Source organism: Geobacter hydrogenophilus (genome assembly GCF_018501225.1).
Taxonomy (GTDB): Bacteria; Desulfobacterota; Desulfuromonadia; order Geobacterales; family Geobacteraceae; genus Geobacter; species Geobacter hydrogenophilus.
The window spans coordinates 343704-399653 of record NZ_JAHCZI010000003.1 but is presented as its reverse complement, the minus strand read 5'-3'; the positions used below and the strand labels follow the sequence as shown (position 1 = coordinate 399653).

Sequence of the window (55950 nt, the reverse complement as noted above, 5' to 3'; positions counted from 1 at the left end):
GGGCCAGCTTCGGCACCGTGTTCTTCAGGATCTCCAGGCTGAAGAGGAGATTGAAGGCAATGACCGGCATCATCACGTTCAGCTCCAGTTGCCCCGCCTGGGCTGCCAGGGTTATGACCGCGTCGGCCCCCATCACCTGGAAGGCGACCATGTCGGTTGCCTCGGCCATGCTCGGGTTCACCTTCCCCGGCATGATGGAGGAGCCGGGCTGGATCGCCGGAAGCGCGATCTCGGCAAACCCGGTCCGGGGGCCGGAGGCAAGGAGCCGCAGGTCGTTGGCGATGCGGACGAGGTTCGCGGCGAGCCCCTTGAGGGCCGACGAGAGGGCCACGAAGGGATCCATGTTCTGCATCCGCTCCACCAGGTTCGTCCCGCGATGAAGGGCAAACCCGGATTCCCGTGCCAGTTCCGCCACCACCAGATCGATGTAGGCCGCCTCGGCGTTCATGCCTGTGCCGACGGCGGTGCCGCCGATCCCCAATTCCCGAAGCCCCGGCAGCGCGGCGTCGATCCCCGCCAGGTTCTTCTCCATTGCCACGGCCCACGCCTCGAACTCCTGGCCGAGGCGGATCGGCACCGCGTCCTGGAGGTGGGTCCGGCCGCTCTTGAGGATGGCATCGAACTCCCGCCCCTTCCCCCGCAGAGCCGCCACGAGCCCCTCCAGTCCCGGGCGCAGCTTCTCCACGAGGGTCAGGGACGCCAGCCGCATGGCCGTGGGAAAGACGTCGTTGGTGGACTGGGCCATGTTCACGTGGTCGTTGGGGTGGACCGGCGCGTAGGCGCCCCGTTCCCCCCCCAGGAGTTCGTTGGCCCGGTTGGCGAGGACCTCGTTCACGTTCATGTTGTGGGAGGTACCGGCCCCGGCCTGGAACGGGTCCACCACGAAGTGGGGATCGAAGTCGCCGGCGAGGGCCTCGTCGGCGGCCCGGACGATTGCCTCGCCGAGCCGGGGTTCGAGCCTCCCCGTTGCCATATTGGCCCGGGCCGCGCTCTTCTTGACGATAACCGTGGCCCGGACCAGGGCGGGATGGGGCCGGAGCCCCGAGAGGGGAAAGTTGGCCACTGCACGGGCCGTCTGGGCACCGTAGTAGGCGCCGGCCGGAACCTGCACCTCGCCGAGGGTATCCTTCTCGATCCGAAACGTCACTGTTTCGCCTCCCCCTTCCCCGCCTCCGTCCCGATTACCCCTTGATGGCGTTGTACTTCCCGGTAATCACCCGCAGGTGCTCGGCCTCCTCGTCCCGCAGGGCCTTGAGCATGTTCTTGCCATCGGCGTCGGAAGTCTTCGCCATGAGGTCGTCGAAGTAGGCAATGCCTTTCTTCTCGATCTCCATGGCGATCTCCAGAGCCTGGAGGTCGTCAGTGTCGAACCCCACCTGTTGCTCGCCGGCACCGGCCGCGTCGAGGGTGATGGTGGAACCGCCGTAGAAGACCCAGCGCCCCCCCTCGTGGAGGGACTGATAGAGCTCGTTCAGCTTCAGGTAGTGCTGCTCCTCGGTCTTGGCGAGCCAGCGGAAGATCCGCTTCCCCTCGGGGTTGAAGGTCTTCTGCTCGGCCCTGGTGTAGAAATCGAAGGTCTCCTTTTCGATCTCCATGGCCCGCATGATGGCGTCGAGGGTCTCTTTGGTCTGGTCGTTCATCGGCGCTCCTTAGGCTAAGATGGTTTCAATGGTAAGCAGTTCGTCAACGGTCCTGGAGTGAAATACCCGGCAGCCGAGCTCCTCCGGCAGCCGCAGGTCGATGTCGTAACGGTCCCCCACGAAGAGGCAGTGGGAGGGTTCTTGCCCGATCTCCCGGAAGATTTCCTCGAGAACCTGCCGGTCCGGCTTGGGGCGCCAGGAATCCTCGATGGTGAAGACGCGCCGGAAGCACCCGTCAACGCCGAGGGCCGTCATGATCCGCGAAGAGAGGAGGCGGTTGTTGTTGGTGTAGATATGAAGATCATACCGCTCGCCCAGCCTCCTCAGCAGCTCCACCACCCGCTCGTCCCGGCCGAGGAAGGGTTCCGGCTCGATCTCGGCTCCAAAATGGCGATGGAGCTCCCGCAGGTCAATCCCCAACTCCAGACAGGCATGACTCAGGGAGGCGGTCCGGCCGGTACGGGCGGCTATCTTCTCCCGGGTCTCCCGGATGAGGAGTCTCGCCTCCTCGGGGGAAATCCCCCGCACCGCGGCCACATGCCCCATGGCGGAGGCGTCGATCTGGCGGCCGACCCCTTCACTGTCGTAGAGGGTGCCATCCAAATCGAATACCAGGGCGCGAATCCCGCTCACCGTTACCCCCTCCCCTTACGGGTAGAGTCTATCATCGGAAGGCCCCGTGTCAAAAGAGCTTGCCCCAGTCGCGCATGCAGAGGAGCCGGGGGTTTTCGACCCCTTTCGCCTGGACGAGAACCTTGAAGGTGTCCCCCATCCCCCCCTCGGGGAGGATAAGCTTCTTGAGGGCGAGGCGTATGGCGATCTGCTCCTTTTCGCTGGTGGCGGCGGCCTCCAGGGCCATGAGTTCCTCCATCATGCCGGTGGCCACCAGGAAGCGGTACTGCTCGCCGTACCAGACCTTGCGCAACCCCAGTTCCTCCCCTCGCGCGGCAAGGGTGGTGAAGTCCACATGGGTGGTCATGTCCTGGAGACCGATCCGGATGTAGGGGTTCTCTTCAATGGTATGGCGGTAATAGCAGAGGAGGGTGCCGTTCAGGCGCATGGGGCCGTAAAGCTCGGGGGCCAGGTAGCCGTAGTCGATGGTGAGGACGAAGCCCCGCTCCAGGGCAGTGGCCACCGATTCAAGCCACCGGACGGCGTTCAGGTTGATCTCGGCCCGCTGTCCCACGGCGAGGGTGATGCCGAGGCGGGAGAGGTACGCCTCCAGTTCCGGCGTCGAGAGAAGGAGAATTTCGGTAAACTGGTCCCCCTCTGCCGCGACAAAGACCTCACGCAGCCCGTCGGGGCACATTTCGACCAGGTGGGTCGGGAAGGAATCGATCAGCTCGTTGGAGTAGAGACAGCCGGTGAACCGGAGCCGCCCCTCGGCCAGGTCGGCGGGGGTGCTCCAGGAAACCTTTGGCAGATGCCGGGCAAGAAGCTCCGCCTGCACCGCGGCAAGACTCGGTTCGGCCTCGATGAGGGTGAGGCGGATGCCGTCGTAGAGGGCGGGGTTCAGCTCCTGGATGGCGTCGAGGACATCGGTGGCGAGACGGCCGTGGCCGGCCCCGGCCTCAACAATGTCGAAGGAGGCGGGGCGCCCCATCTCCTCCCACATGCGGCAGATCTCCCGGGCGATGAGGCGCCCGAAAACGGAGTGGACGTTGATGCTGGTGTAGAAATCCCCCTCGGCCCCCACCTTGCGGCCGGGCGAGGTATAGTAGCCGAGCCCCGGCTCGTAGAGGCACATCGCCATGAAGTCGGCGAAGGAGAGTCGCCCCTGCTCCCGAATCCGGTTGAGAATGATCTCCCTGAGCCTGCTGTCGTCCGGCTGATCCACGCAAAACCTCCCGAAAAAGCTCAGTTATAGAGGATGGGGATGGTTTTGTCAATGCAGCGGCAGAGCTCGTGTCTTCACACCGCCCGGATCCGGTCACGGGGATCCACATGGACCGGGGAGAGATCAAGGGTTTTCCCCTCGGCCAGCAGCCGGCCAAGCTCTTCGGCGGTGACGGGACGGCTGAAGTAGTACCCCTGCATCTCTTCGCACTGGTGACGGCAGAGGAAGTCGATCTGCTCGGCCAGTTCGACCCCCTCGGCGATGGTCTTCATGCCGAGGCCGTGGGCCATGGTGATGATGGTCTTCACGAGGGTGGCGTCGTCGGGGTCGCGGGTCATGTCGCGGATGAATGCCTGGTCGATCTTCAGGTTGGCGATGGGGAAGCGCTTCAGGTAGCTGAGGGATGAATAGCCGGTGCCGAAGTCGTCGATGGCCACCTCGATCCCCCGGTCCGTCAGGTCGCGGAGGATGGCGGCCGACTTCTCCGCCTCCTGCATGACGAGGCTTTCGGTCAGCTCCAGTTCCAGCCACTGGGGAGCGAGCCCCGTCTCCATGAGAATCTCCTCCACCATCTCGATGAGGTTCTCCTGCCGGAACTGGCGGGCCGAGAGGTTCACGGCCATGCGGAGCGGCGGCAAACCCGCATCCTGCCATGCCTTGTTCTGGGCACAGGCGGTCCTGAGAACCCACTCGCCCATGGGGACGATGAGCCCCGTCTCCTCGGCCAGGGGGATGAACTTGGCCGGCGACACGAGCCCCATCTCCGGATGGTTCCAGCGCACGAGGGCCTCCACCCCGCAGATCTGGCCGCTCCGCAGGTCGACTCTCGGCTGGTAGTGGAGCATGAACTCCTGATTCTTCACGGCCCGGTGGAGGCTCGTTTCCAGGGAAAGCCGCTCGAAGACCCGGGTGTTCATCTCCGCCGAGTAGAACTGGTAGTTGTTCTTCCCCTGCTCCTTGGCGTGATACATGGCGGCATCGGCGTTCTTGAGGAGCGCGTCCACGGTCTCGCCGTCGGTGGGGAAGAGGGCGATGCCGATGCTGGCGGTGACGTAGATCTCGTTACCCATGAGAAGGAGCGGCGCCGCGAAAACGTTGATCATCTTCTTGGCCACGGTGATGACGTCGTGCATCTCACGCACGTTGGGGAGAACGATGATGTACTCGTCGCCGCCGAGCCGCGCCACCGTGTCCCCCCCCCGGAGGCAGTTCTTGAGCCGGTTGGCCACCGCCTTCAGGAGCATGTCTCCCACCGTGTGCCCCAGGGTGTCGTTCACCTTCTTGAAGTTGTCCAGGTCCAGGAACATGACGCAGATGGGATTGCGGCGCCGGAACGCTTCCAGGGCCAGGGCCTGGCCGAGGCGGTCCTGGAGAAGGTTGCGGTTGGGGAGCCCCGTGAGGGGGTCGTGGGTCGCCTGGTAGACTAGCTGCTCCTCGTAGCGGCGGTGCTCGGTGATGTCGTTCATGACCCCGATGTAGTTGGTCACCACGCCGTCCCGGTCCCGTACGGGAGCGATGAAGAGTTCGTTCCAGAAGGGGGAGCCGTCCTTGCGGTAGTTGCGGAGCACGAAGCACCCTTCCCGCTCTTCCCTGAAAGCATGCATGAGTTTCTTGAGCTCGGCCTGGTCCCGGTCGTCGCCCCTGAGGAAGCGGGGGTTCTTGCCGATTACCTCATCGACGCCGTAACCGGTGATCCGCTCGAAGGCCGGGTTCACGTAGATGATGGGGTTGTCGGGATGGGTAGCGTCGGTGATGGTAATGCCGTTGATGCTCGACTCCATGGCCCGCTTGAGGAGAACCAGCTCCTGTTCGCTGCGCTTGCGGGCCGAGATGTCGGAAATGATGGTGATGACCCCGAGCGGGGTGCCTAAGCTGTCGCAGATGGGGGCCGCCGAGAGGCTGACGTCGATGGGGACGCCATCCCTACGCCGACGCCTCAGTTCCACGTCGGTGACCCTCTTCCCTTGGAGGACCAACTCCCGGAGCTTCCGGTGCTCTGCCTCCCGCTCCGCCGGGACAGCGGGATAGGGTTTGCCCAGGACCTCATCGGCGCTCCAGCCGAAGATCTCCTCGGCGGCACGGTTCCAGAGCGTTACGTTCCCGTTGCAGTCCACAGCCACGATTCCCTGGGGCGAGGCCTGAATGAGGGCGTCAAGCTTTTCATTGGTTTCGCGAAGCCGCTCACCGGCCTCCCTGCTCTCGGTAACGTCGCGCACAATGCCGATAAAGTTCCATTTCCCATCCAACTGGACCCGGCTCAAGGCAAGGGCAGCGGGGAAACGGCTCCCGTCGCTCCGAATCCCCTCCGCCTCGCAGGTCAGGCGGGAATGCTCTTCACCGCAGCAGACAAGGGGGGTAAGGAGAGGGTTATCCTTCCCCGTCGACCTGATTGCCAGAATATCACTGATGGAGCGTCCGGCCACCTCGGCGCTTCCGGAGCCGAAAAGCTGCTCTGCGGCTGGATTGAGGGAAAGGAGACGGCCGGCTCCGTCGAAACTTATGATGCCGTCGGCGATGTGGTCAAGGAGGAGGTCGGTGTGAAGCGAGGCGGTCAATGCCACGCTCCGCAGCGGCCGAACAACGCTCCACCAGATGATGGGAGCCGAGAGAATCACGAGGAGAAAGGCGTCGAGAAGGGAAACGGCCAGCGGAGTGCCGGAGCCAGCGGCCCGCGGCAGAAGAGCCATGAGGAACAACTCGATGGCGAAAATCGTGACGAGGAATGCCAGCAGCTGCCTTAGCGGCGACGGCAGATGCCGCAGAATCTTATCGGACTTTTCGGCAAACCCCATGCAGGTGCTCCACCGCGGCACCCAGAGAGGGGATGGGGCCGCGCGATCCGGATTATTCACATTCTACTTATCCGTATCGACCGGCCGCTGGAAAACTTTAGCACTGTGCGCGGTTCACGCGCCTTTTTGTTCAGGGAGTCACTACCCCGTATTTTGCGGCCATCCGCCGGGCTGCCGCGCCGACCTCATCCCTCAGGGAAGGGGGCGCCAGCACCTCGGCATGCTCGCCGTAGGAGAGGACCCAGGAGACGAGCTCCATTTTTCCCCCGGCAGTGAAAGAGAGGACGAGACTTCCGTCTTCACCGATTTTCACCGTCTGGCTCGGATGCCAGACCCTCCCCCGGACCGCATGGGCGATCTCGGGGGAAAAGCGTACCGCCACCTCCAGGGGTTCCTCCTCCACGATGCCGAAAGCCCCCTTGAGCCGCTCCTCGGGCCGGTAGTCGGCGGTGATTTCGAAGCGCTCCTTCCGCACCTCGACGCCGGTTATCCGTTCGGCGGCAAAGGTCCGGATGGCCTTGCGGTTGTGGGCGTACCCCACCAGATAGAGTCCCCCCTTGTAGAAGACCAGGGTGTAGGGGTCCACCTCGTAGGTGGTGGCCCTCCCCTTCCCCGCCCCCCGGTAGGAGAGCCGCACCCGGTACTGGTAGATGAGAGCGTCGCGCAGGCTTTCCAGGTGCCCGGCCACCGGGGCGTAGTCGCGCCGCCCCTGCAGGAGCGGCAGCGACACATCGGCGATCCGCTCCATGTGGGCCGCATAGCGGGGGGGAAGCACCGAATTGATCTTGCGGAAGACCGCATCGAGATCCTCCCGGAAGGGAGTTCCGTCGAGAAAGGAGAGCTGGGAGCGGAAAAACGACAGGGCCATGAGCTCCTGGAGGGTGAAGGTGATGGGGGGGACATCCTTGAAGCGGGTGAGGAAGCGGTAGACTTTCCGACCGTTCAGCCACTCGGAGACCAGGGGGTACCCCGCCTCGTGGATGGCGTTCAGGTCCCGGTGGACGGTGCGGCGGTCCACCTCGGTCTCCTCGGCCATCTCGTCGAGGGTGACCCCGTGGCGGGCCTCGATGAGGCGGATGAGGTCGTGGACCCTCCCCGCCTGGGAGTACTTCTTGGCCGGCTTTCCCTTCTGCATGGTTGACCTCCCGGAGACGACTTTGGGGGGATGATACCTGAAGCGCCGGGAGGCGCAACGAGAAAAAACGGCTCCTACACCCTGAACCACCCCACCATGCCGTTCAACTCGCCGGCCAGGCGGGAGAGATCCTCGGAGGAATGCCTGATGTCACTGAACGAGCTGCGCAGTTCACGGGTAATGACGGAAATCTCATCCATGTTCCGGGAAACGTCACCGCTGGTTGACGACTGCTGCTCCGCCGCCACGGCGATGCGCCGCACCATGTCGGTAACCCGTTCCACATACTCCACGATCCGGTCCGTGGCCTCCATGGTATCGTTAATGCGGTCGAGGATCGTGCCAACCGACCGCCGCTCGTGATGCATGGAGCCCACCGACTGCTTCACGCTCTCCTGCATGGCTTTCACCGTCTGGGAAATGTCCGCGGTGGCGGTTGCCGTTCTCTCAGCCAGTTGCCGGACGCTGTCGGCGACCACGGCGAAGCCCCTCCCCTGCTCGCCGGCACGGGCAGCCTCGATGGAGGCGTTGAGGGCCAGCAGGTTGGTCTGGTCCGCAATATCCTCGATCAGGGTGACGATCTCGTTGATCTGGGCCGACTGGTCTCCCAGGAGCTCCACCTTGCCGGCGGTATCCTCAAACGTTCCGGCGAAGTGCCGCAACTCCCGGACAGTGAGCGCCATGGCCTTCTTTCCCTCAAGCGCGGCCGTTTTCATCATCTCGGCGGTTCCGGCAGCCTCGGAGGTATTCCTGGCCACATCCAGGGTCGTCTGGGACATTTCCACCATGGCAGCCGCCGACTGCTCAACGCGTAAAGCCTGCTGTTCCGCTCCATCCTCGAGGACACCGGCAGTGGTTGACATCTCTTCGGAATTGCTGGCCAGAGACTCCGTGGCAGTGCCGATTCTGGCCACTATCTGGCGGATACTGTCCACCATCTTCACCATTGACGCCTGAACCTTCCCCACCTCGTCGCGGCTGCCGCTTTCCAGGCGTGCGCCAAGGTTTCCTCCGGCCACCTCCTCGGAAGCGGCGATGAGCTGTCCCATCGGCAGGGCGATGGAGCGATAGATCCAGAGGCCAATCAGAATGCCGAACGCGATGGCGCCGATGCTGATGCCGACAATGAGCCCCATGCTGAAACGGATCGTCGTATTGACCGATGCAATGGCCTTTTCCTGATCACCCTGGGCGGTTGTTACGGTCTCTTTTCCTTTCGCTGCCTGCGTGCGCACGATCTCCCGAAGCTTTGCCGCATCGTGCTCCGCCTGGGCCTTGAGTTGCATCTTCTGGTGGAGTTTCGCAAGGATACCGTCCTTGGCCAGAATGGTCTCCCGGATGCTGGAGAGCGAGCCGAAGGCTGCATTGAGGAGCTTCAGCTCCTGGCTGGCCTTGACCTTCCGCAGCGAGGCTGCCACCGCTTTCTCTGCCACGGCTATCTTCCCGTACTGCTGGTTGATTTCGGCGGCGATACCGTCCAGATCCTTTTCCGACCCGGCGAGGAACAGACGGGAGGAGAGTCCTTCCACGGACACACCGAGGGAGACCAGATCGGAATTGCTCGTCAGAACACCAACGGCGATATTCGAATTCGAGAAATTGCCCTTCAGCTTGGCGGCAACAGCCGTGCTCATCTGGTTCGCCTTGTCCGCCTCATCCTCGATTGTTTCGGAAACCGTTGCCAACGCCTCCCCAACGTGGCCGGCAAGGGCATCGACCCGCTTTTGATCGCCACCCTCCACGTGGGCCTTGATGAGCTCCTCCACCCTGGCATTGAGGGCAGCGACTTCGCTGCCGATCTGCTTGTTCTGCCGGACGTTGCCGTTCTGCATAACCTTCTTCATGGCAACGGCGTACTTTTCCTGAATCTGCTTCTTGTTCTGCATCCGCTGCAGATCGACGATCAGGTACTGGACCTCTTTCAGGGATGCCTTGAGGGTTTCGATGCTCCTCAGCCGCTGGGCGATCTTGTCGGTTTCGTCGGTGGCCGAGGCATAGGCGGCGGAACTGCTCTGCTGGAGGTTCTTTACCTTGCGATCCAACTCCTTGAGCCGCGCGGTTGTCTCCCTGGCCTGCCGGGAAATCATGGCGTTCGCCTCCGCCGATTCCCTTTCGGACGTAAGTTTCGCGGTCATGGTGCTGAACAGTTCGACGGCAATGCCGTTCAGCTCATCGGACGCCTGGAGTTTTTCCCTGGAGAGGTTTTCCAGAACCTCCTGCGCCGTCCTGACATCCCTCAGCGACTGTTCGGCCTCCCCCTTCGCCGCTGCGAACTCCTGGGTGGTGGCCGACGCCACCACCTTGATCAGATCGGCGGTGGCCCCCTGGAGCGACCGCTGGAACTCGACGGTGCGCATCTGGAAAGGGGTGCTCTTTTCCGTGAGATACGAGAGTCGTCCCTTGATGGACCGCATGCCGATGAAGCTGGTGACGGCGACCGCGCTGACAACGATGATCATGATGCAGGCGTTTGCCGTTAGTTTTGTCTTGATGGTCATTCGGTAAATCCTCTGCTTTCCGCCACGCAACCCAACTGCACCAATAAGGGGAGAAGACGTCAGGCGCCTTCTCCCCCTTCAGTTATTGCTTATCGGCAAAACCTGCACAACTTGAGCATGTTTACAAATAATTTTGGCACATTAACTATGCATAATCATTCAGATCAAGCAAGTGGCTCCGTTGTGCCTACCACTCTTCCCGCTGTTTCTCGGCCATCTTCTGGAGATACAACTCCGGACTGGTCAGCCGCTTCACCTCGTCGTCCGAATAGCCCAGATCCTTGAAACGGAGCACACCATTGGGGGCATGGCAGTTGTTGCAGGTAAGGGCGTTCTTCTTCGTCACCAGGTGATTGCTGCCGAACAGAACCGTCTGCCAGCCGGGAACCGGATCGTACTGCTTGATGCCGAGGATCTTCGCCGCCGAGGCCACGCCGGCCAGGGTGTCGCCGTTTGACATGGGCGGGGCGAAGTCCATGGCAAGCAGTTCGCCGGTCTTCCGGTCGAAGAACCCTTTCCCCTGGAATACCTTGAAGGGGTAAATCCTGCTGGCCTTGTCGCTCCTGCTTCCCTTCGGGCCGATGAAGTCGGGCCGGTTGGCAACGGTCTTGTCGTACCACGCATAGACCGGCACCGTTTCGTTGGCATCCTTGCGGAGCGTGGTCGGCTCGTAGTAGCCGTTGGAGAGCTTCTCCCACGTGGTGAAATCCTTGGCGAAGGAGCCGCCGGTTCTGGTCACGTGGCAGGTCTGGCAGGCGATGCGGGCGGTATGCCGGTTGTACTCCGCGTCCTTGTGGGGGGTTTCCGTGTGGCAGTCGGCGCAGGCAACCCGTACCCCATCGTGGGCCCAGTTGTTGGGATCAAAGCCGGTGGGGATCTTGTGGTTCTTTGCCTTGTGGCAGTCGACGCAAACCATCCCCTTGGCGGCATGGACATCGTTCTCCTTCGTGAAGGCGAACCCGCGCTTCACGAGCACGCCGCCACCGGCCGCCTCGTGACAGGTCATGCAGTTCTTGACCGTCGGCTTCGCGATGGCGAGCGCCGCCTTGACACTGCGGTCCTGCCCGAGCACGACCCGCCCCTGGTCGTCCTTGAAGGGTTTGCGCTTGCTGTGGTCGTACTCGCGGGAATGGCAGACCAGGCAGTCGATGGCCGCCTCGGCCTCGGGGCCGGCGCTCCCCACGTCGCTCAGGTGGTTGCCGGGGTGGCAGGTGTTGCAGCCGGAGAACTTCGTCCCCTTGGCGTCGGGGGTCTTGGGGATCTCCTTGAGGTTATTGACAATGTCGTTGCCGTTGCACATGGTGTAGATGCGGTTTTTCATGCCGTATTCCCGGGCCGGATCGGTATTCTCCACATTGTCCACCTTCGAGGCATGGGTCCAGTGGACGGTGGAGAGAAACTCCTTTGCCTTGCCGGGGTGGCAGACCTCGCAGGTTTCCGGCCCCTTGTAGCCGTTCTTCTCCATATACTCCCTGCCGGGATGATCCTTGGCAAAGGCGGCGGATGCCATCACCGCCCCGGCAACGAGCCCGGTGAAAAGTATCTTGGTCATATCTCTATCCTCTCACTCAGGCCCCCCATGAACCGGGGAACCTTTAATTTTTGTCTATATAGATAAACGAATTAAACATGCGTCGGGAAACCGCAGGCGAACGAGTGCCCGCTGCGTGTAAAAACGGTCAACCGGCACCCTGCCCACTCAGCATCCTGCCGTCTTGCGGAAGATGGTGACGACACCGTCGCCGTCGTCATACTTGACCCGCACCTCGTCACCGTCAACGATCCGCTTGTCCTTGAACTTATCGAGGGTAAGATCGTCCTTCACCGTCACCTTGACCTCGTTGCCGCTCTTGGTGTCCTTGAGGGTGACGGTGGCCGCTCCCCCCTGCATCTCGATTTTTTGGACGGTGCCGACCATCTTCACCTCGGCCGCGCCAGCGATTGCGCCGATGGACAACATGATGACTGCCGCTGATGCTGCGATTGCTTTTCTCATGATTTTTCTCCTCTGATCCATTGTTTCGGCAGTTCCCGAAAGTCCGACATTTTCAGACGGGAGGGGGCCACCCCCCTCCCGAGAACAGATGCTAGAAATGCACTTCAAACGTTGCGTAAATGTCCTGTGCATACTTGACCGGAGCAAGAAGCTGAAGAGTGGACGAGTTGATGTCCGAGATCTTCTGCGGTGCGCCAACCCAGTTATTGCTGCCGGTGTACTCGAAGTCGTAATACTGATAGCCGACCTTGAAGAACACCTTGCTCAGGTACGAGGAAATCGGCTGGAGTTTGAGCTCCTGGATGACGTATCCCTCGTAGACGTTACCGCGGGCACCCACCTTTGAGGTCCACATGTCATCGGAAGCCGGGGCAAAGGTTATCCAGTCCTTGGAGCCGTGGTTATACTCCAGGCCAATCTTGGTACCGGTGGATTCGATGTCGTAGCGGCCACCGAGATAGACGGCCCAGCCGGTCTTGTCCTTGAAGTTGTTTGGATTGTTATTGGGGTCAGCGAAGTAGCCGTTCATGAGCCCCATGCCGCCGGCTGACGCCGAGGCGTTGTTGTTGGGATGGGCGTTGCTGAGCGCACCGCTGATGAACCAGTTGACGTTGCCGATACCCACATTCTTCACCTTGCCAAGGAAGTTCAGACCGTACCAGTCAATGGAGCCAAGGTCGACTGCGGGAGCAGTGTTGCCGAAGGCCGAATTGCTCATCTTCGGGAAGTCAAAGATGTTAAAGCCCCGGTTGTACTGGAAGAAGACACTCAGTTTGTCGGTGTCGTAGGGAATAATTTGAAGGCCAAGCATGTCGGTGTCGTGGATACTGTTATTGCCCGACTGGACGTTGCCGACAAAGCCATTCTCAAAACCCCGGCCATAGCAGATCTTGGCGTACGCCCCCGGCAGCGCCTCGATATCGGGAGCCCAGCCAAGGGTCATCCCGTCAAAAGCGTAATCGACAAGCAGTGCCGGCGTACCGCTGCTGTCGGGTTTTTCGCGATCGTCTTTCAGATGCGTGGGAACACCGCCGGTTGAAGGACGCCGACCGACGGAGAACCAGACCGGCTCCCCTCCGATATTGCTCCAGGTGGCGTAAACGCGGTCGACGAGCAGCCTGCCATCAGAGGGGACATGGCCGAGGGTGCCGTCGAACGCACCGACCCGGTCGGCGAAATAGTTCGAGGTAACCGCGTCGTCATCCTGGGCACCGGAGGTCTTGTACATGAGGAGGCGGGCTGTCACCGACACGTCCTTGGTCGCCTTTGCCTTCATATTGAGGCCAAAACGGTGGGTCATGAGGGAATCGTTCTTGGCCTTATAGCCATGACCGGCCGCCATGGCGGCAGCCATTGCGGCAACCGGGTCGCCAGTGCTCTGGTAGGTTTGTCCAAAGGCGGGTCCGCTGGCATGGTCAATGACGCTCCCTCGCAGGGAATCGACCCTGAACCGGTAGTCGCCGCCAATGGTAAGCCAGCGCCCCAGGGATTTCTCTTCCACCTTCTCGACCTTCCGTGCGGCCTCATCGGCCTTCTTCTCACTGGTCTGCGCCTTCTGCTCGGTGCTCTTCAACTGATCCTTCATTTCCTGCAACTGCTTTTCCAGCGCCTCGATCTTCTTCAGGACGTCCTGCTCCGCCGCGCCTGCCGCGAACGGCTGGGACAAACCCAACAGCACCGCTCCCGCCAGGACTTTGTTCGCTACCCGTTTCATGTGCTCTCCTTTCTCGTGGTCATTGCTGCTGACAGAAGGTTTAGAACTTGCCCGCAAATAATTGTTCCGGTCTCGCACTTCGTCGTTGCGCCACGCTTTGGGGGGACGGCGTGTCGTTCGTCCGTCACGAAAGTGCCAAAAATTGTCGCCGCGTCGCCAAATTTCCCGATTTACCCGCGGCCCACCCCCCGTTACCGCCATATTGCCGGCTTTCACCTCTCTTTTCTTGCAGCACCAATGCCAATAAATGCAAATATACAAATATTAATACCGAATTAATTGTTCGGTTATTATCCAGCCCTGCAGGCAATTAAATATGTTTAACTTATCGTAGAACCACCGACCAGGAGGCCTATGGGCGAACATGGGCAAGTTTTATAATCCCCGACTATCAATGCATAATTCGGCATACAGCTCCGTGGGACGGCAAACGGCAATCGTGCAGAATTGGTAAATGGTGAATAACGCAGGAAGAAAAGAGGATTACTCTCGGGAAAGAACGCAAGCTGGAATGAACGTCAATGGGAACTTGACTCACTATGCCTGTCTTGCGATTAAGCCGGCATGAACTATACTGAAAATATTCTCATCAATCACTCAGGAGGAGGAAACGCATGGAGAGAAAGGCAATTGCATGTGCGGCCGTGCTCGCCCTGGTTGTCGGAGCGGCCTGGGGCAAGGATGATGTCATGGGACGGGCCAAAGGGATCTTCAAGCCGATTCCCGCCAAGGCCAAGGCATTGAAGGGGAACCCGGCCACTCCGGCAAAGGTCGAGTTGGGGAAGATGCTCTACTTCGACCCGCGCCTCTCGTCGTCGCACCTCATCAGCTGCAACACCTGCCACAACGTGGGGCTGGCCGGCGCCGACCTCCAGGAGACCGCCATTGGCCACGGCTGGCAGAAGGGTCCCCGCAACTCACCCACGGTCCTGAACGCCGTTTACAACATCGCCCAGTTCTGGGACGGCCGGGCCGAGGACCTGGCGGCCCAGGCCAAGGGGCCGGTCCAGGCATCGGTTGAGATGAACAACAAACCCGAGAACCTGGTGGCGACCCTGAAGAGCATCCCCGGCTATCAGCCCCTGTTCAGGAAGGCCTTCCCCGGCGAAAAGGACCCCGTCACCTTCGACAACGTGGCCAAGGCCATCGAGGTTTTCGAGGCGACCCTCGTCACCCCGGACGCCCCGTTCGACAGGTACCTGAACGGGAACCGCAAGGCCCTCACCGCCACCGAGGAGAAAGGACTCGCCCTCTTCCTCGACAAGGGATGCGTCGCCTGCCACAGCGGCATCAACGTGGGGGGCACCGGCTACTTCCCCTTCGGCGTCAAGGAAAGCCCGGGCCCCGAAATCCGCCCCGAGGGGGACACCGGCCGGTTCAAGGTGACCAACACGGCGGCCGACAAGTACGTCTTCCGGTCGCCGAGCCTGCGCAACGCGGCCATCACCATGCCCTACTTCCACTCGGGCAAGGTCTGGAAACTGCAGGACACCGTCAAGATCATGGGAAGCGCCCAGCTCGGCATCTCCCTCACCGACGACGACGCCGGCAAGATCACCGCGTTCCTGGGGAGCCTCACCGGCAAGCAACCGAAGGTCATGCACCCGGTCCTGCCCCCCAACTCCGACACCACGCCACAGCCCATGACGAACTGAACCCCAAAAGCGAAAGGCCGGAGAAATTATCCTCCGGCCTTTTCCATTCTCGCATACCACCGATGCCACCATCGCGTTCGTATGTGCGTCAGATTTGTCGTGGCTGATTGAACGGCACCGCAGGCGTAGCCCGAGCTACGTCGAGGATGACGTGATTGAAGCCGCGGCAAAGATGGCGTGCAGACGGACGCGAGTCCCCCTATACTTTTCCTTTTAGGCTGTAGACGTAGGCTAATACCTCCGCCACCGCCGCATAGAGGGCCTCGGGAATCTCCTCCCCCTCCTTCACCTGGGCGTAGAGTTCCCGAGCCAGGAAGCGATTTTCCACGAGCATGACGTTGTGTTCCCGGGCCATGGCCTTTATGGTCTGGGCCATGTGGTCGGCACCCTTGGCGAGGACCGTGGGGGCGGCCATGGTGAGGCGGTCGTACTTGAGGGCCACGGCAAAGTGGGTCGGGTTGGTGATGACCACGTCGGCGGTGGGGATGACGGCCCGCAGCCGCCGCTGGGCCTGCTGGAACTGCATCTGGCGGATCTTCCCCTTGACCTTCGGGTCCCCCTCCGACTCCTTGTGCTCGTCCTTCACCTCCTGCTTGGTCATCTTTTGCCGCTCGATGAAGCGCCACTTCACGAAGACGAGGTCGACGACCCCCAGGATCAGGAGCACGCCGCAGGTGTGGATCACGAGCTTGAAGGAGAGGTGCTTGAACAGTTCCAGGATGCCGGACAGGTCGGTATCGGTCAGGTAGATGATCCCGTCCAGTTCGTCGCGCATGATCTTGTAGGACATATAGCCGACGATCACGATCTTGAGGATCGCCTTGGCCATCTCCATGAAGGAGTCTTTGTTGAAGAGTTTCCCGAAATTCTCCACCGGGTTCAGCTTTTCGGGCTTGAAGGCGATCCGTTCAGCGTTGACGGAGAAGCCCACTTGGGCCACGGTGGAGAAGAGACCGACAATGACCACCACGAGCATAAAGGGGCCCAAAACCTGCAAAATAACAAAGAAAAGCTTGACCAGCAGCATCTCGACGCTCGACTCGGTGAGCTGGAAGGTTCCCATGGACCCGAAAATCTCGCGCGTGGTGGACTTGAGGGTGGTGAACATGAAGCCGCCGGTGGTGTAGAGGGCGACCATGGAGGCAATAAGGGTGACGGTGGAAGTGAGGTCGCGGCTGTGGGGGACCCCCTTCTTTTTCGCCTCGTCCAGCCTCTTCTGGGTGGGTTGTTCTGTTTTTGAGTGCTTGTCTTCTTCCGACACTATCCCTTACCCATGAGCTTCATGAGGGTCATGATCTGCTCGTCCAGCGCCCCGAACGACCCCCGGAGGGTGTGGAGGAACACGGTGAGTGAAAGCCCGAGGATGATGAAGCCGATGCCGATATTGAGGGGCATGCTCACGAAAAAGACGTTCATCTGGGGGAACGCCCGGGCCATAATGCCGAGCATGACGCTCGTCAGAAGCAGGGTCACCATGACCGGCGCGGACAGCTTGATGGCCAGGATGAAAACCTGCCCGATGGTGACGACCAGGAAATTCAGAAGCCCCTCGTTCATGTTCCAGGCCCCCACGGGGAGCACGGAATAGCTCTCCACCAGGGCCCTGATGAAGACATGGTGGACCCCGAGAGAGAGAAACAGCAGGGTGGCGAACATCTCCTGGAACATGGCGATGATCGACTGCTGGTTCCCCTGGGAAGGGTCGATTTCGCTGACAATGGAGAGTCCCATCTGGATGCCGCAGATCTGGCCGCAGAACTCCACGGCGGCGAAGATGATGAGGGAGAGGAGGCCGAGACAGGTCCCCACGAGGACCTCGCGGATCATGAGCATGCCGAGGGAGAGCATGTCGGCGGGGAGTTGGGGAACCTTCGCCTTGATGAGGGGGAAGCAGACCACCGTCAGGGCAAAGACCACCACGACCTTGATATTCATGGGCACCCGCCGGCCGCCGAACAGGGGGATGGATGCGAAGATGCCGGCCATCCGCCCCAGCACCAGAGTGAAGAAGGCGACTTCATTGACCGACGGAAATGGGGTGGTTAGAGGGAACATGGATTCGGAGTAACTCGATGAGGTCGACTCAATGCCTCATGTTGGGGATCATCGCATAGAGCTCCCGGGTGAAGTCGCTCATGTAGCTCATCATCCATGGGAAGAAGATGACCATCGCCACCATGACGATGATGATCTTCGGCGCGAAGGCGAGGGTCGCCTCCTGGATGGAGGTGACCGCCTGGAAGATACTGATGAGCAGGCCCACCACGAGCCCCGAGATGAGGAGCGGCGCGGAAAGGAGCAGCGTCACCTCGAAGCTGCGGCGTGCTATCTGGACGACGAGATCGGGACTCATGAAATGCCTCCGAGTGTAGGGGCGCTGCTTGCCGCGCCCTGATTGGAAATGGGCGCGGCAAGCAGCGCCCCTACAATCTTATCCGAAGCTCTTGACAAGCGAGCCTATAACCAGCCCCCACCCGTCCACGAGGACGAAGAGGAGAATCTTGAAGGGGAGCGAGATCATGACCGGCGGGAGCATCATCATACCCATGGACATGAGGACCGAGGCCACCACCATGTCGATCACCAGGAACGGGATGAAGATGAGGAAGCCGATCTGAAACGCGGTCCGCAGCTCCGAGATCATGAAGGCCGGGATGAGGGTGAGGGTCGGGATGTCGTCGGCGTTGCGGGGGCGCTGCAGCTTGGAGAGGTTGATGAAGAGCGCCAGGTCCTTCTCCCGGGTCTGGGAGAACATGAACTTGCGCACGGGGACCTGTGCCCGCTTGAACGCCTCCTCCTGGGTGATCTGGGCGGCCCGGTAGGGCTGGAGCGCCTGGGTGTTCACCTGCTGCCAGACCGGGCTCATGACGAAGAAGGTGAGGAAGAGCGACAGGGCCACGATGATCTGGTTCGGAGGGGATTGCTGGGTGCCGATGGCGTTGCGCAGGAACGAGAGGACGATGACGATCCGGGTGAAGGAGGTGGTCATCATCATGAGTCCCGGCGCCAGCGACAGCACCGTCATGAGGAAGAAGATCTGGAGGACCGTGGAGACGTCGCCCGGCTTGGAGGCTTTGCCCACGCCGATGGAGAGGGTCGGGATCACCGGCTCGGCGAAGGCCGCGGCCGCAAGGCCGGCAACCAGAGCGATGGCCGCGAGGGGTATGAGGATATGCTTTTTCATGACAACACCGTCCCTGGTGTCAAAATTTTTCGGCGCGCCGACTGGGGGAGTCGGCCCGCCCCTGCTTGATGGCGGCAATCTTCGCGGCCATGGCATCGAGCTTTCCCTGAAAGAGGGCGGCCATGGTCGACTGCTTCTCCGGGTCATCGATCACTTCGATCTCCTCAAGGATGTCGATCTGCTTGAGAAAGGTGAGGTTGTCGCTGCTGGAGCCCAGCAGCAGGTACTCTCCCCCCACCTCCACGAGGACCAGCGACTTCTTCGGCGCCAGGTGGCGCGTCTCCACCAGGCGGATGTGGCGCTCGCCGCCCCCCATGGGGGCTCCCAGCTTCAGCCAGCGGTTGGAGAGGTGGTAGAAGAGGTAGATGAGCCCCAGCACCACTGCCAGCGCGGCCACCATCTGGAGGGTGAGCATGAACAGGCTCGGGCTGCCCTGCCCGTCCGCGGCCAGGGCAGCGGCCGGCACGAGCGTTGCCGCCGTTGCGCCCCCTGACATGGCGAGGCGTTTCACAGCACCTTCTCCACCCGCTCGTTGGGGCTGACGATATCCACGAGCCGGATGCCGAACTTCTCGTTCACCACCACCGCCTCGCCCCGGGCCACGAGCTTGGAGTTGACAAACACGTCGAGGGGCTCCCCCGCCAGCTTCGTCAGCTCCACGACCGCCCCCTGGTTAAGCTGGAGAACGTCCTTCACGAGGATCTTGGTGCGCCCCAGCTCCACCGTGAGCTGCAGCGGTATGTCGAGGATGAAGTTCAGGTTCTTGGTATCCAGTTCGCCATCCTTCAGGTTTTCATTGTCGAGGTCGCTCACTGCTCTCTCCCTTTACCGATAATGGTGGTTATCTGCGCCGCCTTGTTGCCGTGCCTCAGCCCCGGTGCGGACATGAATTTCGATACCCCCCCAACCTTCACCACCAGGTCGCTGTTACAGGGGGTGTCGAGCATGATGGTGTCGCCGGGGGTGAGATTCAGAAGATCGTCCATGCTGATGATGGCTCCACCCACCTCCACGGAAAGGTCGAGAGGGGCCTCCATAAGTTCCTTCGACAGGCGGAACGACCACTGGGGATCGATGGCCATCATGTCGACCTGGGCCCCGTTCTTGAGCTTTTCCCTGACCGGATCGATGGTCGTGAGGGGGACGGCGAAGATCATCTTGCCGACGATCTCCTCAATCTGGATCTCCATCTCCATCGTCACCACCTGGTACTCGGGGGGAACGATATTGACGAGCCGGGGGTTCATCTCCATCCGCAGAAAGCCCATTTTGGTGGCGTAAATGGGGGCCCAGGCCTTTTCCAGATCGGCGAGAACATCCATGACGATCTTCTGCACCAGCCGCAGCTCGATGGAGGTGAACATCCGGTTGCCGACGGTCGGCACGACCGAGGATCCGGTCCCCCCCAGGATGCAGTCGACGATGGTGAAGACCAGGGTACTGTCGAAGGCGATCAGTGCCGCCCCCTTGAGGGGATCGGCCTTGTAGATGGCCATGGCCACCGGCGACGGCATGGTATGGAGGAAGTCGTCAAACTTGAGGGCAGCGGCCCCCACCTTCTTGATCTCGACGATGCGCCCCAGGCGGTTCGACAGAGTGCCCCGCTGGTAGCGGATAAAGCTGTCGTAGATGATGTCGAGGTTGGGAATGTTCCCCTTTGACTCACTACTGAAGAGGTCGTAGGACTGAACCGTCGCCTCTGCCTTGGCCAGCTCCTTGTCGGGCTCGATCTTGCCCTCGAAGACTGCGGCCAGCAGCGCCTCTATCTCTTGTTTGGTGAGGATCTTCTCCATGGACGGTCCCTACCCGGCAATGCCGGTATGCAGCTTACGTCGAAGGCGCACCCTACTGCACCACGAAGTCGGTGAAGTAGACCCTGCTCACCTTGCCCGGCGGAAGGATCTTGTTGATGGCCACCATGATCTCGTCCCGAAGCGTGTTCTTACCTTGGAGATCCTGGACATCCTGGAGGGTTTTGGTGGTCAGGAGCACGAGGATGGCATCGCGGAGGGGAGCCTGACGCATCTCAATCTCTTTCTTGGCGTCGGCAGTGGCGGTTTCGAACTCCACCTTAACCCGCAGGTAACGGAGCTCCTGTCCGTCATAGATATTAACGATGAACGGCTCCATGGGGAAGATGTTGGCAGCGGCGCCTCCCGCTCCCTCCTTGCCGCCCTCCTTGCCGCCGCTCGCGGCGCCTCCCCCTTCAGCCTTCTGCTCCACCTTCGCCTCGGCAGCGCCTTCCTTTTTCTCCTTTTTGCCCCCCCCCATGAATACGACGGCAAGGGCGATAACCACCACGGCGGCCGCGCCGATGATGATGAAGAGCATTTTCTTGTTTTTCGGCACACCTTCTGCCGGGGCGTTTTCTTCTGCAGCCATTGGGGTCCTCCTCCTCGTTACTTTTCGGTTGATATCAGTGGGTTTGACGCACCGATGCAGATACTGCAACCGAAGTGCCAGAATGGTAAAAACAATCCAAAAGAAGGGGAAGAGCAAAAGAAGCGGAAAAAATCCCGAAAAACCGACGAACTCGGATTCTCAGCGAATGGGACTGACGAACGAATGGGGACGGGGCACCATGGGAAGGGCTTTAATGGTCGATGTTTTGACACGAAACAACGGCAGGAGGCGATACATGGGCGGCATGAAGGGGCCATGAAACGCCGTCAGCCGGTGGAACGGCGCAGGGGGGTCAATTTTCCGGCACGACTTCACAGCGGATCGATGCCGGCGCGGGTCAAAAAAAAGGGGGAGCCGCGTGGCTCCCCCGGGAAATGTCAGGTTACCGCTTGAGATTGAGGACTTCCTGGAGCATCTCGTCGGCGGTGGTGATGGTCTTGGAGTTGGCGGAGTAACCCCGCTGGGTGGTGATCATCTTGACGAACTGGGCCGCCATATCCACGTTGGACTGTTCCAGGGAGTTGGCAAGGACCTTCCCGACGCCCGGAGTGCTGGCGTTGGAGAAGAGGGGCTGACCCGATTCCAGGGTCTCCTCGAAGAGGGTGCCGCCCGCCTTGGAGAGGCCGGTGGTGGAGGCAAACTTGGCCAGGGTCACCTGGTAGAGCTTCTTGAGCTCGCCGTTGGAGTAAACCCCGTTCACGTATCCCTTGTCGTCGATGGTGACCTTGGTCAGGGTACCCTGGTAGTAGCCGTCCTGGGTCTGGGAAGAAACGATGGAGGGGCTGGCGTACTGGGTGGTAGCGCCCACGCCCATATCGAAGAGGATCGGCTGCGGTGCGGTTACCCCGCCCGCAAAGGTGATGTTCTGGGCCGCGCTGGCCAGGGGAGTCTGGCCGGTGAGGGCGCCCGTAGCGTCGAAAGTGAGGGTCCCGTCCAGCGGGGTGGTGCTGCTGCCAGTGGTGCCGGCCTGGGCGTCGGGGAGGATGGCGTGCCAGTCCCAGGCGTTGGCGGCGGTCTTGCGGAAGTAAACCGTGGCGGTATGGGCGTTCCCCTGGGAGTCGTAAACCGACAGGCTCGTGGAGAAGTTGGAGGTGGCCACCGGGTTGGCAGGGTCCCAGGCAAGGGCCGGCGTGGTCTGGGTGGAATCCAGGTTCAGCACCATGTCGACGGCAGAGGTCTGCTTCGGCGGAGTGGTGGCGAACGAGGTCAGGTCGATGGGCTTCATGACGCCGTCGGCAAGGCCCGAGGAAGGTATGATCCCATACCCCTGCACCTGATACCCTTCCGGGTTCACGAGGATCTTGTCCTTGTCGAAGTTGAAGGCGCCGGCCCGGGTGTAGTAGCGGCCGTTGTCGTTCTGGACCACGAAGAAGGAATCCCCCTGGACGGCCAGGTCGGTGCCGCTCTCGGTGCTCTCGAAGGAGCCTTGGGTAAACTGGTTCTCTACGGTCTGGATCTGGACGCCGCGGCCGATCTGGGAGCCGCCGCTGATGGTGCTGGAAAGGACGTCGGAGAAGAGCATCCGTCCCTGCTTGAAGCCGATGGTGTTAACGTTGGAGATGTTGTTGCCGATGACGGACATGGCTTCGCCGTTGGCGTTGAGACCGCTGATGCCGGTGTACAGTGCAGATGTAACGCTCATGTGTGTTGCCTCCGAGGGGTCGGCAGTAGTCGACTGCCGCCTGGTTCAAACGGGACGCCTCTGTCGGTCGGCGTCCCCGGGCCCCCGTGAAGGTCCGGCCCGTTGTGGATCATTTTCTTCCCTGCTGCTTCAGGTCCCCGATCCCTGGTCCCCGTATCCTAGAAAACTACTGCCGAATCGATGTTCGTGAACACATTCCCTTGCATGCTCCCCCGGTCCATGGCGGTGATGACTGTCCGGTTTTTGACACTCACCACGAGTGCCGCGTCGCCGAGCATGATGAGCGATTCGCGCCCACCCTTCTGTGCCACGCTGTCCACCGCTCCCTCCAGCCTCTTCATATCCGCATCGTTGAGGCTGATCCCCCGCGCCCTCAACCGTTCCTGGGCATGCTGGGAGAATTTGACCCCCTGGGTCGGCATCTTGCCGTCGAGGATCGTTGCGAAGGCGGGCTGTGTGCCCCCCTGTTTCGCCGGTTGCGGTTGCGCCGGTTTCTGTCCCGGGTTAATGGGGAGTGGTTCGGGAAAATAGATCGTGTCGATCATTCCTTCCTCACGCTCCTTTCACCGAGAGTAAATTGCTGAGCGGCACGCTGACGCCGCCGACGATTATGTTGGGTTCCGTCCCTTCCAGCGATACCCCTTCCACCGTGCCGACGAGAAGCGGGTTACCCTGGAACTTCTCCCCCTTGGCATTGTATCCGGTTACGCTGAAGCTGTACTGTCCCGCCGGCAGCGTACTTCCCTGGCCGTTCTTGCCGTCCCAGGCGATTGCGCCATCTCCGGCCCGGGTGCTTCCGAGAGTCATGGTCCGGACTGTGGTTCCGTTGATATCCATGATATTGATGGCCACCTGTTGCGCATCGGCGGGAAGACGGTAGCCGAGGGCCGGTTTGGAGCCGGCGGTGAGGTTGATCTGATCGCCGTTGGCCGTTACCGACTTGCCGATGTACGAGACCGACGAGAGGCTTGTGGCGCCGTTGAACAGGTCGATGATTTTGGCCAGGTTGGAGTTGGTGTTGTAGGCCTGCTCCACCTGGGTCAGCTGCGCCAGTTGGCCGATGAACTCCGAGCTGTCCGCGGGGTTCAGGGGATCCTGGTGCTGGAGCTGGGTGACGAACAGCTTGAGGAAGTCGTCCTTGTTCATGCCGGTGGACTTCTTCATGGCCGCTGCCGCCGCTGTCGTGTCGGTTGTGATTCCGTTTACCACGTTCTGTGTACCTCCTTTCCTAAAGTCTCACGTCAAGGATCGAATCGCGCCGGTCGGTGTAGTAGTAGTCGGCTGATTCGGCAGCTGGTGCCTCGAACTCTGCCGTTCCCTGCCGGGACGCCATCCGGAAGCCCCCCTGTTGGCCAGCCTCCTTACCCTGGCGGAAGAGCTGCTCGTACCCCTGGCCCGTGCCGGTGGAAACGTCGAATCCGGTCATGGTCAGGTTCTGTCGCGAGAAGTTCTCCTTGAGGGAATCCAGGTTGCTGAGAAGAATCTCCCTCACCTGGCTGTTTGCCGCCAGCACTTCCACCTTAACCTGCTGGTCCACAACCTGGACGTTGATCCGAAGCTCCCCCAGTTCGGCCGGGGCGAGCCGGATTGCGATCTGGCCGTTGCCGGCATGCTCGCGGGTTGCGATTCCCTCTTTCACCTGGGCCATGATGCTGTCGCGCAAGCCGTGGGTCGGCTGGTGCTCGGGCTTCGTGGTGCCAGTAAGGGCCGGCTCGATGGGTTTTGCCGCGTCGGTCTGGACGGGTGCGACGTGGGCCTTCAAGTCGGGGGAGTGACTGCCCTCTTTCCCCTGTTCGCCAAAGGATTGCTCCTTACCGCTTTCATCCCTGATGACTACCTCCACCTTTTGGGGCTTTGCGTCAGCAAGGGGTGCGGTTTCCGTCACCGATGCCTTATCAGCCTCGGCAGAGAGACTTTCCCCCTTCGGGATGACCGGTATCCGGTCGGGATAGGCTGCCGCCGGTCCCATGGTGCGGGGTGCCGGTTTGTTCGCTGCCGCGACCTCGGGTGCCGGTGCCATTTCGGGCAGGGGCTCGGACGCCTGGGGTTCCACCTGGGCCACCTCGGTGATTTTTGCGGGTTCGAGATTGACCGCGAGGATCTCCACCGTGTTCTTTTCCGGGACAGGCTGTGCCGTGGCTGTGGGCGCCGATGCAGCCTGGGGTGCCGGTGCGGCTGGGGCTGCTTCCGTTGTCGGAATTTTTGCCTTGGTCGTCTCCCGGGGAAGTTCGGGCTGGGGGATGACGGCGTCGGCCTGGGACGGAAGCATGGCAGGTGCGGATTCAAGTGCCATTGCCATTACAGGTGCCGCTGCTGGCGAAGGTGCGGTGGCCGTGACCTGCGTCGCTGCAGTGGCAGCGCTCGCCTCGGTGGTCGTGCTGGTCGGGACGGTAATTTCGGGAACCGGCGCGGCCTGCGGAACGATCGTCTGGGGTGCCACAAGGGATACGAGCGACATCATGGCTGCTTCGGCGGTGGTAATGTCGTCGGTCTCCGGGGCGGTGGCGTTTTGATCGTTCGGCTCCGGGGTTTCCGCGGCAAGGGATGGAAGTTCCGCGGTGGCCGTCGTGGCTGGGGGCTGAACGAGGAGCCCGGCCATGAGCGAGGCGAAGAGGTCAGGGGTGGCGGCAGACCCGGCAGGGACTTCAGGAGCGGTTCCGGCGGTGGGGACGGCTTGTGGAATCACCTGGAGCATCTGCATGATCTCCATGCTCATACTTGTTCACCTCCTTTCTTTGTGGTATGAAACGCGGCTTTTCCACGTTTCGTGCTGCTATTCAGTTGTCAGAGAACCCTACCGTAGGGGCGCATTGCATGCGCCCTGATTTGGGCGGATTCAATCCGCCCCTACGGTACAAACCTGCCCTACCGAGCCGCCAGGTTCTGCCTAGTCCACTTCAGCGCCCGCTCCTTCTTGATGAGGGGGAGGAGCTTGCCGGCACGCTTCTGGTCCATCTCGCTCAGGAGCTCCAGGGCCTCGTTCTCGGGGAGGCCGTCCAGGAGCTTCACCGCTTCCTGGGGCTTCAACCCTTTGTAGACCTTGAGGAGCTTCTGGTAGTTGGCGCTCTGCACCTTCTTGCGGGCGTCCAGGGAACGGTCCAGGCCCGCCTTGGCAGCTTCCAGCTCCTTCACCCGCGCTTCAAGGGTAGCGGCCAGGGCCTTCAGCTCCTGCTCCTTGACGGCCAGGGCCGCTTCCTTGGCGGCCAGTTGCTGTTTCTTCTGTTCCAGTGCCGCGGCTTCGCTGACGCCATTCCTGGCGCCTCCCGTCGGATAGACGGGTGCGGTCACGGCGGGACGCGTGCTGCTCCCTCCGGAGGACTGGGCCTCGACGGAGGGGGGGGTACAAATCGGCGGCGCGAGGAGGAGGAACCCCGTCGCCGCCACAAAAGGTATGTACGTCGCTTTCCGCATGGGTTACCGGAGGGCCTTCTGGATGGCCAGTTCTTCGAGGAAGGCCCGTTCCTTCTCGGCCCGCTCCCGCCGAAGGGCCGCCATCTGCCTCTCCTTGAGGAGCTCCAGGGCCTTCTTGTCCTTGGCTGCGTCCATCAACTCCTCGCGGCGCTCGGTCATCTCCCGGTCAAGGGAGTCCACCTGCACGCGCTGGGACTGGATGTCGCCGGTCTTGCGCCGGAAGAAGTCGGCATACATCTGAAGCTCGCCGGCATTGACCACGGAGGCCTGCTTGTTGTTGTACTCGACCCGGGCCTGGTCCGCCTCGGCCTTGTGGCGCTCCAGCACCTCGGTGGCGCTCTCGAACTCGCGCTTGGCGGTGGCGAATTCGACCTTGCGCACCTTCTCGATCTCTTTGCGGTAGTTGAGGACCTGCTGCAGTTGGAACCCGTTGTTATGGTTTTGCATCATGGCATGCTCCCGAATCTCTCGGAATCAGAAGGACTTTTCTTTTACCAGGGAATGTGCAATCAGAGTGCCATTCCTTCATCGAAAATGTCTCCAAGTGCGGTAACCGATTGCTCCATGGTGACCCCGTCATGGATCCCCTGGCGGATATACCCCACCATGCTCTCCATCTTGGAGATGGCATAGTCGATGGTCGGGTTGGACCCCGGCTTGTAGGCGCCGATGTTGATGAGGTCCTCGGCCTGCTTGTGGGCCGCCAGAAGCTCCTTGAAGCGGGAGGCGAACTGCTGCTGGCCCCGCTCGGTCACGTCCATCATGACCCGCGAGGCGCTGGCCAGGATGTCGATGGGGGGGTAGATGGCCCGGGCCGCCAGCTCGCGGTTCAGGACAATGTGGCCGTCGAGAATGCTCCGCATGGCGTCTGAGACCGGCTCGTTGAAGTCGTCCCCCTCCACCAGCACCGTGTAGAGTCCGGTGATGCTTCCGTCCATGAAGTTTCCGGTCCGCTCCAGGAGCTTGGGGAGCGCCGCGAAGACGGACGGGGTGTACCCCTTGGTGGTGGGGGGTTCGCCGATGGCGAGCCCCACCTCGCGCATGGCCATGGCGAAGCGGGTGGCCGAGTCCATCATGAGCAGCACTTTTTTCCCCTGGGCCTGGAAATACTCGGCGATGGTGGTGGCGATGTAGGCTCCCCGCATCCGCACCAGGGGCGGCTGGTCGCTGGTGGCGACCACGACCACCGATTTCTTGAGCCCCTCCTCCTGGAGGTCCTTCTCGATGAATTCCCGAAGCTCGCGCCCCCGCTCGCCGATGAGGGCGATGACGTTCACGTCCGCCTCGGTGTAGCGGGCAATCATCCCGAGCAGTGTCGACTTTCCGACACCAGAGCCGGCCATGATTCCGACACGCTGCCCTTTGCCGCAGGTGAGGAGCCCGTTGATGGCCCGGATGCCCAGATCGAGGGGCTCCCTGATGGGACGGCGCTTCATGGGGTTCACGGGATTGGCGTAGATGGGATACTCTTCGCGGGTCGCGAGGGGGCCTTTATCGTCAATGGGCTCACCGAGACCGTCGATGACGCGTCCCAGGAGGCCCGGGCCGACGCCGAGGGACGATTTTTTCCGCTTGACGGAGATGAGGCTCCCGAGGCCGACGCCCCGCAGTTCGCCCAGTGGCATGAGAAGCGTCTTGTTGTCGCGGAACCCCACCACCTCGGCCGGGATCGGGTCGCCGTCGTGGGGATGGACGTGGCAGAGGGTTCCCACGGCCGCGTCGGGGCAATACCCTTCGATGACGAGCCCCACCACCTGGGTCACCTTGCCGTGGAAGCGGATCGGCTTCATGGTCTCCACGGCGGTGAGATAGCGGGAGAGGTCGATCCTATCCATCGACACTGGTTGCCTCCCCATCGGCCTTGAGCCACGCCCCCTGCCCCGAGAAGGAGGGGATCACGTCGTCGGCGCCGGGAAGGGGAAGCTCGCCCCGGGGCTCCGGCTCCGCGGGTGCCGGGGATGCAGCTTCCACAGGCGCGCTCCGCTCTTCGAGGAGCGTGCGGTAGATCTCGTCCAGCTGGGATTCGATGCGGGCATCCACCGTCCCCGTGGCAGTCTCCACGAGGCAGCCTCCCGGCCCCACCCCGTCGTCGGGGGTGAGGGTGATGGGAACGTCGTCGCCAAGGCCTGCCAGAAACGCCTGCCGGTTAGCCGCCACCACCGCGTAATCGTTAGGATTGAGGCGCACCACCACCCGATCCCGCTCGGTACACCCCCCCACCGCAGCAGCGATGATGGAGGCGAGGATCCCCGGGTCCTGGGTGATCTCCTGCTGGACGATCTTGCGGGCCACCATGACGGCGAGCTTGAGGATATCCTCCTCGCTCTCCTTGAAAACCCGGCCCCGCAACCCCGTCACGGCCGACACGCCATCGCGCAGTGACTTGAAGACGTTGGCCAGTCCCCGTTCCGCCTGGCGGCGACCCTCGTCCATGCCATTGCGGTAGATTTCGTCCACCTTGGCCTGAAAATCCTCCTCGGAAAGGACGATCATCCCCTCCAGGCTCGGCATGGGCGGATCCGAATCCTCGGCAATGGACGCAGCCGGATCGGGAAGCTCCTCCCCGCCGGGCACGAAACCGAGGGAGAGGGGAACGAATCCCGACACGCCCGGCGGCAACTCCTGGGATGACGCCTCGGCCAGGATGCGGCCGAACGTGAAGCCCTGGGGGGTATGGAGAGAGGCTTCCCCCGCTTTGATGATCCGCGACCGTCGCTTAGACGAGAACATCGTCGCCTCCGCGGCCCGCCAGCACCACTTTCCCTTCCTCTTCCAGACGGCGGACGATCTTGATGATCTCCCCCTGGGCCTTTTCCACGTCGGAGAGGCGGACGGGGCCCATGACCTCCAGGTCCTCCTTGATCATCTCGGCGGCGCGGCTGGAGATATTGCGGAAGATCTTCTCCTTGATCTGGTCGGGGGCGGTCTTCATGGCAAGGGTCAGGGTATCGTTGGAGAGCTCGCGCATGATTCCCTGGATGGAGCGGTCGTCCAGCTTGAAGATATCGTCGAAGGTGAAGAGGTGCTTGCGGATGACCTCGGCCAACGGCGGATTGAGAACATCGAGCTTGTCGAGGATCTGCTTCTCCTTGCTCCGGTCCAGGTAGTTGAACATGTCGACCACCTTTTCCACACCGCCGACCTTGTAGCGCTGGATGCCCCCCATGGCGGTCAGTTCCCGCTTGATGACCTCGTCGATGTCCTCAAGGATCTCCGGCGACACCTGGTCGACGTCGGCGATCCGCATCACCACCTCTGCCTGGAGTTCCTGGGGAAGCATGGCGATGATCTCGCCGGTCTGCTTGGCACGCAGCTTCGCCAGGATGACGGCGATGGTCTGGGGATGCTCCTGGGAGAGGAAGTTGGCGATGGTCTTGGCGTCCAGGTTGGCAAGGATGTCGACCATGTCGCCGAAGCTGGAAGAACTGATCTCCTTGAGGAGCATCTCGGCCTTCTGGGGGCCGAGGGTCTGCTCCAGGATCTTGCGGACGAATTCCTCCCCCTGGGAGAAGATGCCGGTCTCCGGGTTGGTCATGTTGGTGAACTCGTTGACCACGTCCTGGATGACGGAGTGGGGGACATGGCCCAGCTTCGCCATGCTCTTGGATATCTGTTTTATCTCGGCATCGTCCATATGCTCGAACACCTTGGAGGTCGCCTCGGGACCCAGGTAGAGGAGCAGTATGGCAGCCTTGTCGGTACCGTCCATGGTCAATGCCTCGGAAAACGTGGAATGGGATGGTGGTTCATGCTAACGGATCATTGCTCCTTGGCGCGAAGCCAGTTCTGGAGGATCTGGGCGGCCTGGTAGGGCTCGTCCTTCACCTTGTTCATAAGCTCCATCTGCCGGATGGTCTGGTTCTGGATCTGGGCGCGGTGGACCTCGGCGATCTGGTTCAGGGTTTCCTCGGCAGCGGTGATCGGCTCGAAAGAGGTCTTCTTCTCGGGCTTCAGCATCTTCATGAGGGGACGAACCACAAAGAGGAGGAGCGCCAGGAAGCCGAAGCCGATGAGGCCGTTTTTGAGGAGCGAGAGGAAAATGGGTGCGTTCCACCACTGGCTTCCCTCGTCAGTCCCCGCCTCGGCGGTATCCTGGAACGGGATGTTCGCCACCGTCACCTGGTCACCCCGTCCGGCGTTGAAACCGACGGCGCCTTTGACCAGAGCCTCAATCTGTTGGAGTTCGGCGGGGGAGCGGGGGGTGTACTTGGGCTTGGCGTTCTTGCCATCCTTGCCGGCGGCCGGGGCGTCGTACTTGCCGTCCACGAGGATCGCCACGGACACCTTGGAAAGGGCTCCCACCGGCTCGATGGTCCGGGCCGTTGAGCGGCTCACCTCGTAGTTGAGGGTTTCATCGTTCTTGTTGCCTGAGGGGCCGGTGGCGCCGCCGGCACCGGCCGGGGTGCGGCCCAGGTTCGTCTGGGCTCCCGGGACCCCTGCCGTGGCGTTGGCGCCTCCCATGCTCTCCTCGCTGCGCTGCTCGCTGCGGACCACGGTTTCGGGGTCGTACTTCTCCTCGTAGCGCTCCACCTGGCGGAAATCGAAGACCGCCGATACGCGGGCCACCGACTTGCCGGAACCGACCGCTTTGTCAAGCAAGGACTGGAGCCGCTCCTCGGTGCCTCGCTCGTAGGTCCGCTGCACCTCCTGCATGGAGGCGGTCATCTTGCCGGCGGCATCCGTGGGGCCATTCTTGGAAAGAAGCTTCCCCTTCTGGTCGAGAACGGTCACGCGCTCCGGGTTCATCCCTTCGATGGAGGAAGCCACGAGATGGACGATTCCCTGGACATCACTGTCGTTGAGTTGGCGATTTCCCTTCACCTTGAGCACCACCGAGGCGGTGGCGGGCTTCTCGTCCTCCTTGAAGAGGGCCTTCTCGGGAATTGCCAGGTGGACCCGGGCCTGCTCCACCCCAGCGATCTGGCCGATGGTCCGGGAGAGTTCCCCCTGGAGGGCCCGCTGGTAGTTGAGCTTCTGGACGAACTCGGTCATGCCGAAGTTCTTTCGGTCAAAGATCTCGAAACCGACCCCGCCCCCCTGGGGAAGCCCCGCGGAAGCCATGGTCAGGCGCAGGTCGTAGACCTTGTCGGAGGGGACCAGGATTGCCTTGCCGTCGGCGGCGATCCGGTAGGGAACCTTCTGTTCCTTGAGCTTGTTGACGATCTCGCCGGCATCCTCGCTGGTGAGGTTGGTGAAGAGGGGCCGGTAGTCGGTGCGGTTGGCGACCATTATCAGGAGGGCGAAGGCAATGATCGACACCCCCACGACCCCGCCCACGACCCACCGCTTCACGGGGGGAAGGGCCATAAACGGCTCCAACAGCTTTTGCAGACCTTCAGGCATTTATGACTCCGATACGTGACACAAGGCGATTTCGTAGGGACGCCGCTTGCCGCGCCCTGTTCGGAAACGGGCGCGGCAAGCAGCGCCCCTACGGATTACATGCAATCCGTTTTTCAGCGCTCACCTTAGACCTGCATCCGCATGACTTCATTGTACGCGTCAATGGCCTTGTTCCGGACCTGGCCCAGGAACTGGAAGGCAAGGGACGATTTCTCCATGGCGATCATCACTTCGTGGAGCCCCTGGGACTCTCCGGTGGCAAGGGCCTGAACGGCAGAGTCCGACTGGGACTGCAGCTCGTTCACCTTGGAGACCAGTTCGCCGAAGAATTTGCCCGCATCGCTGGCCATGTTGGCCGGCTTCGCCCCCTTCGCTCCGACCTCGGGAAACGCCTGTCCCAGTCCTATACCGCTTTCGATTCCGTCAATCACGACTGCCTCCTGAAAAAGCTCTAAAGTTTCTGCGCCGGTTGCCGATAAGCTTCCATAAGGGTGCCTGTGACGCACCCTTTTTTTGCGTCAAAAAAATGAATAAGGTTACCGCGTGCTGAGTTCGAGGGTCTTGAGGGCCATGCTCTTGGCGGCCTGCACCGCCGTGACATTGGCCTCGTAGGCCCGGGTGGCGGCGATCATGTCGGCCATCTCCTCCACCACGTTCACGTTGGGAAGCGCCACGTACCCCTGGGGATTGGCGTCCGGATGGGTGGGGTCGTACTGGAGCCGGGGAGGGTTCTGATCTTCGATGACCTGGGTCACCTGGACCCCGGCGGGGCTTGCGCCGCGGCGCATCCGCTCCATGGTCGCCTGGAACTTCTCCGCGGCCGGGGTGGCGGCAAAGACGGCATCCTTGCGCTTGTAGGGGCCTCCTTCGGCGGTGCGGGTGGAGTTGGCGTTGGCGATGTTGGAGGAGATGAGGTTCATCCGCGTCCGCTCGGCAGAGAGGGCGGAAGAGCTGATCTGCATGGCGCTGAAGAAATCCATTATTTATTCTCCCTGATGGCGGATTTGATTTCGTTGAACTGCTTGGAGAGGATTTGGATCGATGCGTTGTACATGATCTGGTTCTCGGCCATGCGGGACATCTCCGCCTCCAGCTCCACCCCGTTGTTGTCCTTGCCGGGGGAGAGGGAGGGGGTCTCGACCACCGTCCCCTGGACCTGCTGGATGGAGTTGCTCTGCCCCTTGAGCGGGATGTGCTTCGGATGGGTGACAGCCGGGCTCCCCGTGTTCTTCCCCTTGAGTGCCCCCCTGAGCTCATTCTCGAAGGAAAGGGCCGTGGGGGTGTAGTTCGGGGTCTCGACGTTGGCCAGGTTGGCGGAAATCATGGTGTGGCTCCTGGAGCGGAGGTCGATGCTCTTGGCCAGAAGATCCACGGTGGTTCCAAATATCTTGTCGATTGGCATTGCCGTTCTCCTTGTTCCTACGCACCCTCTTCAGCAAAAGGCGTACCAGAGTCGTTGTTCACCGCCAAACCCCACGCACCCGTAGGGGCGAAGCAAACGACTCATCCGCTTCGCCCTGTGATTCCAAGGACAACAAGGGCGAAGCAGATAAACCCTGCTTCGCCCCTATCCTGTCATCCAGCCATTATTTTGACAGCTTCACCTGCCCCGCGAGCCTCTTCTTCAGTTCCATGTCGGCCAGGGCCTGGGCGGCCATCTGTTGCCAGACGGGGTCTTTCCCGTTGTCGGCAACCGCCTTGAAATGGCCGGCGGCCTCGTCGTTGCGCCCCTCAAGCCGGGCGATCTCTCCCATTTTATAGAGGAACGGGTCCCGCTGGGCCTCGGAAGCGGATGCACTTCCGGCCCGAAGGAGCTCCATGGCCCCCTTCCGGTCACCCCGCGCGAGCCGGGCCGAAGCAGCCACGTAATGGGCATCGGGCGCCAGGGCCGATGCCCCTCCCCGCTGTCGAAGTTCTGACAGAAAGAGGACCATGGCCCGCTCCGCGTCTTTTTTGTTGCCCGCGCTTTCCAGGGATTTGCCGAGAATGTAGTAGCTTTCCACGTCATCAGGACGCCCCTTGCCCGTCAGGAGGGGGGCGAGCCGCGCCGCCACCTTCGGCAGATTTCCCCGGTTGTAGTCGAGGGCCGCCACCTGCTCCCGGTAGCGCAGGGCCAAGGGATGATCGGGGAAGCGCCTCAGGAAGTTGTCGGCTGAATTTTCCAGCAAGGGGATGTCGCCGGTCCGCTCCGCGGCCTCGATGATCCGACGGTAGAGCTCGGGTGCCTGGGGGGCGCTCCAATCCTTGCCGGCCAGGTACGAGAAGAGCTCCGCTTCTTCCGAGAAGCGTCCCTGGTCGGCAAAGGCGATGACGAGGCTGCGCACGAAATCGGGATCGGCGATGCACCTCCCCAGGTAGTCCCGGTTCTCCTGGGCCAGCATGATGAGGGCGGGAAAATCCTTGGCCTGAATCAACGCCCGGACCATCGGCACGATGAGCTCTTCCCGCATCCCCCGGGCGACGCTTATGTAGGTGCCCCGGGAGAACTTCTTTTCGTACTCGGAGACAAGCGCGAAGCCGTCCGGGACCTCGCCGAAGAGGGCGGTGAGAAGCGCCGCCTTGAAGAGCGACTCTTCACGGAGGGAAAAGTCGCTGCTCCGGTTGATCTCCAGATACTCGTCCACGAGCCCCCTGAAGGTGGCCGGCTCGATCGTCATGAACTTGCGGTCGGCAAGCTTCATCCGTGCCTGCCACTTCGCCTTGTTGTCCGGGAAATTTTCCGCGACGGTCCGGTATATGGCCTCTGCCGCCATCTCCTTCCCCTGGCGGGAAAGGATGTCGGCCAGCCTCACCAGGAGCATCGGCGCAAACTTCTTGTCGGCAAGGCTCGCGATGAGGCGTCCCAGCATCCTGCGCCCCCCCTCCAGATCGCCGCTGCGGACCACGGCATCAGCGTAGGCAAAGGCCGTTCCCGGCGAATGGGCAAGGAACTCGGGCTGGAGCTTCTCCCCCTCCCGGAAATCCCGCAGGGCCTCGCCGTATTTCTGGAGCATGGAGCGGGCCTCGCCGAGACGGTAGTAGGCCAGGGCCCTCACCGGCGACTGGACGGTGACGATGGGGGCGAAGACCCGTTCGGCCTCGCTCCCCTGCCCCCGGTAGAGGGCGGCCTCGCCGGCGAGGATGATATCCACCTCCTCGGGGGTGAGCATTTTCTGGAGAATCCGGCGATCGGTGGGTACGAAGGGGATGTCGCTCTTGAGGGGAGGATCGAAGCGGGTGACGAGCTGCTCGACTCCCACCCGGATTCCCTCACGCCCTTGGGCGAAGGGAGAGGTGCGGGAGGGGGCCAGGCGGCTCCCCACGTCGAGGGTGAGCGCCGCCACCCCCGGCGTGGCGATGGCCCTCACACCGCGGGGATCACCCTTGACACCCACGGTGACGAGGAGATCCCCCCGGCGTCTGGCAACGGCGCAGCCGGTAACGTTGGAGTCGCTGTAGGAGCGGAGCCGCTTCCACCGGGCACCATCGGTATCCCGCAGAGTGACCCGCACCCGGTTTCCCGCAAGGTGGGTCAGCGTGTAGGCCGGTTCCCGATCGAGCTTGAGCGTAAGCCGCGTGAACCCGCTTCGGGGCCTGACGTCAATGCGGCGGAGACGGTTCCGGTCGTCGGCCCGGCCAGGACCAGCCGTTGCCAGGATGGTCAGGAGCAGGAGAGCGCAGCCGAGGGCTGTTTTCAGTAATCTGTTCACGGTCATGACACCTTGAGTGAAGTCCGGGGCGCAATCCCCCCATCACGAACGGCAAAAGTCGTGCCGTTACGACGAGGCGTCAAACAGGGGGATTCGGGACAAAAGAGAGGGGCGAAGGGAAGGGTGACGTCAAAAGAGGCTCGTTTATGTCACAATTTTGACAAAGGGACCCGGGGGGGAAATCATGCGGCGTTCAGGAACTTTTCCACCTTGGCCAGCACGTCATCCTCCTGGTAGGGCTTGAGGATGATGTCGCGGGCGCCGTACCTGACCGCCTTGAGCACGGCGGTACGGGTCCATTCCCGGGCGCACATGATGATGGGAAGGCTCTCGCCCTGGGCGATGGCCTTGATCTTGATGCAGAGGGACATGTCGCGGTCGTCGTTGTTGTGAATGCCGAGCACCACGAGCCGCACGCCCCCTTGTGAGAATATCTCGCGGATGTCGGCGTCGAGCCTGGCTTCCACCAGTTCGAACCCGCGGGTTGCCAGGAGTTCCCGCACCATCTGGCGATCGGTCTCGTCGTCCTCGAGGATGAGAACCCGGCGGGCGCCGCTCTCCACCACGTCAGACGCCGCCTCGGCCCCTTCGGCCGCGGGAGCGGCCACCGGCGTTGCGACGAACTCCTCCTCAGCGGCCGCCGCCTCATCCCCCTCTTCGCCGTCGCTTCCCGCATCTTCGGGAACCGGTTCGGGCTCTTCCCGGGGGGGATCGAAGAGTTCGGCAAGCCCCCGCGGCATGAGGATGTCAAAATTCCCCATCTCCAGCCCCGGCATCTCCATGCGGGCGCGGAACATGAGATACTCGCCGTCGGGAATCGGCTCGGTGTCGGTGATCTCGGTGGTTTCGGGGACAAACTTCTTGGGAGGAACTACCTTCAGATGGACCTTGTTCTCGAAGGCCGGCTGGAAAACCGTGTTGAACGATCCGATCGCCTGGTTGATGATCTCGGAGAAGGCGTCGGCGTCGTCAGTCTCCATGATGGCGAGGCGGCGCTTCTCATTGATGCGGGCAGGAGGGATGCCGAGGAGGAAGCCGCTCATACAGATGGCGTCCCGCAGCCCGAAAACCATGTGGAACGTGCCGGGGTACTCGCCGCTGGCAGTCACCTCCGCCACGAAACAGACATCGTCCAGGTCGCAGAAGTAGGTGGCCCGGTTCGTGGAAATAATGTCGGCTTGGCCGATGGTGAGTTCCTGCCCCAGGAGCATGCCGCTGTCTTCGGCGGTCTGCTTCAGGGCATTATCGATGACAGAGGTGAGATTGACAAACCCATCCATGGATCAAGAGGCTCCTGCTGAGATCTATGCTTCCTTCTGCAGTTTCAACCCCACGAGGAACCGCTGCGACTCGTTGACGAAGGGGATGATGACGCAGTCGCTGTCGGCCATGGCGTTCAGGGTGTACTCCTCGCCGGATATGACTGTCGGGACCGAAAGGTGGAGGTCCATCCCGCCTTTGGAGAGCACCATCTTCACGTACCCCCCCAGCATATTGGCGATCTCCCCCAGGGCGTCGTTCACGTCCTCGCCCACCTCTTCAACATCCATACCGAGCATGTTGGAAGTGATCCGCAGGGCGAACTCCAGGGGACAGTGGATGGAAAGGATTCCCGAATAGGTACCGGCAAGCCCCACCATTCCGGTGACGCTGCAGCGGAATTTCGTGACCGGCTCCTGGAGGGGATACTGGTCCTCCAGCTCCATCATCACCATGGTGCCGAATACTTCCTTGGTGGCGTCGATGATGAAGCCGGCAACCTGCTCCTCGGTAAGCCTGGTCGCTTCGGCCACACCGCTCGAGAGGGTCATAGGAGGCCTCCGAGCTTCTCGTTGAGCTGGTCGGGAGTGAAGGGCTTTTTGATGCTGTCGCTGGCACCGTTTTCCAGGGCCTGCTTGAGGATGTCCTCGCCACCCTCGGTGGTGATCATGACGATGGGGGCCTTGCAGCCGTTGGCCCGGGCCTGCTTGATGAACTCAAGCCCGTCCATGTTCGGCATGTTGATGTCGGAGAGAATGAGGTCGACGCTTTTGCCGGCAAGGACATTGAGCCCCTCAATGCCGTCGCCCCCCTCGAAGATCTCGTCCACGGGGAGACCCGCCTGACGGAGCGAGCGGGAGATGATCTTTCTCATGGTTGAGGAATCGTCCACAATGAGTACGTTGGCCATGCCTTTCTCCTTCCGTTTCTTCTGTAACCGATAGAGTATGCCGGGTTGCCCCGACGAGTCAGAAAATTGAACCGTTCGTCAAAAGAGCCCGGAGGAGCGCAAGAGGCAAGCCATGTCGGCTGTCGCCCGCACGGCGCGGTCCGCCGCCTCAGCAAGCTGATCGTCGCGTTGACGCACCGGCGCCGTCTCCCACCCCTCGATGGCTATCTCGAGAGCCAGGAGATTGGCCGTATCCGCCGATTCCTCAATGGTGCGAAGCACCTCCTCCATCCCTCTGACCGTTGCCCCCGCTTTGTTCACGAGCTCCCTCCCCGGCCGCGGGAATACCCCCGGGCATCCGTGTCTCATGCACGGTCTGTTCCACAAGAGCCTGAAAGAAGAGAAATTCAGGAAGGAGGGTCGAGCGGCTACATCACTCCCTTGCCGTTGAAGAAGATGCCGTACTTCTTGTCGTCGCCCTGGATATGCTTGGAGAGCCAGTCCCGCAGGAAGGTCATGACATTCTGGGTGAGAACCGCTTTCCCGTCCTGGAACTGTTTCTGGAGGTCAAGAACCTGCACGACAAGGGCGTTGTGCTCCTTCTTGTGGGCCTCGAAGTCGGTATAACCGTACTGCTTCATGAGCCGTTCCTCGGCGGCGAAATGGGTCTGCGTGTAGGCGATGAGCTGCTTGAGGATGTCCCCCACGACAAGACTTCCCTTGCCGGCCTTCATGGCGTCAAAGAGTTGATTCAGCATTTCGACGAGCTTCTTGTGCTGGTCATCGAACTGTTTCACTTTCACACTCAGGCTGTCGTTCCAGGTAATGAGGGCCATAGGGTAGAGCCTCCTTCGTCATGTTGGTCGCACGGCGTCGCCGTCACGTACTACTATCAATCGACCAACGGAAGGCAAACTTTAGAAAAATAAGAGGCCGTATGGAAAGATTCAGCGGAGAATGGGGAAGCCGTTGCGGTACCAGCCGACGATGCCGTCGGACACGTTGTAGACCTCCCGGTACCCCTTCCGGGAGAGGAAGCCGGCCACGAGCCCCGAGCGGGAGCCCACGGCGCAGTAGACCACGATGGGCCGGTTGCGGGGAATCTCGCCGATGCGGCGCTCCACCTCGTTGATGGGTATCAGGACTGCCCCCTGGAGCCGCCCCTGGCCGAATTCTTCGGGAGTGCGAACGTCCAGGAGAAAGACTTTCTTGTTTGCGGCAAGGAGGCTCTTCGCCTCCGTGGCCTTGATGTCGCGGTAGCCGGCGGCCAGGACCGTGGCCACCAGGGCCAGAACGATCATTGGGATGATGGCAATCTGCTTCATGACCATGAGTTACTCCGTTTACACTTCGATAGTGTATCCCACGTGGGCAGGATGGAAGCGGCCCGGGAACTCCTGGTGGAGCCGGGCCGCGGCGGCGAATCCGGTGCAGTGGCTCCCGAGGATCTTCCGCACGCCATACCCCCTGAGGGCCGCCACCGTCTCGTCCAACTGGTTCTGGCCGCAGAAGCCGAGGTGGGTCCCGCCCATGACGGCATGGATCTCGGCCACGCCGGTGGCATCCCGGGCCCACTCGATGGTGTTCACAAGCCCCGCGTGGCAGCAGCCAAGCAGAAGCACGAGCCCCCGCCCGGTCCGGATGATGAGGGACTGGTCGTCCCGGATCGGATCCGCGGCGCACCCTGCATCGTCACAGAAGAGTCCCGCGTCCCCCTTCTCGAAGGGGGCGGTGCGGGGCACCTCCCCCGTGAGAAAGAGGCCGGGCCCCACCTCCCGGAACTGGTCCGAAAAGGAAAAGCGGGCACCCTGCCCCCGGAGGAACTCCTCGGCATAGGGAATGCCGATGGAAAGGGCTTCCCCGGTGTCCTTCACCCGGTAGCGCCGGGCAAAGATCCCCGGGTGGGCCAGGATCTCCTTCCCCCCGCAGGAGGAGAGGAGTCCCCAAAGGCCGCCGGTATGGTCGTAGTGGCCATGGGAGAGGGCCACCGCGCCCACCCGGCGCAGGTCCCGGTTCATCCGCTGGGCATTGGCAAGAAGCCCCTCCCCGCGGCCGGTGTCGAAGAGGAGCGCCCCACCCTCCCACTCCACCAGGGCGGAGAAGCCGTGCTCGCCGATGGTGCCGGCGATGGGGCCCACGGTGTTGTCGCAGAGAATGGTGATCCGCCGGCTCATCTGCTGCAGCACTTTTCAGGGAATCGGGGCACCCCCAGCTTCTCCAGGATGGTAATCATGGGGCACCAGTTGGTGAACCCCGACTGGAAGAGGTTCAGCCCCACGAAAGCGGTGAACCAGAGCCAGTTGGGGCTGTGGTAGTGGGCCAGGAGGAGCGAGATGAGGATGAAGCTCCCGGCGATGATCCTGAGCATGCGATCGATGTACATTCTTTGTTCTCCTTGTATTCGCTACAGTGCGGCCAGCACCCGCTCCATCTTCTGCCGCACGGCAGCGGCCACTTCGGTCAACTCGGCGTTGCCGACCATGCCAAGGGCCGCCACCGGGTCCATGACCATCACGACGGTGGCCCCGTCATCGCCGGTATAGACGCAGACGTTGCACGGGAGCAGGGTCCCGATGTTCAGCTCCCGGTGGAACGCCTCCCAGGCCATGGCCGGATTGCAGGCACCGAGAATGATGTAGTCACGAAAGTCGCGGCCGAGCTTCTCCCTGAACTTCTCGGTCACGTCGATCTCGGTGAGAACGCCGAACCCCTCCTTCGCCAGTTCCTCCCGGACCCGGGCCACGGCCTCTGCGTATCCCATCCCGACCGTCTTGCCGAATGCGTACGATGTCGTCAGTTCCATGATAAACCTCCCTGTTCCGCTGGGGCGACCCTCGTGATCGCCCCGGTTCTACGACGCCAGAAGCTCCGCCATCTTCTTTGCCACCTCGCCGGTCAGGACGGCACATCCGCCCCTATCCTTGGCGTTCTTCGTGGCGATGCGGCAGCAGGAGGCGCCGTACTCCTGCTTGAACCACTCGTGGAGCTCCTTCGTGACCCGCTTGAGCTCACGCTTGTCATCCTTGAGGACGAAGCCGAAGGCTATGGTGCCGCCGGCGACGGCGCCGCAGATGCACCCCACGCCGGAGCCGCCACCAAAGCCCGACGCGGCCCGCACGATTTCCTCGGGCACCATGGGGAAAAACTGGTTGCGGGCCGCCATGAGCACCGCTTCGGCGCAGTGCATGCTGCCGGAGCGGTAGAATCCCTCCGCCTCGGTGCCGACCTTCTCGGCCACGGTCTCGGCGGTGGGGTTGGTTTGTTTCTTCTGCCAGAACATTGAACCTCCGTTGAGCATATGGTTGTGTAGGGGCGCCGCTTGCTGCGCCCTTATCGGCATGTTAAACGAAAGGCGATCCGGGCGCAGCAAGCGGCGCCCCTACAATGCCTCTGCGTCACCCTTCCGGTGGCGCTCCTTCCACGACTCCACCAGATAATACAATATCGGTATCGTCACCCTGGAGAGGGTCGTGGAGGCGATCTCCCCGAACATCATGGCCAGGGCGAGCCCCTGGAAAATGGGGTCGAAGACGATGACGAAGCTCCCCACCACCACCGCCGCCGCCGTCAGGAGCATGGGACGGAACCGAACCGCCCCCGCCTCGATGATGGCCTCGTCGAGCGGCAATCCCTCCCGACGCTTCAGTTCGGCGAAGTCGATGAGGATGATGGAGTTCCGGACGATGATCCCGGCCAGGGCGATGAAGCCGATCATGCTCGTGGCGGTGAAGAAGGCGCCGAAGAGGGCGTGCCCCGGCAGGATGCCGATGAGGGTGAGGGGGATCGGCGCCATGATCACGAGCGGCGTGGTGAAGTCCCTGAACCAGGCCACGACAAGGAGGTAAATGAGGATCATCACCGCCCCGAAGGCGAGCCCCAGGTCCCGGAAGACCTCGTAGGTGATGTGCCACTCGCCGTCCCACTTGATGCCCGGGCGCTCCTCGCTCCAGGGCTGCGTGGCGGCCCGCTGCTCGATCTTATACCCGCCGGGAAGCGGTATCGCGTCAATCTCCTTCTGCATCTTCAGGATGGCGTAGACCGGCGCCTCGATCTTCCCGGCCACGTCGCCGGTGACGTAGACCACACTCTTCAGGTTCTTCCGGTAGAGGGTCTGGTCTTCGACACCGGTGGTCACCCGGACCAACTGGGAAAGCGGCACGGTTCCCCGGGGCCCCGGCACGTAGATGGAGGAGAGGGAGGCCACGGAGCTCCGCTGCGCCACCGGGAGCCGAAGCGTTATGGGGACCGGCTCCTTCTCCGTAGGCAGGTGCATGATGCCGGCGTCCATGCCCGCCACTGCGATCCGCAGCGTCTTGGCCACATCCTCTACGGCGATGCCGCTGAGGGCCGCCTTTTCCCGGTCCACGGCAAAGGTAACCTTCTGCTGGTCGTCTTCCACATACCAATCGGTGTCTACCACCCCGTCCACCTTCTGGTAGATGGCCTTGATCTTCCGGGCGATGTCGAGGCGGGTTGCCTGGTCTGGGCCGTAGACCTCGGTGACGAGCGTGGAGAGGACCGGCGGCCCCGGCGGCACCTCGGCCACCTTGATGCGGGCGCCGTGGCGGTCGGCCACGCTCTTCAAAAGGGGCCTGATCCGCTTGGCCAGGGCGTGGGACTGATCCTTCCGCTCCTCCTTGTGGACGAAGTTCACCTGGATGTCGGCCACGTTGGCACCGCTCCGCAGGTAGTAGTGGCGCACGAGGCCGTTGAAGTTGAAGGGGGCGCTCGTCCCCACGTAGGTCTGGAAGTCGGTCACCTCGGGTACGGTGCGCAACGCCTCGGCCATCTCGGCGGTCACACGGGCCGTCTCCTCCAAGGGGGTCCCCTCGGGGGTGTCGATGATCACCTGGAGCTCGTTCTTGTTGTCGAAGGGGAGCATCTTCACGGTGACGAGCTTGAAGGAGATGAGGGAGCAGGCGATGAGCAGCAACACCACCACGCCGGTCAGGAAACCATAGCGGAGCTTCCGGTCATGGATCAGACGCCCCATCCACTTCCGGTAGAAGGCGGTGAGCTTCGATTCTTCTGCCTCCGCCTCGCTCCCGAAGTGGGACTCTCCCTTCATGAGCCGGTAGGCGAAATAGGGGGTGACCATGAAGGCGATGAACATGGAGAGGAGCATGGCCATGCTGGCCCCCACGGGAATCGGCCGCATGTAGGGCCCCATGAGCCCTCCCACGAACCCCATGGGGAGGATGGAGGCGATGACCGCGAAGGTTGCGAGCACCGTGGGGTTGCCGATCTCGTCCACGGCCCGGATTGCCGCCTCCAGGGGTTTGAAGCGCGTGGTGGTGAAGTAGCGGTGGATGTTCTCCACCACCACGATGGCGTCATCCACCAGGATGCCGATGGAGAAGATGAGGGCGAACAGGGTGATCCGGTTCAGGGTGTAGCCGATCAGGTTGAAGACCAGCATGGTGAGGGCAAGGGTCACCGGGATGGCGATGGCCGCCACGGCCCCGGCCCGCCACCCCATGAAGACGGCGATGAGAATCGTGACCGAGATGGCCGCCAGGAACATGTGGAAGAGAAGCTCGTTGTTCTTCTCCTTGGCCGTCTCGCCGTAGTTGCGGGTGACCGTCACCTGCACGTCGGAGGGGATCAGCTTCCCCTTCAGGAACTCCACCCGTTTCAGAAGGTCCTCGGCCACCCAGGTGGCGTTGGCACCCTTGCGCTTGGCCACGGAGAGGGTGACCGCCGGATAGCTCTCGGCCCGGTTGCCGGAAATCCCCTTATGGTCCGCCGCCGGCCCCAATCCGAAAAAGACGTAGTCTTTGGGCTCCTGGGGACCGTCCACAACGGTTGCCACATCGGAGAGATAAACGGGCCGGCCGTCCCGGGCGCTCACCACAAGGCGCCGGGCCTCTTCCGCACTGGCGATGAAGCCGCCGGTATCCACGAGAAGCTCCCGGTTCCCTCTATCGAAGGTCCCCGAGGGGAGCCGGGCGTTCCCCCCCTGGATCGCCCCCATGACCTGAAGGGGGGAGAGACCGTAGGCGGCAAGCCTGGCAGAGTCGAGGCGGACCGAGAGCTGACGGCTGAGGCCCCCCGTGATGTGGGTCTCGGCAACGTTGCTCCCCTTCTTCAGCTCGTCGCAAAGTTCGCGCCCGAGCCTCCGGAGGGTCTGGCCGTCGTAACGGTCGGACCAGAGGGTGAGGGTGAGGATGGGAACATCGTCGATGGATTTCGGAACGACCAGCGGTTCGCCAGCCCCCGGCGGGAGCATGGCCCGCTTTTCCATCACCTTGTTATAGAGCTTGACGAGGGACTTTTCCATCTCCTCGCCCACGAGGAAACGGACCGTCACGATCCCCATCCCCGGCCGGCTCATGGAGTAGACGTACTCCACCCCCGGAAGCTCCCACATGGTCTTCTCAAAGGGGACCACCACCCGCTCCTCCACCTCCTTGGGGGTGGAGCCGGGCATGGGGAGGTAGATGTCGATCATCGGCACGACGATCTGGGGCTCCTCCTCCCGGGGGGTCACGAGCACGGCGTAGACCCCCAGCAACAGCGCCGCCAGCACGATGAGGGGAGTCAGCTTCGAATTGATGAACGCTTTCGCTATGTTTCCGGCAACGCCGAGTTTTTCCATCTCTTACACCTTATCCCATGTCCGGGAACGACCACCCGCGGCGCACCACGAGGATGATGCCGGCAATCAGGAGCCAGACCGCCACAAAGCAGAGGAACCAGACGAGGTACCTCCTCCCGCTGCGGGTATCGTCATCGTCAAGACGCACTCAAGGCCCCCCCCACGGGTGATGGGAGCTGTGCTACCGGACTTCCGCTCCTTCGATAACCTTCTCCACGCCAGCGGTCACGACCCGCTCACCGTCCGAGAGCCCCGTGAGGATTTCCACCCGATCCCCCTGGACCGCGCCGGGCTTCACGAGCCGCATGCGGGCGATATTGCGCCCGTCAACCACCCAGACCGAGGTGAGGGCGCCCCGCTCCACCACCGCCCCCCGGGGCACGAGGATCCCCTTCTTTTCCCCGGTGGACAAAAGGACCCGACCGAACATCCCCGACTTCAGCCCCTTGCCGGCAATATCCACTTTGGCGGTGAAGGTGCGGCTTGCCGGGTCGGCGGCCGGAACCACCTCGGCGATGCGCCCGGATGCTGCCGCACCGGCTCCATCCACGGCCACCCGCACCGTGGCGCCCACCTTGGCCTTGGCCACCAGGGACTCGGGAACCGCCACCTCCAGGCGGTAGTTCCCCTCCTCCTCAACAGTGAGAAGCGGCGTGCCCGGGAAGACCGTCATCCCCCGCTCCACCTGCTTTGCCGTGACCACGCCGGCCAGGGGTGCGGTGATGCGGGTATGGCCGGCAACGGCGCCGGCGGCCCGGGCGCCTTCCCGCGCCGCGGCAACTCTGGCCTCGGCCCGGGCAACCCCCTGGTCGGCCACATCCTTGTCGGCCTGCCGGTTATCCAACTCCTGCCGCGTAACAGCCTCTTCCCTGAAGAGGTTGTGGTAACGCTCAAAGGTGGCATCGGCAAGGCGCTTGCGGGCCCGGGCCTCCTCAAGCCCACGCCTTGCCTCCTCCGCCGAGGCTGATGCGGCCGCTGCCTGGGCCGTACTCTCCGTTGCCTCCAGGGTCACGAGGACCTTCCCCCGCCCGACCCGCTCCCCCTCGACCGCAAAGACGCCGGTGACGGTGCCGGGGATGCGGGCAGCGATCACCGCGGCGTTGCGGGCCTTCACCGTCCCCACCGCTTCAATCCCTTCGGGGATCGTCACCGGGGCGACCTTTTCCACCGTCACCCCCGTCACGACGGAAGGCTTCCCTTTCTTCTCCGCTCCTTCCTTTCCCCCGCCGCAGCCGTGAATCATCATTGCTGCAGCAGCCAAAAGCGGCAGGGCGACTGTCCGAATCCTCATGGTGCCATCTCCTTCAGGAATATGCCGGCGGTGTGGTAGATCCGTGCCGTTGCCAGCAGATGGTCAGCCTCACGCTCCGCGAGGCCGGTGCGGGCCCGGCTGAGGGCCGACTGGGCGTCCAGGAGCTCCACCATGGTGACGAGGCCGTTGGCAAAGCGCTTGTTCACGAGCCGGGATCCCTCCTCAGCCGCCAGAAGTGCATGGCGCGCCACCTCGAGCCGCTTTCCCGCCTCGGCCCGGCGCAGGATGCTCTCCCGCACCTGGAGGTCCACCTCCTTGCGGAACTGCTCCAGGTACTGGGCGGCAGCGTCACGCTCGGCCCGTGCCCTGGCCGTCCCGTGCATCCTTCCCATGCCGTCAAAGACCTCCCAGCGCAGGTTCACCCCGGCGCTCCATCCGTCGTTGTCGCGACCGAAGGGAACGTCCCTGTCGTTCATCTGCACGGACGCAGCCGCGTAAAGCGTGGGGAACCAGGCGCTGCGGGCGAGCCCCATGGCGGCCTCGGCCCGCTCCACCCCCTTTTCGACACCCTTCAGGTCCCGACGATTGGCGAGGGCCTGGCGCACGATCTCCTCCTCGTTCAGGCGGAACGCCTCACCCGTCACATCCCCGCGGATATCGAGGGATTCCCCGGACCCGCCTCCCACGGCGAGGGCCAGGCGCATTTTGGCCAGCTTCAGGTCATTAAGGGCGGTGATGGTCCGTTCCTCCGCCTCGGAGAGGAAGGTTCTTGCCCGCAATTCGTCGGACTTGAGCCCGGTCCCCTCATGGCCGCGTACCGTGGCCACCCGCAGGTGCTCCCGGGCCTCTTCCACGTCCTTCTCGGCGGCGGCCAGGACAGCCTTTGCCCGCTGCACCCCCAGATAGGCGCCATAAACCGCGAACCCCACATCTTCACGGCGCCCCTCGAACCGGTACCCCATCCGCTCCGCCTCCCGCTCTGCCATCTCCCGGCCGTAGCCGATCCCCAAATCGAAGAGGGGCTGCTCCAGGGTAAGCGCCGTACGGAAGTCATGGTAGGAAGAGGGAGTGTTCAGATTGCCGAGTTCGAAGTCGCTCGTTGCAAAACGCCCCTGGTCGAGTTTCATCATGAAAACGCGGGTGGGAAGGTCAGAAGCGCTGAACGCCTCCTCCGCCACGATCCGGGGCAAGTACCGGCTGCGGCTCGCCGCGGCCCCCTCCTCCGCCGCCTCTTTCTCGTAGGCGGCTCCGCTCACCAGGTGATTCCGTTCCAGGGCCAGGATGAGGGCCTCGTTGAGGGCCACGGACGGTTCGGCAGCCAGCAGGACCGCGGGCGTGAGAAGCAGCAACAAAAAACCGGCAGCAAAATATTTCACGGAACGTCCCTTTCTTCTTTGATGTCTGCACGAAACAGCAGAACATCAAATATATGAATTTATATATATGTATTGTGCTCGATTGTGTCAACCGTAAAAGTATACCGGAGAGAGATATTTTGTCAGGACTCAGAGGAAACGGAATTAGGCGTGTGGATGGGGTTGAGGGGTGAAATGGATTGACAAGGCGGGGGGCGGGCCTTTAGACTCGGTTCTCTGCGCAACCACGGAGGAAGACGTGCTCGACAAGGAAAAGTGGAAGAAGAACATCAGGGCCATCCTCTCCCTCGACAGCCATCCGGGGCACATCGCTGCCGGCCTCGCCGTGGGGGTCTTCATCAGCTTCACCCCCTTCTTCTCGCTCCACACGGTCCTGGCCATTGCGGCCGCCTTCATCTTCCGGCTCAATAAGCTCACCTGCGTCACCGGCGCCTGGGTCAACACCCCCTTTACCGTGGTCCCCATCCTGGCGGCCAGCTACAAGCTGGGTCGGGTGGTTCGGGGGCTCCCCCCCCAGGAGTTCCATTTCAAGGGGCTCCACTGGACACACCTGAAGAGCCACGCCGCCACCCTCATGATCGGAACCTCCCTCCTCGGCTTTGCCGCCGCCCTTGTCTCCTACGCCCTCTGTTACTGGCTCGTGGTCCGCTTCCGGAAAAAGGATGAAACCCTTGCCACCCTTGCCGATGAGATGGAAGAGGTCGGCGAAGAGCTGGAATAGAAAAAGCGGGGAACGATGCCCCGCTTTTTCTGTTTCCTGTCGATTTGTCACCCGCCGCCGTTCATCGGCAGCTCCGCTCACTTCCCAAGAATAGGAGTGAGAACCTGGTAGCAGACATAAGCCATGATCGCCGATGCCGGGATGGTCAGGACCCAGGCGACGAGTATCCGGCCTGCCACGTTCCAGTTGACCGCAGTGAGGCGCTTTGAGAGACCAACGCCGAGGATGGATGAGGTGATAACGTGAGTAGTACTGACCGGCATCCCGATGGATGACGCACCCAGGATAACCCCGGCGGATGCGGTCTCGACACAGAACCCGTGAACGGGCTGAAGCTTCACGAAGTCTTTTCCCACGGTCTTGATGATCCGCCACCCGCCGGCGGCGGTGCCGAGCCCCATGGCCACGGCGCAGGCCATCTTCACCCAGGTGGGGACAACGAAGGCGGAGAGAGTTCCGTAGCTCACCAACGCCATGGTGATGACCCCCATGGACTTCTGGGCGTCGGCGGTGCCATGGGAGAAGGCCATGAAAGCGGCCGAGAGAACCTGAAGCCGCCGGAAGTGCCTGTTGATTGAATAGGGCGATGTGCTCTTGAAACACCACAGCATGATGACCATGACGACGAAACCGAGGAAGGTCCCGACAATGGGGGAAAGGATCAGGGAGAGGACGATCTTTTCGAGCCCCTTCCAGTGGAGTGCCGCCGTGCCGGCATGGGCGATCACCGCCCCCATGAGGCCGCCGATGATGGCGTGGGAGGAGGAGGCGGGGAGCCCATAGTACCAGGTGATCAGGTCCCAGACGATGGCGCCGAGGATCCCTGCCAGCACCACCATCTGGGTAACGTTGGACGCATCGACGATCCCCTTGCCGATGGTGGCGGCCACCTTGGTGGAGATCATGGCGCCGGCAAAGTTCAGAACCGCTGCCATGGTAATGGCGGCCCTGACGGAGAGCGCCCGAGTCGAAACGCAGGTGGCGATGGCGTTGGCCGTATCGTGGAAGCCGTTGATGTAGTCGAAAGCCAGCGCCGCCCCGATGACCAGGACGAGCATGATCAACGTGGCATCAAGCATTTTTAACCACCACGCTTTCCAGAATGTTGGCCGCGTCCTCGCACTTGTCGGTTGCCCGCTCCAGGGTCTCGTAGATCTCTTTCCACTTGATGAGCTGGATCGGGTCCTTCTCTTCGTCGAAGAGGCGGCTGATGGCCTCGCGGCAGACCCGGTCAGCCTCGTTCTCCAGGGCATTCACCTCCACGCAGGACTCGGCGATGTGCTCGAACTTGCCGCCAAGCTGGGCCACGGCCTTGGCAACCGCCTCGCACGACTTGAGGATGATGAAGGCGAGTTCCTTCGCCTCCGGGGTCGGCTTCTCCACGTTGTACATGATGAAGCGCTGCGATGATGCGTCGATCAGGTCCAGAATGTCATCAAGGGCAGCGGAAAGCGCATAGATGTCTTCCCGATCCAGGGGGGTGACGAAGCTCTTGTTGAGTTTCTGGATGATGTCATGGGTGATGTGGTCACCCTGGTGCTCCACGTCCTTGATCCGCTTCTGCATCCCCTGGGGGTCGTCGTAGTTGTCAACCATCTCCTTGAGGAGCTTGGCCCCTTCAATGATGTTGGCGGTCATGTCCTTGAACAGGGCGAAAAATTTTTCTTCCTTCGGAATAAGGCCGAACATTTGCTCCCTCCGCTTCTGGTGCGGCACCACGACGCCGCTGGTTGATAGTCCAAAACAGACGAGAAATAGCACAAAATTCCCCCTCTGCCTATGAAAATTATTGCAACGGCGTTACACCTCCGTGGCGTTGCGCTCCAGCCTTTGACTTGTATCATCACATCGGTTACGCTACGGCGCCCACGTCAGCACCCCAAGGAGAAAACCAGTTATGAATCCTCTTCACGCAACAGTTCTCGGAGCCGTTCAGGGGCTCACCGAAGTGCTCCCCATCAGCAGTTCGGCACACCTGATCCTCATTCCCTGGCTTTTTGGATGGCCCGAATCGGGGATCACCTTCGACGTGGCCCTCCACCTGGGAACCCTCATCGCCCTCGCCCTCTACTTCCGCCGCGACATCGCCGAACTGGCCGTGAACGCCCTCTCGGGGCTCACGGCGAAGGGAGGCTCCTCTGCTACCCGCCTTCCCTGGTACATCATTGCCGGCTGCGTTCCCGCCGCCATCGCCGGAAAGACCCTTGAAGAGCCGATCGAAGCCATCTTCCGCTCCAACCCGGCCATCATCGCCGCACTCCTGATCGGCTTCGGGCTTCTGCTGGCCCTGGCGGACACTCTCGGCTCAAAAAAGTGGCGCATGGACCAGATCGACCTCAAGAGCGCCATGCTGATCGGCCTCGCCCAGTGCCTGGCGCTCCTCCCCGGCGTCTCCCGCTCGGGGATCACCATCACCGCGGCGCTCTTCCTCGGCTTCAGCCGGGAAACGGCGGCCCGCTTCTCGTTCCTTCTCTCCCTCCCCATCGTGGCCGGAGCGGCACTCCTGAAGGTGGGCCATCTGGCGCGGCACGGCATCCCCGAGGGGGAACTGCAGCCGCTTCTGATCGGCATCGGCGTCTCGGCATTATTCGGCTACGCAAGCGTCGCCCTCCTCCTCAAGCTCGTGCAGCGCTACTCCCTCTACCCCTTTGTCTGGTACCGGCTCCTGGCGGGAGCGGGAGTACTACTCTTCATCTTCAACCAATAAATCACTCCTGAGCCACTTTTCATTATCTTGCCCACATGCTACAGTTCCACCCGACTCGGGAAATTCGACAGGGAGGAACAACATATGGCAGGCGGCATCAAGGCGTGGCCCGAGGACGAGCGTCCCCGGGAAAAGCTGATGCGGCGGGGGAGCCCCACCCTCTCCGACGCGGAGCTCCTCGCACTCATCATACGAACCGGCGATTCGGTCACGAAACGGAGCGCCATTGATCTCGGCAGGGCGCTCCTTCAGGAGTTCGGCGATCTCCGGACCCTGGCCGGCGCCACCGTGGGAGAGCTCTGCGCCGTGAGGGGAACCGGCCCGGCCAAGGCCGCTTCAATCAAGGCGGCCCTGGAGATTGCGGCGCGCATCAACTCGGAGCGGCTCATGATCTGCAGCGAGCGGTTCACCTCACCCGAGCAGGTCTACAACCACTACCACTACGCCTTCCGGGATCGGCGCAAGGAGTACTTCATGGTGCTTCTGCTGGACGGGAAAAACCGGATCATGCGGGAGGTGCAGATATCAGAGGGGAGTCTCAACCAGAGCATCGTTCATCCGCGGGAAGTCTTCAACCCGGCCGTGCGGGAATCGGCCGCCGCCGTGATTCTCGTCCACAACCACCCCACCGGAGACCCAGCCCCGAGCCGCGAGGACCTGGAGATCACCCGGCGCCTCAGGGAAGCAGGGGACCTCATGGGGATCAAGGTCCTCGACCACATCATCATCGGCGACAGCCGCTTCACAAGCTTCGTTTCAGCGGGCTTCATGTAGAAGCGGAGCATCAGCGCCGGAGGTACGTGGCAATCCCCAGCTCAAAGCACTGGGGCTCGAAGCCGAAAACCTGGGGCCAGGGGCTGGCGCAGATGTTTTCCTCCACGAGCATGGTTATCTGGTCCATGGTGATGGGAAAAAAGGAGAAGCCCTGCATGACCGGCACAACCAGCTTCATGATCCCGAGGGGGTTGGGGATCTTCGGCACATGCCCCTTGCCGACGATCCGGCCGATGGTATCGAGAAGGTCATTGTAGGAGATGCGGTCCGGACCGCATAACTCGTAGGCCTGCCCCACCGTCTCCGGCTTCTCCAGGGCCAGGGCGAAGCAGCGGGCCACGTCATCGGCCGCCACCGGCTGAAGCCGGTACTTGCCGTCGCCGATGACCGGCACGGCCGGGTATGACCTGATGTAGCCGGCCAGCTTGTTGATGAAATCGTCCTTGGGGCCAAAGACGATGGAAGGGCGAAAGATGGTCCATTCAAGCCCCGAGGTGCGCACCTGCTCCTCGGCCCGCCATTTCGTCTGGTGGTACCGCGAGGTGGCGTTGGGCCGGGAGCCCAGGGCCGACATCTGGAGATGGCGCCGGATTCCCGCCCGCCGGGCCGCCTCCACGACGTTTTGCGTCGCCTCCACGTGGAGTTTGTCGAAAGTCATTCCCCGCGCCGGAAACTCCCGGATGATCCCCACGAGATTGATGGTCGCGTCGCACCCCTCCACTGCCGCGGCAAAGGTGTCCAGCCGCGTCACGTCCCCCTCGGCCTGCTCGACCCCTGCCTCGACCCCCTCGTGCCGGCGGTGAACGAGGAGCCTTATGCCGTGCCCCGCCTCCAGCAGCGCCTTCCTCACATGACCGCCGATGAAACCCGTTCCTCCCGTCAGAAATATTTTCATGAAGCCCTCCTTCAGCCCAGGCGATGGTGGTATGTTGAGTGAAGTGTACCGTACTGCCGTCCATTTGCCAGCATCCCGTGTATACAAGACCCTTGTGATTGACCGGCGGGTGTGTTAATAAAGAATCATTTATCGAGACATGGGGAGGATAGAAAACCATGAGCGAACAGGGTGCGGTCTGCTACACGTTCGAAGCCGCCGTGGAAATGGCGATCCAGATGGAGGAAGAGGGCTTCCGGCATTATCTGGCAGCCATCAGGAAGGTCAAGCACAAGGGAGCCCGCGAAATTCTCAAGGAAGCAGCCCTTGACGAGCTTGAGCACAAGCACAGCCTTGAGCAGGCCCTCCTCGAAGGGGAGATGGAGGGGGCCGGAGCCCTTGACAGACAGATTTCAACCATGAACCTCGGCTATGTCCTCGCCAAGAAGGAACTGAGCCCCAACTCGGACACTCGCGAGGCCCTGGCCTACGCCATCCACCTGGAAAAAGGGTCCATGGATTTCTACAAACGGATGTCACAGGGATGCGCCGGTGCCCCCATGGCGGGCATCTTCGAGAAGATGTTGGCGGACGAGGCGAAACACCTGCAGCAGCTGGAAGATCTCTACGAAGAGCACTTCATGACCGAAAACTGAAACGCAGTCCATTCAACGGCCCTAAAACAAAAAGGGAAGAGGCCACGTGCCCCTTCCCTTTTTTCATGCTCCGTCACCCCTTGGAATCAGGCGACCTCGACGAGTTTGATCTCGAAGACCAGGTCCCGGCCAGCCAATGGATGGTTGGCGTCAAGGGTAACGGTGGTGTCGGTCATCTCCGTCACGGTCACGTTGAAGACCTGGCCGTCATCCTGGGTCACCTCGTACTGCTGCCCCAGCTTCGGCTCGGCATCCTGAGGGAGATACTCCCGCTCCACCTCGGCCACCAGCTCTTCCTGCCTGGGGCCATAGGCCTGGTCCACGGGGATCGTCACCGTCTTCGCCTCGCCGGCATTCATGCCGATCACCGCCTCCTCGAAGCCGGGGATCACGTCGCCCTCACCGATGGTGAACTCAAGGGGGCCGCTCCCGCTCTCTTCGGAAGAATCGAAGACCTCGCCGGTGGTGAGCTTTCCGGTATAGTGGACCTTGACGGTATCACCCTTTTTTGCCTGTGCCATGTTTGATTTTCCTTTCCCGAATTAATGAATTGTCTTCCCCGTCAGATGCTTACTCTTTGATCTGGAACGCCACCTTCAGCACCACCTGATATTCGGCGATCATGCCGTCGTCCCCGACATGGCCGCGGATATCCTGGACCTCGAACCAGGAGAGTTTGTCCAGCGACTTGTGGGCCTTGGCCACGGCCGCCTGGATGGCCGCCTCCAATCCCCGCTTCGACACCCCGATAATCTCAACCTTTTTGTAAATCCTGTCGTCACCGTAGCTCATGGCATCCTCCGCAGCGTGAATTTTCCACAAGCTTACCACCGGGTAAAGAGGTGTAAAGGGTCGGAATCCGTCAGGAACGTCCCGTCACCGCGCCGGCATTGCGTTCAGCCGCTCCTTGGCCTTGGCGGCAAGCTCCGACTGGGGATGTTTTGCAACGATTTCCTCGTAGAGCTTGCGGGCATGATCAAGATTGTGCTGCTTCTCCTCGAACTGAGCCGTCTCGAAGAGTTCCTGAGCGCCTTTGCCGGAACATGCCGCCAGAGCGAGCATGCAGAAGAAAAAAACGACAACGACACCTCGTCCCATATTCCCCTCCGCCAATGCAACTATCAATAAATTCGAAGCCCTCATTGCATCGACAGCTGCACTAGGGCAAAAATCTGCCGCAGTATGAAAGAATTCTCAGTAAACGTCCAGTGAAAGTTTGGGAATCAGAGTTTGACCACTCTCAGGAGATGCCCCTGCCGGGACACGACCATAACAGCCCGGTCTGCCACGGAGGAGCATCCATCAAAAGGGGGTGAGGAGGTATCCCCCCCTTCCCCCTGGCTTGACCTGCGCCTCAGGTACCTGCGCCAGCAGAGGGAACAGGCAACAGAGACCGCAATCCAGATGGCACCATGCACCAGCAGGCCGAAGCCACCCCAGAAAAGCGACCAGCCTCCGACCATGAGGGCACCGAGCCCGAACCAAACCATGGTGAACGAGGGAAAAAGAAGCTCAAAACCTATTAAGGCGAAGCCGAAGAATATCCAGTACCACCATTCGCACACCACCTGTCGACCTCCACGCGCCAATATCCGTCACAACCTCCCCGAGGTGTTCTGGCGAATAATCAGCACGTTTCGTGCCGAGGGTCACGGTTGCCCGTCGTAACGGGCCGCGTGGTAGGAGCTCCTCACGTAGGGGCCGCTCTCCACGTGGGCAAACCCCAAGGACAGGGCCGCTGCCCGGTATCTTTCGAAACGTTCGGGCGGAATGAATTCCCGGACGGGATGGTGGCTCTTGCTGGGGGCCAGGTACTGGCCGATGCTGAGGTAGGAGCACCCCACCGACCGCAGGTCGGTGAAGACCGCCAGCACCTCCTCTTCCGTCTCGCCGAGGCCGAGCATGATTCCCGACTTGCTCCGCACGGCAGAGTCCAGTTCACGCAGGGTCCGGAGCACTCCAAGGGAGCGGCCGTAGTCGGCCCCGGCCCGGATGTGGTAGAGGCGCGGCACCGTCTCGACATTGTGGCCGATGATGGCCGGCGCCGACGCGACGACCCGGGCGAGGCTCTCGCGACTCCCGAGAAAATCGGGGATGAGAAGCTCCACCGCCGTGGCGGGGGACGCACTCCGGATGGCGGCGACGGTTTCGGCATAGTGGGCGGCTCCGCCGTCGGGGAGGTCGTCCCGGGTGGGGCTCGTGATGACCACGTGGGAGAGGCCGAGGCGGCGGATCGCCTCGGCCACCCGGGCCGGCTCGCCAGGGTCGGGAGGGAGGGGTGTCTGTTTCGTCACGTTGCAGAAGGAGCAGAGACGGGTGCATGCGGCCCCCAGGATGAGGAAGGTCGCCTGGCGCTCCCGGAAGCACTCGGTAATGTTGGGGCAGCGGGCCTCCTGGCAGACCGTGTGAAGGCGCAGTTCCCCCAGGAGCCCCTCCATGCCGGCGTGGGCTGCGGGGTTGATCTTTTTTTGCAGCCACTGGGGCTTGCGGACGATGGTCATGGCGTTTCTCCGTACAGGTTCCAGGCAGCTTTCCCGTAACGCTCCGCGCCGAGGCGGGCCGAGGTCGCCTCTTCCTCGGCGGTGAGGGGCGCAGGAACGAGGTCGACGCCGAGACTTTCAGCAAAAGCGGCGGCGAGACGCCCCCGCAGCCGTGCCGGGTCAGCCGCCACACCCAGTTGGGCGAGGCTCGTGGCCCCCTCCAGGAGGCCCGGGGGAGGTTGGCGGAAAAAGGGGAGCGCCTCGGCCAGGGCGCAGCGAAGTGGCACCGACCCGTGCTGGAAGATCACATCCTTCAGCCGCCGCTGGGCATTGCCGCCGATCTTTCTCCCGTCGGCAACGATATCGTATTCTTCCTGGCCGGCAAAGCAGAGGGGAGTTCGCACGCCTAAGCGCCCGTCTCTGGACCGGGAATCCACGGCCCAGGAGGCATCGATCCCGAGATCGCCATAGAAGCGAAGCAGAAAGCCGGTGAGTGCCCGAAACGATTCCTTGACGCCCCTTGCGTCGGAAATATGGCGCGTGGCGCAGACCACGGCATAGGTGAGCTCTGCGGCGTGGTAGATGACCCCGCCGCCGGTGATCCGCCGCACCACGGGGATGCCGGCGGCCGTGCACCGCTCCAGGTGAAGCGCCTCCTCCGCCCGCTGGAACCGCCCCACGGAAAAAGCCGGTGGCTCCCACCCGTAGAGGCGGAGCACCGGCAGCGATGCGGCAGGGTCGAAATGGAGGAGGAGCGCCTCGTCCACCGCCATGTTGGCGGGGCCGGCCAGGGGACCGGTGTCCACGAGGCGCCAGCGGGTCACGTTCGGGGAAGCATCAGCAGCCAAAGTAGCAGACGTTCTGCTCCCGGGCAGCCTTGGTCTCATCGAGGCGGGTGACCGGCATGGTCCGAGGCATCTCGGCAAAGGCAGCCGGGTCGGTCCCGGCCAGTTCCGCCGCCTCCCGCATAACGGCGATGAAGGCGTCGAGGGTCTCCTTGCTCTCGGTCTCGGTGGGCTCGATCATGATGGCCTCCTTGACGATGAGCGGGAAGTAGACCGTGGGGGGATGGTAGCCCCGGTCGATGAGGAACTTGGCGATGTCGATGGCATGGACCTCGTTTTTCACCTGCCGGGCCGCCGAGAAGACGCACTCGTGCATGCAGGTCTGGTCGTAGGGGAGGTCGTACACATCCTTCAGCTTGCTCATCACGTAGTTGGCGTTCAGGACCGCCTGCTCGCTCACCTGGATGAGCCCGTCGCGGCCGAGCATGGTAATGTAGGCGAAGGCCTTGGCCATGACCCCGAAGTTGCCGAAGAAGCCGGCGGTGCGGCCGATGCTCCCGTGGGCCGGGGCGTCGACCCCGTAGCAGCCGTCGTCGTACTTCACGATCCGGGGAGAAGGGAGGAACGGCACCAGCTGTT

The 55950-nt window shown here is 62.3% G+C and carries 61 protein-coding genes (2 of these 61 running past the window's edge); 5 read left to right on the top strand and 56 right to left on the bottom strand.

Features of this window, described 5'->3' with window-relative positions; translation table 11 throughout:
• The 10 genes from KI811_RS07810 to KI811_RS07765 form a co-directional block, all read right to left on the bottom strand.
• Positions 1-1147 carry the 5' portion of an aspartate ammonia-lyase gene (locus KI811_RS07810; RefSeq protein ID WP_214185902.1) on the bottom strand. The gene continues 263 nt to the left of window position 1, outside the view, so 1147 of the gene's 1410 nt are visible here — the first part of the coding sequence; it begins with the start codon at positions 1145-1147; its stop codon lies off the left edge, out of view.
• 34 nt (positions 1148-1181) lie between these two features.
• A complete protein-coding gene (locus KI811_RS07805) occupies positions 1182-1640 on the bottom strand; it encodes a ferritin family protein (RefSeq protein ID WP_214185901.1) in 459 nt (152 codons plus the stop codon).
• A 9-nt stretch (positions 1641-1649) separates the two neighbouring features.
• Positions 1650-2273: an HAD family hydrolase gene (locus tag KI811_RS07800; protein ID WP_214185900.1), complete on the bottom strand. Its 624-nt coding sequence runs from the start codon at positions 2271-2273 to the stop codon at positions 1650-1652.
• A 49-nt stretch (positions 2274-2322) separates the two neighbouring features.
• Complete coding sequence (locus KI811_RS07795; protein WP_214185899.1) at positions 2323-3477, bottom strand: class I SAM-dependent methyltransferase; 1155 nt, start codon at positions 3475-3477, stop codon at positions 2323-2325.
• A 74-nt stretch (positions 3478-3551) separates the two neighbouring features.
• Positions 3552-6269 carry a sensor domain-containing protein gene (locus KI811_RS18775; protein WP_214185898.1) on the bottom strand — a complete coding sequence of 906 codons (2718 nt, stop codon included), beginning with the start codon at positions 6267-6269 and terminating at the stop codon, positions 3552-3554.
• A gap of 130 nt (positions 6270-6399) precedes the next feature.
• Positions 6400-7404 (bottom strand): helix-turn-helix transcriptional regulator, encoded by a 1005-nt coding sequence (locus KI811_RS07785; protein ID WP_214185897.1) that lies wholly within the window; start codon positions 7402-7404, stop codon positions 6400-6402.
• A gap of 74 nt (positions 7405-7478) precedes the next feature.
• Complete coding sequence (locus tag KI811_RS07780; RefSeq protein WP_214185896.1) at positions 7479-9902, bottom strand: methyl-accepting chemotaxis protein; 2424 nt, start codon at positions 9900-9902, stop codon at positions 7479-7481.
• 187 nt (positions 9903-10089) lie between these two features.
• Positions 10090-11454: a cytochrome C gene (locus KI811_RS07775; RefSeq protein ID WP_214185895.1), complete on the bottom strand. Its 1365-nt coding sequence runs from the start codon at positions 11452-11454 to the stop codon at positions 10090-10092.
• A gap of 147 nt (positions 11455-11601) precedes the next feature.
• Complete coding sequence (locus KI811_RS07770; protein WP_214185894.1) at positions 11602-11898, bottom strand: hypothetical protein; 297 nt, start codon at positions 11896-11898, stop codon at positions 11602-11604.
• Positions 11899-11989: 91 nt separating this feature from the next.
• The gene (locus tag KI811_RS07765) at positions 11990-13612 is read right to left on the bottom strand and encodes a DUF3373 domain-containing protein (protein ID WP_214185893.1); all 1623 of its coding nucleotides are present in this window, start codon (positions 13610-13612) and stop codon (positions 11990-11992) included.
• A 614-nt stretch (positions 13613-14226) separates the two neighbouring features.
• Here KI811_RS07765 and KI811_RS07760 point away from each other — a divergent pair.
• Positions 14227-15267: a cytochrome-c peroxidase gene (locus tag KI811_RS07760; RefSeq protein ID WP_214185892.1), complete on the top strand. Its 1041-nt coding sequence runs from the start codon at positions 14227-14229 to the stop codon at positions 15265-15267.
• A gap of 199 nt (positions 15268-15466) precedes the next feature.
• Here the strand turns inward: KI811_RS07760 and flhB are convergent, their stop codons facing one another.
• From flhB to KI811_RS07580, 36 genes are all read right to left on the bottom strand, one after another.
• On the bottom strand, positions 15467-16528 hold the full coding sequence (gene flhB, locus KI811_RS07755; protein ID WP_214185891.1) for a flagellar biosynthesis protein FlhB: 1062 nt from the start codon (positions 16526-16528) through the stop codon (positions 15467-15469).
• Positions 16528-17322 carry a flagellar biosynthetic protein FliR gene (gene fliR, locus KI811_RS07750; RefSeq protein WP_214185890.1) on the bottom strand — a complete coding sequence of 265 codons (795 nt, stop codon included), beginning with the start codon at positions 17320-17322 and terminating at the stop codon, positions 16528-16530. Before fliR ends, flhB begins: the two co-directional genes overlap by 1 nt.
• Before the next feature lie 28 nt (positions 17323-17350).
• Positions 17351-17620, bottom strand: coding sequence for a flagellar biosynthesis protein FliQ (gene fliQ / locus KI811_RS07745; RefSeq protein ID WP_214185889.1), 270 nt, complete (start codon positions 17618-17620; stop codon positions 17351-17353).
• Positions 17621-17698: 78 nt separating this feature from the next.
• Positions 17699-18451, bottom strand: coding sequence for a flagellar type III secretion system pore protein FliP (fliP, locus tag KI811_RS07740; RefSeq protein ID WP_214185888.1), 753 nt, complete (start codon positions 18449-18451; stop codon positions 17699-17701).
• 19 nt (positions 18452-18470) lie between these two features.
• Positions 18471-18962, bottom strand: coding sequence for a flagellar biosynthetic protein FliO (gene fliO / locus KI811_RS07735; RefSeq protein ID WP_281874810.1), 492 nt, complete (start codon positions 18960-18962; stop codon positions 18471-18473).
• Positions 18959-19264: a flagellar motor switch protein FliN gene (fliN, locus tag KI811_RS07730; RefSeq protein ID WP_004514553.1), complete on the bottom strand. Its 306-nt coding sequence runs from the start codon at positions 19262-19264 to the stop codon at positions 18959-18961. The genes fliO and fliN overlap by 4 nt, the downstream gene beginning before the upstream one ends.
• Positions 19261-20244 carry a flagellar motor switch protein FliM gene (gene fliM, locus KI811_RS07725; protein ID WP_214185887.1) on the bottom strand — a complete coding sequence of 328 codons (984 nt, stop codon included), beginning with the start codon at positions 20242-20244 and terminating at the stop codon, positions 19261-19263. Before fliM ends, fliN begins: the two co-directional genes overlap by 4 nt.
• A gap of 52 nt (positions 20245-20296) precedes the next feature.
• The gene (locus KI811_RS07720; protein WP_214185886.1) at positions 20297-20833 is read right to left on the bottom strand and encodes a flagellar basal body-associated FliL family protein; all 537 of its coding nucleotides are present in this window, start codon (positions 20831-20833) and stop codon (positions 20297-20299) included.
• A 403-nt stretch (positions 20834-21236) separates the two neighbouring features.
• Positions 21237-22496: a flagellar hook protein FlgE gene (locus tag KI811_RS07715; protein ID WP_214185885.1), complete on the bottom strand. Its 1260-nt coding sequence runs from the start codon at positions 22494-22496 to the stop codon at positions 21237-21239.
• Between the two features lie 158 nt (positions 22497-22654).
• Positions 22655-23041: a TIGR02530 family flagellar biosynthesis protein gene (locus KI811_RS07710; protein WP_214185884.1), complete on the bottom strand. Its 387-nt coding sequence runs from the start codon at positions 23039-23041 to the stop codon at positions 22655-22657.
• A 7-nt stretch (positions 23042-23048) separates the two neighbouring features.
• Positions 23049-23705, bottom strand: a complete 657-nt coding sequence (locus KI811_RS07705) for a flagellar hook assembly protein FlgD (RefSeq protein ID WP_214185883.1) — start codon at positions 23703-23705, stop codon at positions 23049-23051.
• 19 nt (positions 23706-23724) lie between these two features.
• Positions 23725-25212, bottom strand: a complete 1488-nt coding sequence (locus tag KI811_RS07700) for a flagellar hook-length control protein FliK (RefSeq protein WP_214185882.1) — start codon at positions 25210-25212, stop codon at positions 23725-23727.
• Positions 25213-25361: 149 nt separating this feature from the next.
• Positions 25362-25907, bottom strand: a complete 546-nt coding sequence (locus KI811_RS07695) for a MotE family protein (protein WP_214185881.1) — start codon at positions 25905-25907, stop codon at positions 25362-25364.
• 3 nt (positions 25908-25910) lie between these two features.
• Entirely contained in the window at positions 25911-26357 is a 447-nt protein-coding gene (fliJ, locus tag KI811_RS07690; RefSeq protein ID WP_214185880.1) for a flagellar export protein FliJ, read from the bottom strand.
• A gap of 59 nt (positions 26358-26416) precedes the next feature.
• Positions 26417-27742, bottom strand: a complete 1326-nt coding sequence (gene fliI / locus KI811_RS07685) for a flagellar protein export ATPase FliI (RefSeq protein WP_214185997.1) — start codon at positions 27740-27742, stop codon at positions 26417-26419.
• On the bottom strand, positions 27735-28637 hold the full coding sequence (locus KI811_RS07680) for a FliH/SctL family protein (RefSeq protein ID WP_214185879.1): 903 nt from the start codon (positions 28635-28637) through the stop codon (positions 27735-27737). Before KI811_RS07680 ends, fliI begins: the two co-directional genes overlap by 8 nt.
• Positions 28624-29616, bottom strand: a complete 993-nt coding sequence (fliG, locus tag KI811_RS07675) for a flagellar motor switch protein FliG (protein ID WP_214185878.1) — start codon at positions 29614-29616, stop codon at positions 28624-28626. The genes KI811_RS07680 and fliG overlap by 14 nt, the downstream gene beginning before the upstream one ends.
• 50 nt (positions 29617-29666) lie before the next feature.
• On the bottom strand, positions 29667-31250 hold the full coding sequence (fliF, locus tag KI811_RS07670; RefSeq protein WP_214185877.1) for a flagellar basal-body MS-ring/collar protein FliF: 1584 nt from the start codon (positions 31248-31250) through the stop codon (positions 29667-29669).
• Positions 31251-31375: 125 nt separating this feature from the next.
• Complete coding sequence (gene fliE / locus KI811_RS07665) at positions 31376-31681, bottom strand: flagellar hook-basal body complex protein FliE (RefSeq protein WP_214185876.1); 306 nt, start codon at positions 31679-31681, stop codon at positions 31376-31378.
• A 105-nt stretch (positions 31682-31786) separates the two neighbouring features.
• Positions 31787-32230 (bottom strand): flagellar basal body rod protein FlgC, encoded by a 444-nt coding sequence (flgC, locus tag KI811_RS07660; RefSeq protein ID WP_214185875.1) that lies wholly within the window; start codon positions 32228-32230, stop codon positions 31787-31789.
• On the bottom strand, positions 32230-32652 hold the full coding sequence (gene flgB / locus KI811_RS07655) for a flagellar basal body rod protein FlgB (RefSeq protein ID WP_214185874.1): 423 nt from the start codon (positions 32650-32652) through the stop codon (positions 32230-32232). Before flgB ends, flgC begins: the two co-directional genes overlap by 1 nt.
• Positions 32653-32836: 184 nt before the next feature.
• On the bottom strand, positions 32837-34945 hold the full coding sequence (locus KI811_RS07650) for a tetratricopeptide repeat protein (RefSeq protein ID WP_214185873.1): 2109 nt from the start codon (positions 34943-34945) through the stop codon (positions 32837-32839).
• Between the two features lie 176 nt (positions 34946-35121).
• Complete coding sequence (locus KI811_RS07645) at positions 35122-36219, bottom strand: response regulator (protein ID WP_214185872.1); 1098 nt, start codon at positions 36217-36219, stop codon at positions 35122-35124.
• A gap of 24 nt (positions 36220-36243) precedes the next feature.
• Positions 36244-36750: a chemotaxis protein CheX gene (locus KI811_RS07640; RefSeq protein ID WP_214185871.1), complete on the bottom strand. Its 507-nt coding sequence runs from the start codon at positions 36748-36750 to the stop codon at positions 36244-36246.
• Entirely contained in the window at positions 36747-37109 is a 363-nt protein-coding gene (locus KI811_RS07635; protein WP_004514294.1) for a response regulator, read from the bottom strand. The genes KI811_RS07640 and KI811_RS07635 overlap by 4 nt, the downstream gene beginning before the upstream one ends.
• A 78-nt stretch (positions 37110-37187) precedes the next feature.
• Complete coding sequence (locus KI811_RS07630) at positions 37188-37409, bottom strand: chemotaxis protein (RefSeq protein ID WP_281874823.1); 222 nt, start codon at positions 37407-37409, stop codon at positions 37188-37190.
• 107 nt (positions 37410-37516) lie between these two features.
• Complete coding sequence (locus tag KI811_RS07625) at positions 37517-37924, bottom strand: bacteriohemerythrin (RefSeq protein ID WP_214185869.1); 408 nt, start codon at positions 37922-37924, stop codon at positions 37517-37519.
• 111 nt (positions 37925-38035) lie between these two features.
• Positions 38036-38419 carry a rhodanese-like domain-containing protein gene (locus tag KI811_RS07620; protein WP_214185868.1) on the bottom strand — a complete coding sequence of 128 codons (384 nt, stop codon included), beginning with the start codon at positions 38417-38419 and terminating at the stop codon, positions 38036-38038.
• Between the two features lie 12 nt (positions 38420-38431).
• On the bottom strand, positions 38432-39262 hold the full coding sequence (locus KI811_RS07615) for an MBL fold metallo-hydrolase (RefSeq protein ID WP_214185867.1): 831 nt from the start codon (positions 39260-39262) through the stop codon (positions 38432-38434).
• Positions 39259-39471, bottom strand: coding sequence for a YgaP family membrane protein (locus tag KI811_RS07610; protein ID WP_214185866.1), 213 nt, complete (start codon positions 39469-39471; stop codon positions 39259-39261). Before KI811_RS07610 ends, KI811_RS07615 begins: the two co-directional genes overlap by 4 nt.
• A 21-nt stretch (positions 39472-39492) precedes the next feature.
• Complete coding sequence (locus KI811_RS07605; RefSeq protein WP_214185865.1) at positions 39493-39891, bottom strand: DUF302 domain-containing protein; 399 nt, start codon at positions 39889-39891, stop codon at positions 39493-39495.
• Positions 39892-39939: 48 nt separating this feature from the next.
• Positions 39940-40368 (bottom strand): C-GCAxxG-C-C family protein, encoded by a 429-nt coding sequence (locus KI811_RS07600; protein ID WP_214185864.1) that lies wholly within the window; start codon positions 40366-40368, stop codon positions 39940-39942.
• A gap of 99 nt (positions 40369-40467) precedes the next feature.
• Positions 40468-43686, bottom strand: a complete 3219-nt coding sequence (locus KI811_RS07595) for an efflux RND transporter permease subunit (RefSeq protein ID WP_214185863.1) — start codon at positions 43684-43686, stop codon at positions 40468-40470.
• A 10-nt stretch (positions 43687-43696) separates the two neighbouring features.
• A complete protein-coding gene (locus KI811_RS07590) occupies positions 43697-43834 on the bottom strand; it encodes a hypothetical protein (RefSeq protein ID WP_214185862.1) in 138 nt (45 codons plus the stop codon).
• Between the two features lie 33 nt (positions 43835-43867).
• Positions 43868-44977, bottom strand: coding sequence for an efflux RND transporter periplasmic adaptor subunit (locus KI811_RS07585; protein ID WP_214185861.1), 1110 nt, complete (start codon positions 44975-44977; stop codon positions 43868-43870).
• Entirely contained in the window at positions 44974-46314 is a 1341-nt protein-coding gene (locus tag KI811_RS07580; RefSeq protein ID WP_214185860.1) for a TolC family protein, read from the bottom strand. The genes KI811_RS07585 and KI811_RS07580 overlap by 4 nt, the downstream gene beginning before the upstream one ends.
• A 238-nt stretch (positions 46315-46552) precedes the next feature.
• Here KI811_RS07580 and KI811_RS07575 point away from each other — a divergent pair, with 238 nt between their 5' ends.
• Positions 46553-47035, top strand: coding sequence for a DUF2062 domain-containing protein (locus KI811_RS07575; protein ID WP_214185996.1), 483 nt, complete (start codon positions 46553-46555; stop codon positions 47033-47035).
• Between the two features lie 77 nt (positions 47036-47112).
• Here the strand turns inward: KI811_RS07575 and KI811_RS07570 are convergent, their stop codons facing one another.
• The gene (locus KI811_RS07570) at positions 47113-48114 is read right to left on the bottom strand and encodes an inorganic phosphate transporter (protein WP_214185859.1); all 1002 of its coding nucleotides are present in this window, start codon (positions 48112-48114) and stop codon (positions 47113-47115) included.
• Positions 48107-48724, bottom strand: a complete 618-nt coding sequence (locus tag KI811_RS07565; RefSeq protein ID WP_214185858.1) for a DUF47 domain-containing protein — start codon at positions 48722-48724, stop codon at positions 48107-48109. Before KI811_RS07565 ends, KI811_RS07570 begins: the two co-directional genes overlap by 8 nt.
• Before the next feature lie 208 nt (positions 48725-48932).
• Between KI811_RS07565 and uppP the strand changes: the two genes are divergently transcribed.
• Positions 48933-49742 carry an undecaprenyl-diphosphatase UppP gene (uppP, locus tag KI811_RS07560; protein ID WP_214185857.1) on the top strand — a complete coding sequence of 270 codons (810 nt, stop codon included), beginning with the start codon at positions 48933-48935 and terminating at the stop codon, positions 49740-49742.
• A gap of 84 nt (positions 49743-49826) precedes the next feature.
• The gene (gene radC / locus KI811_RS07555) at positions 49827-50516 is read left to right on the top strand and encodes a RadC family protein (protein WP_214185856.1); all 690 of its coding nucleotides are present in this window, start codon (positions 49827-49829) and stop codon (positions 50514-50516) included.
• 10 nt (positions 50517-50526) lie between these two features.
• Here the strand turns inward: radC and KI811_RS07550 are convergent, their stop codons facing one another.
• Positions 50527-51411, bottom strand: coding sequence for a complex I NDUFA9 subunit family protein (locus tag KI811_RS07550; RefSeq protein WP_214185855.1), 885 nt, complete (start codon positions 51409-51411; stop codon positions 50527-50529).
• Between the two features lie 158 nt (positions 51412-51569).
• Between KI811_RS07550 and KI811_RS07545 the strand changes: the two genes are divergently transcribed.
• A complete protein-coding gene (locus KI811_RS07545; RefSeq protein WP_004513861.1) occupies positions 51570-52046 on the top strand; it encodes a ferritin family protein in 477 nt (158 codons plus the stop codon).
• 86 nt (positions 52047-52132) lie between these two features.
• Here the strand turns inward: KI811_RS07545 and KI811_RS07540 are convergent, their stop codons facing one another.
• The 7 genes from KI811_RS07540 to gcvPB form a co-directional block, all read right to left on the bottom strand.
• Complete coding sequence (locus tag KI811_RS07540) at positions 52133-52567, bottom strand: FKBP-type peptidyl-prolyl cis-trans isomerase (protein WP_214185854.1); 435 nt, start codon at positions 52565-52567, stop codon at positions 52133-52135.
• Between the two features lie 49 nt (positions 52568-52616).
• Positions 52617-52838 carry a dodecin gene (locus KI811_RS07535; RefSeq protein WP_214185853.1) on the bottom strand — a complete coding sequence of 74 codons (222 nt, stop codon included), beginning with the start codon at positions 52836-52838 and terminating at the stop codon, positions 52617-52619.
• A gap of 84 nt (positions 52839-52922) precedes the next feature.
• Positions 52923-53144 carry an outer membrane protein assembly factor BamD gene (locus tag KI811_RS07530; protein WP_214185852.1) on the bottom strand — a complete coding sequence of 74 codons (222 nt, stop codon included), beginning with the start codon at positions 53142-53144 and terminating at the stop codon, positions 52923-52925.
• Between the two features lie 125 nt (positions 53145-53269).
• Complete coding sequence (locus tag KI811_RS07525) at positions 53270-53614, bottom strand: NfeD family protein (protein ID WP_214185851.1); 345 nt, start codon at positions 53612-53614, stop codon at positions 53270-53272.
• A gap of 81 nt (positions 53615-53695) precedes the next feature.
• Complete coding sequence (lipA, locus tag KI811_RS07520; protein WP_214185850.1) at positions 53696-54547, bottom strand: lipoyl synthase; 852 nt, start codon at positions 54545-54547, stop codon at positions 53696-53698.
• The gene (locus KI811_RS07515) at positions 54544-55350 is read right to left on the bottom strand and encodes a lipoate--protein ligase family protein (protein ID WP_281874835.1); all 807 of its coding nucleotides are present in this window, start codon (positions 55348-55350) and stop codon (positions 54544-54546) included. Before KI811_RS07515 ends, lipA begins: the two co-directional genes overlap by 4 nt.
• A 13-nt stretch (positions 55351-55363) precedes the next feature.
• Positions 55364-55950, bottom strand: partial view of an aminomethyl-transferring glycine dehydrogenase subunit GcvPB gene (gene gcvPB / locus KI811_RS07510; RefSeq protein ID WP_214185848.1) — the end only. 859 nt of this gene lie beyond the right edge of the window; 587 of the gene's 1446 nt are visible here — the last part of the coding sequence; the start codon falls outside the window, past its right edge; it ends in the stop codon at positions 55364-55366.

Excerpts from the sequence above, each read along its gene's own strand:
- KI811_RS07785 (WP_214185897.1), bottom strand. The coding sequence starts at position 7,404 with ATGCAGAAGGGAAAGCCGGCCAAGAAGTACTCCCAGGCGGGGAGGGTC.
- KI811_RS07615 (WP_214185867.1), bottom strand. The coding sequence starts at position 39,262 with ATGAGCCGGCGGATCACCATTCTCTGCGACAACACCGTGGGCCCCATC.
- KI811_RS07610 (WP_214185866.1), bottom strand. The coding sequence starts at position 39,471 with ATGTACATCGATCGCATGCTCAGGATCATCGCCGGGAGCTTCATCCTC.
- KI811_RS07715 (WP_214185885.1), bottom strand. The coding sequence starts at position 22,496 with ATGAGCGTTACATCTGCACTGTACACCGGCATCAGCGGTCTCAACGCC.
- fliG (WP_214185878.1), bottom strand. The coding sequence starts at position 29,616 with ATGGACGGTACCGACAAGGCTGCCATACTGCTCCTCTACCTGGGTCCC.
- KI811_RS07620 (WP_214185868.1), bottom strand. The coding sequence starts at position 38,419 with ATGGTCATGAAGCAGATTGCCATCATCCCAATGATCGTTCTGGCCCTG.
- KI811_RS07540 (WP_214185854.1), bottom strand. The coding sequence starts at position 52,567 with ATGGCACAGGCAAAAAAGGGTGATACCGTCAAGGTCCACTATACCGGA.
- KI811_RS18775 (WP_214185898.1), bottom strand. The coding sequence starts at position 6,269 with ATGGGGTTTGCCGAAAAGTCCGATAAGATTCTGCGGCATCTGCCGTCG.
- fliR (WP_214185890.1), bottom strand. The coding sequence starts at position 17,322 with ATGTTCCCTCTAACCACCCCATTTCCGTCGGTCAATGAAGTCGCCTTC.
- KI811_RS07595 (WP_214185863.1), bottom strand. The coding sequence starts at position 43,686 with ATGGAAAAACTCGGCGTTGCCGGAAACATAGCGAAAGCGTTCATCAAT.
- KI811_RS07600 (WP_214185864.1), bottom strand. The coding sequence starts at position 40,368 with ATGTTCTGGCAGAAGAAACAAACCAACCCCACCGCCGAGACCGTGGCC.
- KI811_RS07700 (WP_214185882.1), bottom strand. The coding sequence starts at position 25,212 with ATGAGCATGGAGATCATGCAGATGCTCCAGGTGATTCCACAAGCCGTC.
- radC (WP_214185856.1), top strand. The coding sequence starts at position 49,827 with ATGGCAGGCGGCATCAAGGCGTGGCCCGAGGACGAGCGTCCCCGGGAA.
- KI811_RS07680 (WP_214185879.1), bottom strand. The coding sequence starts at position 28,637 with ATGTTCTCGTCTAAGCGACGGTCGCGGATCATCAAAGCGGGGGAAGCC.
- fliF (WP_214185877.1), bottom strand. The coding sequence starts at position 31,250 with ATGCCTGAAGGTCTGCAAAAGCTGTTGGAGCCGTTTATGGCCCTTCCC.
- KI811_RS07645 (WP_214185872.1), bottom strand. The coding sequence starts at position 36,219 with ATGGATGGGTTTGTCAATCTCACCTCTGTCATCGATAATGCCCTGAAG.
- KI811_RS07770 (WP_214185894.1), bottom strand. The coding sequence starts at position 11,898 with ATGAGAAAAGCAATCGCAGCATCAGCGGCAGTCATCATGTTGTCCATC.
- flgB (WP_214185874.1), bottom strand. The coding sequence starts at position 32,652 with ATGCCAATCGACAAGATATTTGGAACCACCGTGGATCTTCTGGCCAAG.
- KI811_RS07765 (WP_214185893.1), bottom strand. The coding sequence starts at position 13,612 with ATGAAACGGGTAGCGAACAAAGTCCTGGCGGGAGCGGTGCTGTTGGGT.
- fliJ (WP_214185880.1), bottom strand. The coding sequence starts at position 26,357 with ATGATGCAAAACCATAACAACGGGTTCCAACTGCAGCAGGTCCTCAAC.
- fliI (WP_214185997.1), bottom strand. The coding sequence starts at position 27,742 with ATGGATAGGATCGACCTCTCCCGCTATCTCACCGCCGTGGAGACCATG.
- KI811_RS07640 (WP_214185871.1), bottom strand. The coding sequence starts at position 36,750 with ATGACCCTCTCGAGCGGTGTGGCCGAAGCGACCAGGCTTACCGAGGAG.
- fliQ (WP_214185889.1), bottom strand. The coding sequence starts at position 17,620 with ATGAGTCCCGATCTCGTCGTCCAGATAGCACGCCGCAGCTTCGAGGTG.
- KI811_RS07635 (WP_004514294.1), bottom strand. The coding sequence starts at position 37,109 with ATGGCCAACGTACTCATTGTGGACGATTCCTCAACCATGAGAAAGATC.
- lipA (WP_214185850.1), bottom strand. The coding sequence starts at position 54,547 with ATGACCATCGTCCGCAAGCCCCAGTGGCTGCAAAAAAAGATCAACCCC.
- KI811_RS07760 (WP_214185892.1), top strand. The coding sequence starts at position 14,227 with ATGGAGAGAAAGGCAATTGCATGTGCGGCCGTGCTCGCCCTGGTTGTC.
- KI811_RS07805 (WP_214185901.1), bottom strand. The coding sequence starts at position 1,640 with ATGAACGACCAGACCAAAGAGACCCTCGACGCCATCATGCGGGCCATG.
- uppP (WP_214185857.1), top strand. The coding sequence starts at position 48,933 with ATGAATCCTCTTCACGCAACAGTTCTCGGAGCCGTTCAGGGGCTCACC.
- KI811_RS07535 (WP_214185853.1), bottom strand. The coding sequence starts at position 52,838 with ATGAGCTACGGTGACGACAGGATTTACAAAAAGGTTGAGATTATCGGG.
- KI811_RS07650 (WP_214185873.1), bottom strand. The coding sequence starts at position 34,945 with ATGACCGTGAACAGATTACTGAAAACAGCCCTCGGCTGCGCTCTCCTG.
- KI811_RS07530 (WP_214185852.1), bottom strand. The coding sequence starts at position 53,144 with ATGGGACGAGGTGTCGTTGTCGTTTTTTTCTTCTGCATGCTCGCTCTG.
- fliP (WP_214185888.1), bottom strand. The coding sequence starts at position 18,451 with ATGAAAAAGCATATCCTCATACCCCTCGCGGCCATCGCTCTGGTTGCC.
- KI811_RS07710 (WP_214185884.1), bottom strand. The coding sequence starts at position 23,041 with ATGATCGACACGATCTATTTTCCCGAACCACTCCCCATTAACCCGGGA.
- KI811_RS07775 (WP_214185895.1), bottom strand. The coding sequence starts at position 11,454 with ATGACCAAGATACTTTTCACCGGGCTCGTTGCCGGGGCGGTGATGGCA.
- KI811_RS07550 (WP_214185855.1), bottom strand. The coding sequence starts at position 51,411 with ATGAAAATATTTCTGACGGGAGGAACGGGTTTCATCGGCGGTCATGTG.
- KI811_RS07625 (WP_214185869.1), bottom strand. The coding sequence starts at position 37,924 with ATGGCCCTCATTACCTGGAACGACAGCCTGAGTGTGAAAGTGAAACAG.
- KI811_RS07695 (WP_214185881.1), bottom strand. The coding sequence starts at position 25,907 with ATGCGGAAAGCGACGTACATACCTTTTGTGGCGGCGACGGGGTTCCTC.
- KI811_RS07585 (WP_214185861.1), bottom strand. The coding sequence starts at position 44,977 with ATGAGGATTCGGACAGTCGCCCTGCCGCTTTTGGCTGCTGCAGCAATG.
- KI811_RS07545 (WP_004513861.1), top strand. The coding sequence starts at position 51,570 with ATGAGCGAACAGGGTGCGGTCTGCTACACGTTCGAAGCCGCCGTGGAA.
- KI811_RS07780 (WP_214185896.1), bottom strand. The coding sequence starts at position 9,902 with ATGACCATCAAGACAAAACTAACGGCAAACGCCTGCATCATGATCATC.
- flgC (WP_214185875.1), bottom strand. The coding sequence starts at position 32,230 with ATGGATTTCTTCAGCGCCATGCAGATCAGCTCTTCCGCCCTCTCTGCC.
- fliM (WP_214185887.1), bottom strand. The coding sequence starts at position 20,244 with ATGGAGAAGATCCTCACCAAACAAGAGATAGAGGCGCTGCTGGCCGCA.
- KI811_RS07605 (WP_214185865.1), bottom strand. The coding sequence starts at position 39,891 with ATGGAACTGACGACATCGTACGCATTCGGCAAGACGGTCGGGATGGGA.
- KI811_RS07720 (WP_214185886.1), bottom strand. The coding sequence starts at position 20,833 with ATGGCTGCAGAAGAAAACGCCCCGGCAGAAGGTGTGCCGAAAAACAAG.
- KI811_RS07565 (WP_214185858.1), bottom strand. The coding sequence starts at position 48,724 with ATGTTCGGCCTTATTCCGAAGGAAGAAAAATTTTTCGCCCTGTTCAAG.
- KI811_RS07570 (WP_214185859.1), bottom strand. The coding sequence starts at position 48,114 with ATGCTTGATGCCACGTTGATCATGCTCGTCCTGGTCATCGGGGCGGCG.